Source organism: Alkalimonas sp., assembly GCF_020831925.1.
Taxonomy (GTDB): Bacteria; Pseudomonadota; Gammaproteobacteria; order Enterobacterales; family Alteromonadaceae; genus Alkalimonas.
Genome location: NZ_JAFIFQ010000002.1, coordinates 1 through 57,671 on the forward strand (window position 1 = coordinate 1; position 57,671 = coordinate 57,671).

The 57,671-nt window shown below is 52.4% G+C and carries 52 protein-coding genes and 1 riboswitch (1 of these 53 running past the window's edge); of the genes, 30 read left to right on the plus strand and 22 right to left on the minus strand.

Annotation, left to right across the window (positions count from 1 at the left end):
* Positions 1-202: 202 nt before the first annotated feature.
* Positions 203-1,087 carry a methylisocitrate lyase gene (prpB, locus tag JJU14_RS00910; RefSeq protein WP_228610613.1) on the minus strand — a complete coding sequence of 295 codons (885 nt, stop codon included), beginning with the start codon at positions 1,085-1,087 and terminating at the stop codon, positions 203-205.
* A complete protein-coding gene (locus JJU14_RS00915; RefSeq protein WP_228610615.1) occupies positions 1,084-1,767 on the minus strand; it encodes a GntR family transcriptional regulator in 684 nt (227 codons plus the stop codon). Before JJU14_RS00915 ends, prpB begins: the two co-directional genes overlap by 4 nt.
* A gap of 223 nt (positions 1,768-1,990) precedes the next feature.
* Here JJU14_RS00915 and JJU14_RS00920 point away from each other — a divergent pair, with 223 nt between their 5' ends.
* The 3 genes from JJU14_RS00920 (at position 1,991) to JJU14_RS00930 (ending at position 5,115) form a co-directional block, all read left to right on the plus strand.
* Positions 1,991-3,196 carry a class I SAM-dependent methyltransferase gene (locus JJU14_RS00920; RefSeq protein WP_228610617.1) on the plus strand — a complete coding sequence of 402 codons (1,206 nt, stop codon included), beginning with the start codon at positions 1,991-1,993 and terminating at the stop codon, positions 3,194-3,196.
* Between the two features lie 210 nt (positions 3,197-3,406).
* Entirely contained in the window at positions 3,407-4,402 is a 996-nt protein-coding gene (locus tag JJU14_RS00925; RefSeq protein WP_228610620.1) for a trypsin-like serine protease, read from the plus strand.
* Between the two features lie 143 nt (positions 4,403-4,545).
* A complete protein-coding gene (locus JJU14_RS00930; RefSeq protein WP_228610621.1) occupies positions 4,546-5,115 on the plus strand; it encodes a YceI family protein in 570 nt (189 codons plus the stop codon).
* Between the two features lie 61 nt (positions 5,116-5,176).
* Here JJU14_RS00930 and JJU14_RS00935 read toward each other — a convergent pair whose 3' ends face one another.
* The 7 genes from JJU14_RS00935 to JJU14_RS00965 all read right to left on the minus strand — a co-directional run bounded on the left by JJU14_RS00935 (position 5,177) and on the right by JJU14_RS00965 (position 13,793).
* Positions 5,177-5,476: a PilZ domain-containing protein gene (locus tag JJU14_RS00935; RefSeq protein WP_228610623.1), complete on the minus strand. Its 300-nt coding sequence runs from the start codon at positions 5,474-5,476 to the stop codon at positions 5,177-5,179.
* A 113-nt stretch (positions 5,477-5,589) separates the two neighbouring features.
* Entirely contained in the window at positions 5,590-9,513 is a 3,924-nt protein-coding gene (gene hrpA, locus JJU14_RS00940; RefSeq protein WP_228610625.1) for an ATP-dependent RNA helicase HrpA, read from the minus strand.
* Positions 9,514-9,607: 94 nt separating this feature from the next.
* A complete protein-coding gene (locus JJU14_RS00945) occupies positions 9,608-10,027 on the minus strand; it encodes a CBS domain-containing protein (RefSeq protein ID WP_228610626.1) in 420 nt (139 codons plus the stop codon).
* Positions 10,028-10,135: 108 nt separating this feature from the next.
* Positions 10,136-11,146, minus strand: a complete 1,011-nt coding sequence (locus JJU14_RS00950) for an isoaspartyl peptidase/L-asparaginase family protein (protein WP_228610628.1) — start codon at positions 11,144-11,146, stop codon at positions 10,136-10,138.
* Positions 11,147-11,389: 243 nt separating this feature from the next.
* The gene (locus JJU14_RS00955) at positions 11,390-12,160 is read right to left on the minus strand and encodes a MipA/OmpV family protein (RefSeq protein WP_228610630.1); all 771 of its coding nucleotides are present in this window, start codon (positions 12,158-12,160) and stop codon (positions 11,390-11,392) included.
* A 13-nt stretch (positions 12,161-12,173) separates the two neighbouring features.
* Complete coding sequence (locus tag JJU14_RS00960) at positions 12,174-12,710, minus strand: TspO/MBR family protein (protein ID WP_366914870.1); 537 nt, start codon at positions 12,708-12,710, stop codon at positions 12,174-12,176.
* 30 nt (positions 12,711-12,740) lie between these two features.
* A complete protein-coding gene (locus JJU14_RS00965; RefSeq protein WP_228610632.1) occupies positions 12,741-13,793 on the minus strand; it encodes an AraC family transcriptional regulator in 1,053 nt (350 codons plus the stop codon).
* A 147-nt stretch (positions 13,794-13,940) separates the two neighbouring features.
* Between JJU14_RS00965 and JJU14_RS00970 the strand changes: the two genes are divergently transcribed.
* Positions 13,941-15,044: an alkane 1-monooxygenase gene (locus JJU14_RS00970; RefSeq protein ID WP_228610634.1), complete on the plus strand. Its 1,104-nt coding sequence runs from the start codon at positions 13,941-13,943 to the stop codon at positions 15,042-15,044.
* A 48-nt stretch (positions 15,045-15,092) separates the two neighbouring features.
* Positions 15,093-15,689 carry a DUF938 domain-containing protein gene (locus JJU14_RS00975; RefSeq protein WP_228610636.1) on the plus strand — a complete coding sequence of 199 codons (597 nt, stop codon included), beginning with the start codon at positions 15,093-15,095 and terminating at the stop codon, positions 15,687-15,689.
* Here JJU14_RS00975 and JJU14_RS00980 read toward each other — a convergent pair.
* Entirely contained in the window at positions 15,686-16,855 is a 1,170-nt protein-coding gene (locus JJU14_RS00980; RefSeq protein WP_228610638.1) for a GNAT family N-acetyltransferase, read from the minus strand. The genes JJU14_RS00975 and JJU14_RS00980 overlap by 4 nt on opposite strands.
* 234 nt (positions 16,856-17,089) lie before the next feature.
* Between JJU14_RS00980 and sbcB the strand changes: the two genes are divergently transcribed.
* Positions 17,090-18,511 carry an exodeoxyribonuclease I gene (gene sbcB / locus JJU14_RS00985; protein WP_228610640.1) on the plus strand — a complete coding sequence of 474 codons (1,422 nt, stop codon included), beginning with the start codon at positions 17,090-17,092 and terminating at the stop codon, positions 18,509-18,511.
* Between the two features lie 68 nt (positions 18,512-18,579).
* On the opposite strand, the gene JJU14_RS00990 is transcribed toward sbcB, so the two are convergent.
* Entirely contained in the window at positions 18,580-18,825 is a 246-nt protein-coding gene (locus JJU14_RS00990) for a DUF4282 domain-containing protein (RefSeq protein ID WP_091341152.1), read from the minus strand.
* A gap of 131 nt (positions 18,826-18,956) precedes the next feature.
* Positions 18,957-19,078, plus strand: a riboswitch (TPP riboswitch).
* A 118-nt stretch (positions 19,079-19,196) separates the two neighbouring features.
* Here JJU14_RS00990 and thiC point away from each other — a divergent pair.
* The 13 genes from thiC (at position 19,197) to JJU14_RS01055 (ending at position 32,816) form a co-directional block, all read left to right on the plus strand.
* Positions 19,197-21,017 (plus strand): phosphomethylpyrimidine synthase ThiC, encoded by a 1,821-nt coding sequence (thiC, locus tag JJU14_RS00995; protein WP_228610642.1) that lies wholly within the window; start codon positions 19,197-19,199, stop codon positions 21,015-21,017.
* Positions 21,004-22,572: a thiamine phosphate synthase gene (gene thiE / locus JJU14_RS01000; RefSeq protein WP_228610644.1), complete on the plus strand. Its 1,569-nt coding sequence runs from the start codon at positions 21,004-21,006 to the stop codon at positions 22,570-22,572. Before thiC ends, thiE begins: the two co-directional genes overlap by 14 nt.
* On the plus strand, positions 22,556-22,756 hold the full coding sequence (gene thiS / locus JJU14_RS01005; protein WP_228610645.1) for a sulfur carrier protein ThiS: 201 nt from the start codon (positions 22,556-22,558) through the stop codon (positions 22,754-22,756). Before thiE ends, thiS begins: the two co-directional genes overlap by 17 nt.
* Before the next feature lies 1 nt (position 22,757).
* Positions 22,758-23,525, plus strand: a complete 768-nt coding sequence (locus JJU14_RS01010) for a thiazole synthase (protein ID WP_228610647.1) — start codon at positions 22,758-22,760, stop codon at positions 23,523-23,525.
* Entirely contained in the window at positions 23,522-24,640 is a 1,119-nt protein-coding gene (gene thiH, locus JJU14_RS01015; protein ID WP_228610649.1) for a 2-iminoacetate synthase ThiH, read from the plus strand. Before JJU14_RS01010 ends, thiH begins: the two co-directional genes overlap by 4 nt.
* A gap of 62 nt (positions 24,641-24,702) precedes the next feature.
* Entirely contained in the window at positions 24,703-25,329 is a 627-nt protein-coding gene (gene upp / locus JJU14_RS01020) for a uracil phosphoribosyltransferase (protein ID WP_228610652.1), read from the plus strand.
* 112 nt (positions 25,330-25,441) lie between these two features.
* Positions 25,442-26,767, plus strand: coding sequence for a TolC family protein (locus JJU14_RS01025; protein ID WP_228610654.1), 1,326 nt, complete (start codon positions 25,442-25,444; stop codon positions 26,765-26,767).
* Between the two features lie 9 nt (positions 26,768-26,776).
* On the plus strand, positions 26,777-27,748 hold the full coding sequence (locus JJU14_RS01030) for an efflux RND transporter periplasmic adaptor subunit (RefSeq protein WP_228610655.1): 972 nt from the start codon (positions 26,777-26,779) through the stop codon (positions 27,746-27,748).
* Positions 27,748-28,917, plus strand: a complete 1,170-nt coding sequence (locus tag JJU14_RS01035; RefSeq protein ID WP_228610658.1) for an ABC transporter permease — start codon at positions 27,748-27,750, stop codon at positions 28,915-28,917. The genes JJU14_RS01030 and JJU14_RS01035 overlap by 1 nt, the downstream gene beginning before the upstream one ends.
* Positions 28,917-30,044: an ABC transporter permease gene (locus JJU14_RS01040; protein WP_228610659.1), complete on the plus strand. Its 1,128-nt coding sequence runs from the start codon at positions 28,917-28,919 to the stop codon at positions 30,042-30,044. Before JJU14_RS01035 ends, JJU14_RS01040 begins: the two co-directional genes overlap by 1 nt.
* A 166-nt stretch (positions 30,045-30,210) precedes the next feature.
* Positions 30,211-30,708 carry a hypothetical protein gene (locus tag JJU14_RS01045; protein WP_228610661.1) on the plus strand — a complete coding sequence of 166 codons (498 nt, stop codon included), beginning with the start codon at positions 30,211-30,213 and terminating at the stop codon, positions 30,706-30,708.
* Positions 30,709-30,777: 69 nt separating this feature from the next.
* Positions 30,778-31,662 carry an alpha/beta fold hydrolase gene (locus JJU14_RS01050; protein ID WP_228610663.1) on the plus strand — a complete coding sequence of 295 codons (885 nt, stop codon included), beginning with the start codon at positions 30,778-30,780 and terminating at the stop codon, positions 31,660-31,662.
* A gap of 47 nt (positions 31,663-31,709) precedes the next feature.
* On the plus strand, positions 31,710-32,816 hold the full coding sequence (locus tag JJU14_RS01055) for an META domain-containing protein (protein WP_228610665.1): 1,107 nt from the start codon (positions 31,710-31,712) through the stop codon (positions 32,814-32,816).
* Positions 32,817-32,890: 74 nt separating this feature from the next.
* Here the strand turns inward: JJU14_RS01055 and JJU14_RS01060 are convergent, their stop codons facing one another.
* Positions 32,891-35,731 (minus strand): pitrilysin family protein, encoded by a 2,841-nt coding sequence (locus JJU14_RS01060; protein WP_228610667.1) that lies wholly within the window; start codon positions 35,729-35,731, stop codon positions 32,891-32,893.
* A 166-nt stretch (positions 35,732-35,897) separates the two neighbouring features.
* Between JJU14_RS01060 and JJU14_RS01065 the strand changes: the two genes are divergently transcribed.
* The 6 genes from JJU14_RS01065 (at position 35,898) to rnk (ending at position 44,369) form a co-directional block, all read left to right on the plus strand.
* A complete protein-coding gene (locus JJU14_RS01065) occupies positions 35,898-38,477 on the plus strand; it encodes a YdbH domain-containing protein (RefSeq protein ID WP_228610669.1) in 2,580 nt (859 codons plus the stop codon).
* A gap of 12 nt (positions 38,478-38,489) precedes the next feature.
* Positions 38,490-38,678 carry a YnbE family lipoprotein gene (locus tag JJU14_RS01070; RefSeq protein WP_091341180.1) on the plus strand — a complete coding sequence of 63 codons (189 nt, stop codon included), beginning with the start codon at positions 38,490-38,492 and terminating at the stop codon, positions 38,676-38,678.
* Positions 38,679-38,688: 10 nt separating this feature from the next.
* Positions 38,689-39,042 carry a YdbL family protein gene (locus tag JJU14_RS01075; protein WP_228610671.1) on the plus strand — a complete coding sequence of 118 codons (354 nt, stop codon included), beginning with the start codon at positions 38,689-38,691 and terminating at the stop codon, positions 39,040-39,042.
* Between the two features lie 10 nt (positions 39,043-39,052).
* Entirely contained in the window at positions 39,053-40,528 is a 1,476-nt protein-coding gene (locus JJU14_RS01080; RefSeq protein ID WP_228610673.1) for an NAD(P)H-hydrate dehydratase, read from the plus strand.
* A 251-nt stretch (positions 40,529-40,779) separates the two neighbouring features.
* Positions 40,780-43,869: a two-component regulator propeller domain-containing protein gene (locus JJU14_RS01085; RefSeq protein WP_228610676.1), complete on the plus strand. Its 3,090-nt coding sequence runs from the start codon at positions 40,780-40,782 to the stop codon at positions 43,867-43,869.
* 89 nt (positions 43,870-43,958) lie between these two features.
* Positions 43,959-44,369: a nucleoside diphosphate kinase regulator gene (rnk, locus tag JJU14_RS01090; protein ID WP_228610677.1), complete on the plus strand. Its 411-nt coding sequence runs from the start codon at positions 43,959-43,961 to the stop codon at positions 44,367-44,369.
* A gap of 103 nt (positions 44,370-44,472) precedes the next feature.
* Here rnk and JJU14_RS01095 read toward each other — a convergent pair whose 3' ends face one another.
* From JJU14_RS01095 to seqA, 6 genes are all read right to left on the minus strand, one after another.
* Positions 44,473-44,871, minus strand: a complete 399-nt coding sequence (locus JJU14_RS01095; protein WP_091341190.1) for a CBS domain-containing protein — start codon at positions 44,869-44,871, stop codon at positions 44,473-44,475.
* Between the two features lies 1 nt (position 44,872).
* A complete protein-coding gene (locus tag JJU14_RS01100) occupies positions 44,873-45,223 on the minus strand; it encodes a transcriptional regulator (protein WP_228610680.1) in 351 nt (116 codons plus the stop codon).
* On the minus strand, positions 45,220-46,707 hold the full coding sequence (locus JJU14_RS01105) for a DUF1538 family protein (protein ID WP_228610681.1): 1,488 nt from the start codon (positions 46,705-46,707) through the stop codon (positions 45,220-45,222). The genes JJU14_RS01100 and JJU14_RS01105 overlap by 4 nt, the downstream gene beginning before the upstream one ends.
* Positions 46,708-46,858: 151 nt before the next feature.
* Entirely contained in the window at positions 46,859-49,345 is a 2,487-nt protein-coding gene (locus tag JJU14_RS01110; RefSeq protein ID WP_228610683.1) for a glycogen/starch/alpha-glucan phosphorylase, read from the minus strand.
* 220 nt (positions 49,346-49,565) lie between these two features.
* Complete coding sequence (pgm, locus tag JJU14_RS01115) at positions 49,566-51,215, minus strand: phosphoglucomutase (alpha-D-glucose-1,6-bisphosphate-dependent) (protein WP_228610685.1); 1,650 nt, start codon at positions 51,213-51,215, stop codon at positions 49,566-49,568.
* Positions 51,216-51,226: 11 nt separating this feature from the next.
* Entirely contained in the window at positions 51,227-51,793 is a 567-nt protein-coding gene (seqA, locus tag JJU14_RS01120) for a replication initiation negative regulator SeqA (RefSeq protein WP_228610687.1), read from the minus strand.
* 162 nt (positions 51,794-51,955) lie between these two features.
* On the opposite strand from seqA, the gene JJU14_RS01125 reads away from it, so the two are divergent.
* From JJU14_RS01125 to fldA, 4 genes are all read left to right on the plus strand, one after another.
* Entirely contained in the window at positions 51,956-52,720 is a 765-nt protein-coding gene (locus JJU14_RS01125) for an alpha/beta fold hydrolase (protein ID WP_228610689.1), read from the plus strand.
* A gap of 97 nt (positions 52,721-52,817) precedes the next feature.
* The gene (locus JJU14_RS01130; RefSeq protein ID WP_091341225.1) at positions 52,818-53,036 is read left to right on the plus strand and encodes a DUF2788 domain-containing protein; all 219 of its coding nucleotides are present in this window, start codon (positions 52,818-52,820) and stop codon (positions 53,034-53,036) included.
* The gene (ybfE, locus tag JJU14_RS01135; RefSeq protein WP_228610691.1) at positions 53,036-53,308 is read left to right on the plus strand and encodes a LexA regulated protein; all 273 of its coding nucleotides are present in this window, start codon (positions 53,036-53,038) and stop codon (positions 53,306-53,308) included. Before JJU14_RS01130 ends, ybfE begins: the two co-directional genes overlap by 1 nt.
* Before the next feature lie 13 nt (positions 53,309-53,321).
* Complete coding sequence (fldA, locus tag JJU14_RS01140) at positions 53,322-53,852, plus strand: flavodoxin FldA (RefSeq protein ID WP_228610694.1); 531 nt, start codon at positions 53,322-53,324, stop codon at positions 53,850-53,852.
* A 42-nt stretch (positions 53,853-53,894) separates the two neighbouring features.
* Here the strand turns inward: fldA and JJU14_RS01145 are convergent, their stop codons facing one another.
* Positions 53,895-54,359 carry a DUF4442 domain-containing protein gene (locus tag JJU14_RS01145; RefSeq protein WP_228610696.1) on the minus strand — a complete coding sequence of 155 codons (465 nt, stop codon included), beginning with the start codon at positions 54,357-54,359 and terminating at the stop codon, positions 53,895-53,897.
* Between the two features lie 164 nt (positions 54,360-54,523).
* Here JJU14_RS01145 and fur point away from each other — a divergent pair, with 164 nt between their 5' ends.
* Positions 54,524-54,961, plus strand: coding sequence for a ferric iron uptake transcriptional regulator (gene fur / locus JJU14_RS01150; RefSeq protein ID WP_228610698.1), 438 nt, complete (start codon positions 54,524-54,526; stop codon positions 54,959-54,961).
* Between the two features lie 30 nt (positions 54,962-54,991).
* Here the strand turns inward: fur and JJU14_RS01155 are convergent, their stop codons facing one another.
* The 3 genes in view from JJU14_RS01155 to JJU14_RS01165 are tightly spaced (each overlapping or abutting the next) and all read right to left on the minus strand, a layout consistent with a single transcriptional unit that may run on beyond the window.
* Positions 54,992-55,714: a hypothetical protein gene (locus tag JJU14_RS01155; protein ID WP_228610700.1), complete on the minus strand. Its 723-nt coding sequence runs from the start codon at positions 55,712-55,714 to the stop codon at positions 54,992-54,994.
* Positions 55,711-56,979: an O-antigen ligase family protein gene (locus JJU14_RS01160; RefSeq protein WP_228610702.1), complete on the minus strand. Its 1,269-nt coding sequence runs from the start codon at positions 56,977-56,979 to the stop codon at positions 55,711-55,713. Before JJU14_RS01160 ends, JJU14_RS01155 begins: the two co-directional genes overlap by 4 nt.
* On the minus strand, positions 56,972-57,671 hold the 3' portion of the coding sequence (locus JJU14_RS01165; protein WP_228610704.1) for a glycosyltransferase. Its footprint extends 194 nt past the window's final position; 700 of the gene's 894 nt are visible here — the last part of the coding sequence; its start codon lies beyond the right edge, outside the window — the gene reads right to left on this strand; the stop codon is at positions 56,972-56,974. The genes JJU14_RS01160 and JJU14_RS01165 overlap by 8 nt, the downstream gene beginning before the upstream one ends.

Here is a 57,671-nt window from a genome sequence, read left to right on the forward strand (position 1 = left end):
CCTGCGCCACCTAAAGCTTTATCGACCATGATTGTTGTCCTCTTGTTCTGTTGATATAAATAAGGTTCTGATTATTCGCTGCTTGCAAAGGCTGGCTGGCAATTCTGTTGGCGCAGCCAGAGGATGTCTGACTGAGCGCTCGCGCGAAGGAGTTGCTATGGCGAGCACAACAGAGATTGGCAGACAGCCTCTTATCCAACCGCTACTTCTTCTGGCTAAACAGCTGATCCAGCTTTTCTTCAAAGCTGTGGTAATTCAGAAAATCGTACAGCTCCATCCGGGTTTGCATGTCGTCGATCACCGCTTTCTGATCGCCTTGCGCTAAGATGTTTTCATAGACTTTCAGTGCCGCCTTGTTCATGGCGCGGAAGGCACTCAGTGGATACAGCACCATAGCCACCCCCACACTGGCCAGCTCTTGCTTGTTGAACAAAGGCGTTTGGCCAAACTCGGTAATATTGGCCAGCACCGGCACATCCAGCGCGGTGGTAAAGGCCTGGTACTGCTCCAGCGTATGCACGGCTTCAGCAAAAATGGCATCGGCACCGGCAGCCTGGCAGGCCAAAGCCCGCTCAATGGCCGCATCCACGCCTTGCTGTGCTAAGGCATCGGTGCGCGCCATAATAAAGAACTGTTCATCGGTACGAGCATCGACCGCAGCTTTTACCCGATCGACCATCTCATCTAAGCTGACGATTTCTTTGTTTGGCCGGTGACCACAGCGTTTTTGCGCTACCTGATCTTCAATATGAAAACCTGCCGCACCGGCACGGGTCATTTCTTTCACGGTACGGGCAATGTTAAAAGCCCCACCCCAGCCGGTATCGGCATCGACCAACAAGGGTACTTCGGTCGCACCGGTAATACGGCGAATGTCTTCGCAGACATCGTTCAGCGACGTCATGCCAAGGTCCGGTAAACCAAAGGACGCATTGGCGACGCCAGCACCGGATAAATACAACGCTTTATGGCCTACCCGCTCGGCCATCATAGCAGTGTAAGCATTAATAGTGCCGACCAGTTGCAATGGTTGATTGTCGACAATCGCCTGACGCAGCCGGGCTCCGGCGCTTAAAAGAGTGCTCATGCTTGATTCCCCGTTAGTTGCAATTCAATGTTGCGCCGCGATGCACCAATATGGCGGCGCATCAATAAATCGGCCAGTTCCCCATCGCGGTTGGCGATGGCATGAATGATGGCTTTGTGTTCATCAAAAGCCCGCGACACCCGCGGCCCGTTCATGCCTAACTGCACCCGGTACATCCGGACCAGAAAGTATAGCTCATCACATAATATATTGATTAAATAAGAATTTTTACTACCAAGAATAATGCGGTAATGAAAGTCCAGATCGCCGGCTTCCTGATAATAACTCTCGCCTTCGCGCACCCGCTGAGTGCTTAGATGCTGATCCAGCAAGGCGCGTACTTCGGCAATTTCAGCGTCGGTCATTTGCTCGGCAGCCAACCGGCAGGCCAGGCCTTCCAACTCTTCGCGCAGCTGATACAAGGCGATCAGGCCTTCTTTCGACAGGGTGACCACCCGGGCCCCGGCATTGGGAATGCGTTCAATCAGATGGCAGCGTTCCAGCCGCGCCAGCGCTTCACGCAGTGGAGCCCGGCTTAAATCAAAGCGTCGTGCCAGTTCCGGCTCACTGATTTTACTGCCAGCCGGGATCTCGCCTTCGACAATAGCGCGCTGTATTTCCAGCAGCACGCGATCGGCTGCTGTTACCGGCATCCGCCACATTGGGCTTTGCATTGTCATCAAACCATCACCTTGATCAACCTGAATTGTCGACATAAAAAAACAATAATGCAGTTTTAGTGGCTTTTAAGCGCTTTGTCAAGCTTGCTAAAGCATCGATTGTCGACAATACCACCAAAGTTGTAGCCTCTGCTTGCCAGGTTAAGCTTTCTGCAGCTGACAGATGATCCTGGCATCCGTTTCAAGTACAATAGCCGCCCTTTACTCTTTGGCGACTCGCACCATGTCCACTGCAAAAACCTACCCGATCGTAACCCTGGCTGCAGGCCGGGAAAAAGCGCTAAAACGGCGCCATCCCTGGATTTTTTCCAAAGCCATTCATGCGGTGAAAGGCACCCCGAATGCCGGCGATACCGTGGATGTGGTCAGTTTCGACCAAAAATGGCTGTGCCGGGCGGCTTACTCGCCAAAATCGCAAATCCGCTTACGGGTCTGGACCGACAAACAGGACGAAGCCATTGATCAGGCATTTTTTGAACGGCGCATTGCACAGGCACAAGGCATGCGCAGCATTTGGTTTGCCAACCAGGATACCAATGGTTACCGGCTGGTAGCGGCCGAGTCCGATGGACTGCCCGGCATTATCATTGACCGCTTTGCCGACGTGTTGGTGTGTCAGCTGCTTTCGGCCGGTGCGGAGACCAACCGCAAGCACTTACTGGCCGCCTTAAAAGCCCTGTACCCAGCTTGCAGAATTTACGATCGCTCCGATGTGGAAGTGCGTAAAAAAGAAGGTCTGGAGCTGAAATCTGGCTGGCTGCATCAGCCACTGGACAGCACCGAAGTGACCATTCGTGAACATGGCATGACGGTGTTGGTGGACGTGGCTGAAGGCCATAAAACCGGTTTTTATCTGGATCAGCGGGCCAACCGCCTGCGCTTGCGGCAACTGGCAGCCGGCAAAACCGTGCTGAACTGCTTTAGCTACACCGGTACTTTTGGTGTTGCAGCTTTGCTCGGTGGTGCCAGCCATGTGATTAACGTGGATGCCTCCGACAGCGCCCTTGCCTTATCCGAGCGCCAGTTGGCATTAAATGGCCTGCAACCAGAGCAGACCAGCCACGTTAAGCAAGATGTGTTTAAACTGCTGCGCCAGTACAAAGAAGAAGGCAAACAGTTTGATTTGCTGATTTTAGATCCGCCGAAATTTGCCGACAACAAAGGCCAGTTGATGGGAGCCTGTCGCGGCTACAAAGACATCAACCGGGTGGCGATGCAATTGGTGAAACCAGGTGGCTTACTGCTGACTTTTTCCTGTTCTGGCCTGATGGAAGATACCTTGTTCCAAAAAGTAGTGGCCGATGCGGCACTGGATGCCGGCCGGGACTGTCTGTTTGTTGAACGCTTGCACCAGGATGCCGATCATCCGGTAGCCAGTTTCTACCCGGAAGGTCATTACCTGAAAGGTCTGATCTGTTACCTGGCTTAATGCTTATCAATGTATGTAGCTCCTGTAAAAAAAGCTGACCCTGCGTCAGCTTTTTTTACATTCAACCGCTATAAAAAAATAATCCTCTTAGTTTTTAACCTTTTAAAAAATGGCCCGGATTATGCCAGAAAAAAATACCAGCCTTGATTGCTGTGCGACAGACTTAGTTTAAGCCTGTGCTGAAATAATAAAAATCAGAGGATAAGTAGAATGAAAAAACTGATCTTAATCAGCTGTTTATTAGGTTTTGCTTCAAGCCTGAGTCATGCAGGTGTAATCCGGCACGATGTCGACCCGGATGAATACCTCTGGCTGGCTCGTCAGCAACAATTTGACAGTGTTGGATATACCATCTTCAATGCTGCCGGGGGTGGTACCTTTATTTGCAGTGGCACCGTCATCGCTAAAAACTGGGTACTTACCGCAGGCCACTGTGTGGATGATGCAATTAACATGACGTTCTATCTCCCACAGTACAATGAAGATAGAACGTCATTAACGCACACTGCCGTTAATGCTTCATCCTGGGTTTGGCATGAGAACTGGAACGGTGACCTGGGCGCTGGCTGGGATATTGGTCTGATGTACTTTGATAACCCCTTTGATGTTGAACCGGCGAAACTCTATACCGGCAACAATGAAACTGGGGCTATCACTACCCATGTTGGCTATGGTGCTTCAGGTACCGGCCTCACTGGTGCTACCCAGCCACCAGGCACTCGCCGGGCAGGCCAGAATGTGGTTGATGGCTTGGCTTCCTCGGAAGGAACCGGTCAACAATTGCTGTGGTCTGATTTTGATCACCCAAATCCAGCCGCTACAGACCCTTGGGGTGACATTTACAATGACTGGGTAAATTACTGGTACAGTAACCATCCGCTTTTTGCAGGCTCTGGCATTAGTTCTGATAATGCAGCCCTGCCGCTGGAGTACAGCATAGCTGGTGGTGATTCAGGTGGTGGTGCTTTTATTTTTGAAAACGGTGAGTGGCTATTAGCTGGAGTGCACTCTCTGGGCTGGAACATCAATGGCACCCAGCCACAGGCAGATTATGGTACCTTATTCGCTTCGGTACGCGTCAGTGATCTTACCGATTGGATATACAGCTACACAGCCACCGTATCGACACCAGCAAGCCTTGGCATTTTTGCTTCGGGTCTATTACTGCTTTGCTGGCGACGCCGTACCCAGCTCTCTTCACGATAGCGCTCCCTCTGATTTATCCCAGCCGGTCAGTGTCACTGACCGGCTTTTTACTAGCTATCCATCGAATCCCCTACCTTTTCAGGGTGTTTCTACCGTCTACTCTTTGTTATGCTAAGCAGCTCGTTAATTTGACAGGAACCTGCATGAAAGCTTTGTTTAGCTCATTAGCACTGCTGATAAGCCTTAGTACTCAGGCCAGCTGGCAGCTTGATAACAGCCAGTCACGACTGGATTTTGTATCACTGAAAAATGAAGTGGCTGCCGAAGTGCATCAGTTCAGCCAATTGAAAGGTCACTGGCAGGACGATGGTAGCCTGAGCATTGAAATTGCAGTGGCTGGTTTGCAGACCCATATCCCGATCCGCGATGATCGCATGTGGCAGTATTTGTTTAAACTGGATGATTACCCGCTCATTACCGCAACGGGTTCAGTCACCCCTGACGCAGTGGCTGATTTAGCCATTGGCAGCAGCAAAACATTGCGGGTACCGTTGCAGCTGACCATTGTTGGCCAAACGCAGCGGGTGCAAAGTGAAGTGCTGGTCACCCGGCTTGGCGAGAGCAGCTTACAGGTCAACACCCAAGCTCCTATTATGGTGAATGGTGCTCAGTTTGGTTTAACGGAAGGTTTAAATCGCCTGCGTGATCTGGCTGGCCTGCAAAGCATCAATCCAATGGTGCCGGTTACCTTCACCGTGCGGTTTGAGAAGTAACCGCGAATAGCAGCCTAGATGCAGCCTGGAAAAAGGCAGGCTGCTTTTCTAAGTGCAGGTATTAATTCATATCGATAAAAGCCAGACCCAACTGGTAGCCTTCCCCGCTTTCCTGGCCGCAGCGCATCACTTTGGCCGTGGCATCCAGCGGCGGTATACTGTTGTTGGCTGACTCCAGGCGCACCCGAATCAAAGTACCCATTTCCAGTGGCTCATTGATATCCACCGACATGCCTGATGCACTTAAATCACGGCAAATACCATCAACGGTGCGGCCTGCTTCCGGATCATTGATCAGCAGCTGCACATCGGCATTAACCATCATACGGTAAAAATGACGCTTATCACTTTGGTTTAACATCACTACTCCCCCAGCTTATCCTTGCTTAATGTGTTTGTACCTGACTTACTAGTTATATAGCTTTCACCGTAGCCTGTAAAGGCGCGATTGAGCACCCCAACGGAAATAAGGCGTCAGGGGGCTGACGACTTCGCTTCGCTGATAGCGTTTAACACCCGTTTCAGTGAAATAGGATAAGCCGTCCCCAAAGTTTGAGCAAACAGCGACACTTTTAGCTCTTCAATCATCCAGCGAATATCGCTCACTGCATCAGGCAGCACAGCCTGAGTTTTGTACTGGCCAAGCAGCGCCTGATACGCTTCTTCGGCGCGCTGGTAATCGTGCATCATTAAACGATCGCGGTGTGGGTCAATCGGTAATTTTTCCAGCCGTTTTTCCATCGCTTTTAAGTAGCGCAGGATATCGCCAAGCCGCCTGGCACCATACTTACTGACGAAGCCCTTAAACAACAAGGTTTCCAAATGCTGTTTCACTTCCCCCTGCGCCTGCACATGCGCCAGATCCACCTTGCCTTTTAAGCGCTTTTGAATGTGGTGACCGAGCGACAAAATTTGTTCCACCTGCAAGGCAATAGCCAACACCCGCTCATTCAGCTCGGCCCGCACCTGTTCTTTGATACCGTTAAACTGCTGTTGATTGTGCGGAAATTCCTGTTCGCTTAACATGGCATCCACCGCCGCCGCGATGCAATCGTCAATCAGTTCCAGCACTTTGCCAAAGGGATTAAAATACAGCCCAAGCTTGGCTTTGTTAGGCAAAGACTCCTGCAGGTATTTCACCGGCGATGGGATATTTAACAAAATCAGCCGGCGCAAACCAAGCAGGCTGGTTTGGCGGGCCAAAGCAGCATGGTCAAGCAACTTGATGGCGACCGAGTCGCCTTCATCTACCAGTGCCGGATACGCCTTGATCTCATAGCCGGCTTGCAACTGCACATATTCACTGGGCAGCTGACCAAAGCTCCAGTCGGTGAGCTGTTGCTGCTCGATATCCGGCTCGGCTACCTCGCTTAAGGTTTGCTGTACATCCCCCTGCAGCTGCTGTTTCAACAGTGCCAGCGAACGTCCCTGTACCATCAGCTTGCCGCTGGCATCCACCACCTTAAAATTCATCTGTAGATGTGCTGGCAAGGATGCCAGATCCCAGGCATCGTCCGGCACCGTGGTGCCCGACATGCGCCGTAGCTGGGCAGTCACCGCCTCTAGCAGCTTGCCCTGACCAGGTTGCAGCACCTGCAGCAGAGCATCGGCGTAATTAGGTGCCGGCACAAACTGGCGGCGGTAATTTTTTGGCAAGGATTTAATCAGCGCCACCAACAGCTCATGCAACAGGCCTGGGATCAGCCAGTCAAAGCCCTGCTCATCAATTTGATTGAGCAGCGCCAGCGGAATCACCACACTCACGCCATCATCCAGCTCACCTGGCGCAAAGTGATAACTGAGCGGCAACTTGAGATTGCCCTGGCTCCAGACGTCTGGAAACTGGCCAGCGCCAACCTCATCGGCGGCACGCTTTTTCAGCGCTTCGGGGTCAAAGTGCAGGAAACGTTTGTCTTCTTTGCGTTTTTGCTGCCACCATTTGCTGAAATCAACGCGGTTATTGGCTTCCACCGGCACACGGTCGGCGTAAAACTGCACCAGATCCTCTTCGTCCACCAGAATATCGCGCCGCCGGCTTTTATCTTCCAGCGCGATCACCTCATCCAGCAGTTTGCGATTGTGCACCAAAAAAGCTTCCTGCTGCCCCAGCTCGTCATGCACCAGCGCTTCGCGGATAAAAATTTGATGGCAGGTTTGCGCATCGAGCTTGCTGTACAGCACCGGCCGTTTACCAACAATGATCACGCCGTAGAGGCTCACCTGCTCAAAAGCAATAACAGCACCGCGTTTTTTCTGCCAGTGTGGCTCGCTGTAGCTGCGGCTTACCAGATGTTCAGCCAAGGGCTCTACCCAGTCCGGCTCGATTTTCGCCAGGCAACGGGCATAGAGCCTGGAGGTTTCCACCCATTCGGAGGCCATCACCCATTTGGGCTTGCGCTTAAACAAATGACTGCCGGGAAAAGCATAAAAACGGGTTTGCCGCGGCCCAAGGTAATCGGCTTCGGCATCTTTGCAACCTATCTGACCGAGCAAACCAGCCAGCAAACTGCGGTGAATTTCGCCGTAGCCTGCGCTGGCCTGATTGGCACGAAAGCCAAGCTCTTGCATCAGTTGGCTTAACTGATAGACCAGATCCTGCCATTCACGTACCCGCAGATAGTTCAGCAGCTCGGTTTTGCAGAGTTTACGAAACTGATTGTTGCTCAGCTCCTCCTGCTGCTGTTGCAGGTACTGCCAGAGCTTCAGGTAACTGACAAAATCCGAGTCCTGATCGGCAAAGCGGCTGTGCAGCTCATCGGCTTTTTGCTGTTTATCCAGCGGCCGCTCCCGCGGATCCTGAATCGAAAGTGCTGCTACGATCACCACCACTTCGCTAAGCGCCTGCTGTTTGGGCGCTTCCAGCAGCATCCGGCCGAGCCGTGGATCAATAGGCAAGCGCGCCAGCTGACGGCCAAGCTCGGTCATTTGCAACTCGCCAGCTTTACGCCTGGTTGCTACCGCGCCCAGCTCTTCCAGCAGCTTGATGCCATCGGTAACAAAGCGACTGTCTGGCCGTTGTAAAAACGGAAAAGCTTCCATGCTGCCAAGGCGCAAAGATAACATCTGCAGAATAACCGAGGCTAAATTGGTGCGCAGTATTTCCGGATCGGTGTATTCAGGCCGGCTGAGAAAATCCTCTTCGCTGTACAAGCGAATGCAGATACCAGCAGCAACCCGGCCACAGCGGCCCTTGCGCTGGTTGGCACTGGCCTGACTAATGGACTCAATCGGCAGCTGCTGTACTTTGGAGCGGTAACTGTAACGTGAAATACGGGCAGTACCGGGATCGATGACATAACGAATGCCCGGCACTGTCAATGAGGTTTCGGCCACATTGGTCGCCAGCACAATGCGCCGGCCTGGGTGCGATTGAAACACCCGGTTTTGCTCGCTGGCACTTAAGCGTGAATACAGCGGCAGGATCTCGGTATGCGGCAGCCGCAGTTTTTCCAGCGCATCAGCGGTATCGCGAATTTCACGCTCGCCGTTTAAAAATACTAAAATATCGCCCGGCGGCTCGCGGTACAGCTCTTCGACCGCATCGAACAGGCCTTGCAGCTGATCGCGATCTTTATCGTCCTGCTCATCCCGCTCATCAAAGGGCCGGTAACGCACCTCCACCGGATAGGTACGGCCAGAGACTTCAATCACCGGTGCATCGTTAAAGTGTTTGGAAAAGCGCTGTGGGTCGATAGTGGCCGAGGTGATAATGACTTTTAAATCCGGCCGTTTCGGCAGCAACTGCTTCAGATAACCCAGCAAAAAATCGATGTTCAGGCTGCGCTCGTGCGCTTCGTCAATAATCAAGGTGTCGTACTGATTTAAAAAACGGTCCTGCTGCATTTCGGCCAGCAGCACCCCATCGGTCATCAGTTTGATGCGGGTCTGCTCTGAAGTGTGATCGCCAAAGCGGATTTTAAAGCCTACCTCTTTGCCTGGCTCCACGCCCAGCTCTTCGGCAATACGATTGCTAACACTGCGCGCCGCCAGCCGCCGTGGTTGGGTATGACCTATCATGCCGGCAACACCGCGACCAAGCTCCAGGCAAATTTTCGGCAACTGGGTGGTTTTGCCTGAGCCGGTTTCACCGGCAATCACCACCAGTTGGTGTTTGGCAATGGCGGCTTTGATGTCGTCTTTTTTGGCGACCACCGGCAGCTCGGCCGGATAGTTCAGTTGCAAGATCTGGCTGGCTCTTTGCTGGCGCTGGGCTACCGAACGCTCCAGGTCCTTGGCTATCGCGCCCTGAGCTTCGCAGCGTTTGGCTTCATCACTGATTTTTTTTAGACCATGCAGGCGCTTACGTAAGCGGAACTGATCTTTTTGCATGGCCAGACCGAGCAGCCGGTGCAGCTCGTTTAGTGAAAGTGGATTGGGTACAGAATTGGGTTCAGACAAAAAAGCGCCCTCAGCAAAATGAGGGCGCTATGCTAGCAAGAAGCAGGCTCAGCTGCAATTAAGGTTCCAACGAACAAACCACCAGATTGAGCCATTAAACCGCTTTGCGGTAATGCGAATTCATTTCCTTGTCCAGCGCGGCCAGTACATGGCTGCGGCTGATGATGCCAAGCAGAAGATTGTTGTCATCCACCACCGGATACAACTTGGGTTTCAGCTTTAGCATCATTTGCGCCAGATCGATGATGCCATCGTACGGTTTAACCGACAGCACTTCTGTTTGCATGATATCCCGCACATGCGCCACCTGCTGGTCGTGGTAGGTGGATTTCAGCATTAAGGACAGGCAGTCCTGCTCGGACAAAAAGCCTATCACCTTATTGTGATCATCCACCACAGGGCCACCGGTCTGATTGCTGATGGTCAGCCGATCCGCAGCCAGCTCCAGCGTCATATCCGCGGTAAAAGTCACCGGATGGTTGTTCATATAATCGCCTACTTTCAGTAAGTCCATGTTTCCCCCTGAATACAGAATGAAAGCTTACTTTAAGCCTAGCTGAAACTGGCAAAACTGCCGGTTTTTTACCGCGAAACCGCAGCTAACTGCTGATATTTTAATCAGTTAATCGTCGGCAAAAATAGCCGTCAATGCCGGTTGATTGCTGCCAATCTTGCCACGGTACATGCCCGGCGTATTAAAGGACCAGCTTAGTTCGCCGTTAGCATCCACCACAATGACACCGCCGGTGCCGCCCACTGGCAGCAAAACATCCTTAATTACCGCATCGGCAGCGGCTTTGGCCGACAGCCCCTGATATTTCACCCGGGCACAAATATCGGAGGCCACTTGATAGCGAATAAAGTACTCGCCATGACCGGTGGCAGAAACTGCGCAGCTGCTGTTATCGGCATAATTGCCAGCACCAATAATAGGAGCATCGCCAATACGGCCATAGCGTTTGCCGGTCATGCCGCCGGTAGAGGTAGCAGCGGCCAGATTGCCATTGCTATCTATAGCCACCGCGCCAACGGTGCCCATTTGCCAGTTGGGATCGCGTGTAAGCCCGGCCTGATGGGGTAAAGCCCCTTCGGCGGCTTTCATGCGTTTGAGCGCTTCATAGCGAAACTCCGTATTAAAGTAGCTGTTATCGACCTGCTCCAGGCCTTTTTCCGCGGCAAACTGCTCGGCACCGGCACCGGATAACATCACATGTACCGATTCAGTCATCACCTTGTGCGCCAGCAGAATGGGGTTTTTGACGGTACTGACCCCAGCCACAGCACCGGCATTTAAGGTGGCACCATCCATGATGGAGGCATCCAGCTCATGACGTTCATCCCAGGTGTAGACCGCGCCTTTGCCGGCGTTAAACAGCGGATTGTCTTCTAAAATAGTCACGGCCTTGATAGCAGCATCCAGGCTGGAGCCACCGGCTTGCAAAATAGCGTAGCCCTGCTCCAGCGCCAGTCGGAGTCCGTCATGGTAGGCTTGCTCTTGCTCCGGCGATAAGTTAGCACGCTCTATGGTGCCGGCACCGCCATGAATGACCAAGCCTATGGGTGTTTCTGCTACCGCTGCTGTGCCAGCAGAGAGTCCGGTGGTTAAAGCAGCTGCCATCAATGTCTTACGCATCTTTGTTGTCCTGTTGTTGTTCCGATGGATAGACTAGTTGTAACCGATCTCAACAGCACTGACAAATTTGTGCGTCTGATGGTACTGACTTTGCGGCAGATCAAAACCAGCCGCCAGGTTCAGCGATAGCATGGCGGAGTTCCTTTGTAACACAGACACCAACCTTGTCTGCTGACATTTTAGCGCCGCTTGCCGGCGCTTTTTTTGCCGGGCACCCGTTCAGGCGGTCACCACTCCTGGCTATCAGAAAAAACGGCTGAAACTAAAAAACACCTGAAAACCGCGACGCCGATCCGTCAGTGGGCTATCCGCGATGGCATCGTCGTACCAACGGTGATCCAGACCCAGCCGGGTCATGCCCCCAAAAAAGATCGGTGTGGCCACCGACAAGCCAACGCCAGGGTTCCAAACACTTCCGGCCTGATAGGCTGGCCGGTTGTCGGTGGCTTCATCCGGTCGCACCCCGTAGTAATAATTGACCAGGCGGGCATTGCTATAATCCATACTCAGATGAGGCTCCAGCATCAGTGGGCCAAACCAATGCACATAGCCAAGCCGGTTGCGCACTTCGTACCCATCGGAGTTGCCAAGCACATCGTGCAGCCAGGACGTTTCCAGCCGGATCCCCTGCCAGTCATAGCGCAGGCCAAAGCCTGCATCCATCGAGGTTTTGCGCTTTTGCATGCCTTCGAATACCGGGCTTTTCGAGGCATCGGTGCCAGCAAAGCGCGGGGCCAACCGGGCAGTCAGCACCAGCCCATCCTGCTGCAACAGCTCGTAGCTAATAAAAGGACCATACACCGATAACCGCTCGCCCCGGTAACCAATCACCGGAATTGGCACTGTCCGCCTGCGGTAATCCTGATACAGCTCCTGGTTCAGCCCCACCCCAATGCCATAGATAAAACCGCGCGGCTCTGCCCGGGCTGTTTCGCTATCAGCCCGGGCATTAAAACCACACAGACTAACAGCCAACAACACACTGCTAAAAATAAATAGAAAGCGGTCACTCATTAAAAACCCCTCGTTAAAGCACCGTCGGATTCAATTGCCAGATGCTCCAGGTAAGCATTGTTGCAAAACTAACCCAAGCTAAGTATGGCAACAACAACACAGCCGCCAGGGTACTGTGTCGTTTAAACAATAGCAAAGTGACCAGGATCGCCAGCCACAGCAGCACAATTTCGGCCAATGCCGCAGCACCTAAGTACCAGGCAAAAAACAACCAGCTCCAAAGCGCGTTCAGCACCAGCTGAATGCCATAAAACAGCAAAGCCCTGCCAGTAACTGCCAGGCGGTCACTGCGCCAGACCAGCCAGGCAGCAAGCGCCATCAGGGTGTATAACAGGGTCCAGGCAGGGCCAAACAGCCAGCCGGGCGGAGCCCAGGACGGCAATACCAATTGGCGGTAAAACTCCGGCGCATTCAACGACCCCAGGCTGCCAAGGGCGGCTGCCAAAAAAGTAATCAGCACCATGGCCAGCAAGGCACTGCATTGCTGTAATTTTGTGTAAGGAGATTGTCCAATCATCATCACGCCATAGGATTTAAGTAATTGTTTCATGACTGCGTTACGGCCAGAGCAGCGCTTCGATCACTTTTCTTTCAGCCTAGCTTGCCGCTGCCGATACTGGCGTGGTGTCAGGCCGTGATAGCGGCGAAAAGCGCGACCAAAGTTGGCCGGATCGGCATAACCCAACAAATAGGCTATTTGCTGCACCGCCAAATGGGTGCTCGTTAAATAATGACAGGCCATCCGTTGGCGCCAATCGTCCACTAACTGCTGATAACTGGTCTGCTCATCGGCCAACCGTCGGCGCAAGGTGCGACCGGACATAGCAAATTCATGCGCGACTTGTTCAATGCCCGGTAGGCGCCCTTTGGTGCGCGCCAACATCTGTTGCACCAAACCAGCTGTACTTTGTTGCTGCTGCCAGCGCTGTAATTCCTGCTCGCATTGGCTGGTCATCTGCGTTTTAAGCTGTGGATCCGCCCAGGGTGATGCAATCGCAAGGTCTTCCCGGTCGATAATAAGCCGGTGCATGGGCTGATCAAATGCAAGCGGACAAGGAAGAAATGCCTGATAGAGCGCACTGTAAGCCGGTTGAGGAAAGCCCAATTGCACTTGCAACAACCGGTATTGATGACCGGAGACAAAATCCAGTATGGCATGCAACGCCACCGCAAAAGCCTCCACCACAAACTGACGGACAGCACCAAGCGGCTGCGCTTCCGAGAGATTCAGATGCAATTGTTTTTTATGCAACTGCATGCTCAGGGTTACCAGCGGGCTGCGCACTACGGTGTACTGGCAGATAAGCTCAAGCGCTTCCTGCAAATTACGGCTGCTCATTGCTGCCAGCCCAAGCAACCCATGGGTGGTAATCGTCAGCTGACTCCCCAGATAAAGCCCTAATGCCGGCTCCTTACTCTGTTGGCAGCTGGACAAAATAATGGTTTGAAATTGTGGCCAACTGAGTGGCGCATCCGGCTGCTGAGCTGCATCTTCAGCCAGCCCGGCCTCAGCAAGCACCGCCACCGGGTCCCCCCCACGGCTTTGCACCAAATCCAGCAGATTGCGCAAGTAATGTCGGGGCAAGTGCACTTCATGGCTGTGGCTACTGATGGTCATGGCTTTGTTTGTCAATTGGCAGCTTCCTGTGTTCAGCTTAACCCAGCTTAGGTCATCCCACAGACTTTGTCCGCAAATAACCAGAAATTGGCTGCTAATGCCATGTTAACACCACCAGCAAGGGGCTATGCTGAGTTTAAGCGACAAGATAAGGCAACCACCATGTGGAAGTATCTGAAATTTTGTTTGTTTCATGCGCTGACTTTGCCTTTTTTCATTGGCGTCAGCCTGGGTGGTCTATGGATGGCACTGGGGCTGGGCTGCTTGCTGCTGGTGATTGTGGCCGGCGATGTGCTGGCCGGAGATGATAGAACCGAGCCGGACTATCATTATAGCTGGCTGCTAAACGGGCTCTTGTACAGCTCTTTGCCGTTGATCATGCTGCTGTTTTTCAGTTTGCTATGGAGTGTATCCAGCCAGGATCTGTTCGGCTATGGCCAATGGCTGCATCAATGGAGCGGCTACGATGCGCTGGCGGCCCGGGCTCAGAATCAGTGGTGGCATTATCTGGCACTCAGTGCCGGTGCCGCTTTGCTGATTGCCATGGTAGCTACCGTACCAGCACACGAATTAACCCACCGCACCTCCAACCGGCTTGCCATGCTGGTGGGCCGTTGGCTGCTGGCATTTAGTTGGGACAGCTCTTTTTCCATTGAACATGTGTATGGTCATCACCGTTATGTTGGCACTGCACGCGACCCTGCTACAGCACCACGTGGGCGCACAGTCTATGCTCATATTCTGTATGCGACTCTTGGTGGCAATATCAGCGCTTGGCAGATTGAACAAAAGCGCCTCGCCAGGCTAAAGCAGCCAGTGCTGAGTTACCATAATCGTTTCCTGCGTGGTGTCGCCATGTCGTTGTGTCTGTGCGTTCTGGCCTATGCTCTGGCTGGCTGGCAAGGCCTGTTGTTGTTCAGCCTGTGCGCTCTTTTGGCCAAGGCCACGCTTGAGGTGGTGAATTACATCGAACATTATGGGATTGAGCGGCCACTTAATCAGCCGGTTCAGCCCTACCACAGTTGGAACAGCACCAAACGCATCAGCAGCTGGGCCAGTTTTAACCTGACCCGTCACTCCCATCACCATGCCCGGGCGCAACTGCCTTTTTATCAATTAAAACCCTACCCGGATGCCCCAAATCTACCAACAGGTTACCTTGGCTCCATGCTGTTGGCGCTGATCCCACCGTTGTGGTTTCGTTTGATGACACCAAAACTGGCACAATGGGATCAGCAGTATGGCAGACACGGCGCTAGGCGCTGAACTCGCTTTTCGTTATGCTGTGGCTCCGACAATCGATACGAGTGTATTATGCAAACAGCCTTACCTTTTTCTCAGGCTTGTGAAAACAACAAGGGGCCCATTTTACAGATCCTGCGCAGTGCCTTTGCCAATCGCCAGCAGGTGTTGGAAATTGGCAGTGGCACCGGCCAGCATGCGGAACACTTTGCCCGTGAGCTACCCCACCTGCACTGGCAGTGCAGCGATCAGCCAGCTTACCTGCCAGAGCTGAACCTGCGGTTGCAGCTGGCAAAGCTACCAAATCTGCCAACAGCGCTAGCGCTGGATATCCGTGAAAATAGCTGGCCTTATGCCAAAGTGGATGCTGTCTTTAGTGCCAATACGCTGCACATTATGAGCTGGCCTGTGGTGCAGCAGTTGTTTGCCCGATTGGATGAGTTTTGCCGGCCCAGTGCCAGCCTTTGTATTTATGGTCCTTTTAATTACCAGGGGCAATTTACCAGTCCAAGCAATCAGGCCTTTGATCAAAGCTTAAGGCAGCGCGATCCGGCCATGGGGATCCGTGCGCAAGAGGCGGTGGTAAAACTGGCCGCTGAAGCCGGTTTTGCATTGGAGGCCGACCATGCCATGCCGGCTAACAACCGTTTGTTGCATTTTCAGCGTTAAGGCAAAGGCTCAGAGCTTGCCGGCTGGCGAAATGGTAAGCGCGCCTGGGCCTGACGCTGATACAGCGCCAACATATCTTCTTCGCCTTCAAAGTAGCGACCAATCGCGTCTTTAAGCGGGCTGTCACGGAAGTGATAACAACCATAACGCGTAACCGGCTCAAAACCGCGTTGCAGCTTGTGTTCGCCCTGAGCGCCGGCATCAAAGCGCTGCAAGCCCTGTTCAATGCAGTAGGCAATGCCAGCGTAATAACAGGCTTCAAAGTGCAGAAAATCCCACTCCGCTTCACAGCCCCAATAGCGGCCATAGAGGGTATCCGCTGAGCGGAAACACAAGGAAGCGGCTATGAGTTGTTGTTGATGGTAAGCGGCAAAAATCACCATGCTATCGGCCAGCTGCTGGCCCCATTGATGAAAGGTGGCTTCCGTCAGATAACCGGCATGGCCGGAACGTTTTAAATAGGTACGTTGATAAAAGCGATACAATTGCTGCCAAAGCATGGCATCGGCGTCGCAGCCATGCACCACAGTAAGATGAACACCAGCATCCTGCACTCGCTGACGCTCTTTGCGAATTTGTTTGCGCTTGCGTGAGCTTAAACTTGCCAGGAAATCATCAAAAAACGCGTAACCATAATTACGCCATTCAAACTGCACATCCCGCCGTGGCCAGTAGCCGGCAGCGGTTAAATGATCGCGTTGCCCACTATTCGGGTACAGGCACTGAATGCTGCTGAGCCGCTGCTTTTTCATACACTGCTGCAAGGCATCCAGCATCAACGCCATCAACTCTGCGTCCTCTTCGCCCGCTAAGATCCCAAAACGTGGCCCTTCGGCCGGGGTAAAAGGAATGGCCAGCACCAGCTTAGGAAAAAAGTCCAGGCCATAACGCTGGTAGGCCTCAACAATGGCCCAATCAAACAGGTATTCGCCGTAGGAGTGTTGCTTTAAATAAGCAGGTGCTGCCGCAATCAGCTGTTCGCCTTGCCAGATGGTCAGGTGATTAGCTTGCCAGCCAGTACCGGGCCCAACACTGCCACCGCTTTCTAGCGCCAGCAAAAAATCATAACGGGTAAAAGGGTAATCCGGAGCAAATAAAGCGTTCCAACTATCGGCAGGTACCGATTGCAGCGAGTCCATCCATTCAATGCGTCTACTGGCGGTCATTGGCTATCCTCTGCAAAGCCTGTAAACACTGGCTCAGCGGCCAGATCTAGCAGGTTATGCGTAACTATATTGCGCCCTATTTTTGCCATGGTGGCGCAGTCTGGCGTCCGGGTCAAGCAACAAAAAGCAGCGTCCACGGCACATCCGCTTTTGTCTATCGGTCTATGGAGCTGCTACACTAGCGCCAGAATAAATTCACCAGCCCACGCTGCCAGCTAAGAGCCATGATTGTTTATGTCTTTTTACTTTTACGATTTTGAAACCTGGGGCGCTGATCCCAAACGTGATCGCCCGGCGCAGTTTGCCGGTATTCGCACCGATGCCGAACTGAACATCATCGGCAAGCCGGATGTCTGGTATTGCCAGCTGGCTCCCGACTACCTGCCGCACCCACAAGCGGCGCTGATCACCGGCTTAACGCCACAGCTGTGCCAACAGCGCGGTCTGCCGGAAACTGAATTTATGGGGAAAATCCTTGAGCGTTTCAGTGAGCCAGATAGCTGCGTGCTGGGCTACAACAGCATTCGCTTTGATGATGAAGTGACCCGTCACAGCCTTTACCGTAATTTTTATGAGCCTTACGGTCGGGAGTGGCAACAAGGCAACAGCCGCTGGGACTTGCTGGATGTGGTACGGGCCTGTTATGCGCTGCGACCGGAAGGCATTGAATGGCCGCAAAAAGACGATGGCAGCCCCAGTTTTAAACTGGAAGATTTGGCCAGGGCCAATCAGCTGGCTCATGAGCAGGCGCACGATGCCTTATCCGATGTCTACGCCACTATTGCGCTGGCAAAGCTTATCCGTGATAAACAGCCGCGCATGTTTCAATTCTTATTTGAACATCGAAAAAAGCAGGCACTGAGCAAATACATCAACCTGGCCAACCAAACCCCTTTGGTGCATGTGTCCGGTAAATTCCCGGCCAACCAGGGCTGTGTCAGTTGGGTGGTACCGCTGGCTTTCCATCCCACCAACAAAAATGCGCTGATTGCCTGGAATCTGCTGGCCGATCCAACGCCTTTGCTGGAATTCGATAGCGACCAGCTCCGCGATAAGCTCTACACCAAAACCGCCGATTTAGCCGAAGGTGAAGAGCGGCTTGGCCTAAAACTGATTCATCTGAACAAGTGTCCGGTGCTCGCCCCCGCCAAAACCCTGTCGGAGCAACGGGCCGATGCCCTGGGCATTGACCGCAGCAAGTGCCGGGCGCACCTGAATCTGCTGCTGGCCAATCCACAGGTGCAGCAAAAAGCGCAGCAGGTATTTGCGGTAACGGAAGCATTCCCGGATGAAACCAACCCGGACTATCAACTTTATCAGGGCTTTTTAGCCGATGCTGATAAGCAAAAAATGGCAGAATTGCACCAGCTCAGTCCACAGCAGCTGGAGGTGCAAGCCCCGCTATTCAGTGATGACAGGCTGAACCAGATGTTGTTTCGCTACCGGGCCCGAAACTACCCTGCCAGCCTTAATGAGCAGGAAATGCTGCAATGGCAGCAGTACTGCGTGGATCGGTTAACCGATGGACTGGATGCACCACCACTGACACTGGAGGCTTTTCATCAGCAGCTGGAGTTGGCAGCACAACAGCACCAGCACGATGAACGGGCGATGCGGATTTTAAAAGCTTTGTATCACTATGCAGAACAGCTGTAGTCTGAAACTAGCCAAGACGTGAGGTCAAACAGGATGGCAGCGAAGTATTGCTTCGCTGCCCATAGCACTTACAATGGCTGATCTTTATCGGCCAGCTTGCGCAGGTTTTCGTGAATTTTAAACAGTACAATCAATAATTCACACCAAATTCGCACCCCAATGGCACCAAAAATCAAAATACCCAGGCCAGCAAAGAAACTGGTAGTAAACATAGTTCCAAGCCCACTCAAGGCAACCCCAAGCAATAGCAGCCAATAGACAAAGGTGATAATTTTGGGTGTTAGCATCGAATCAAAGAATAAAACCTGATTCATCGGTGATTCCTTCTGTTGTTATTTTTCAGGATGACTTTATCGCTTACTGCCGATAAAGTACTTACTAACAATATGACAACACAGATAAAAAGCAAGACCCTTGCATTCACTTTTACTGCACGTATACTAACACCTACTTGTCGGAGTGCCCTGCCGGTTGCCCATACAACCGAAAGAGCTGAGATCGCAATTGCGAGATCCGTGGAACCTGATTCAGGCTAATACCTGCGAAGGGAACAAGAAGTGCCAGGGCTGTCTGTTTCCCAGCCCGCACGACAAGAATGCATCTGCCACAGGCCAGATCATTTTTGTCTTCGTTCATCCACGCCAGACAAGCAACCTCAACCGATTACGGAACCAAGGAGCTTGCTATGTCAGAGCATCAACACCCCCTTTCCAAACGTGAACAAAGAGCCCGCGCCCAGGCCTACATCAGCCAACTGCAGGGTGAAACCTTTCCCAATTCAGTGCGTCGCTACTTGCAGGGCGAACGATCGGATATCAGGGTACCGGTGCGATCCATCCAGCTGCACCCCACCAAACACAAAGATGGCAGCTTAAGCGATAACCCGCCGCTCAATGTCTATGATACTTCCGGGCCTTATGGCGATCCGGCGCAGCAATTGGATGTGTTAAAAGGCCTGCCTAAGCTGCGGCTAGACTGGATCACTGCCCGAAACGATGTGGAAGCCTCCCCCGTTCCCCCTTTTCATGAAATCGCACTGGATGAGTGGCACACCGAATTTTCGCATCGGCCGCTGCGCGCCAAAGCCGGCAAAACAGTGACGCAATTGCACTATGCTCGTGCTGGTATCATTACACCGGAGATGGAATACATTGCGCTACGTGAAAATATGGGCCGCACAGAAAAAACGCAGGACGATGGCATGCGCCGGCACAGCGGCAACAGCTTTGGCGCCCGCACGCCCAATGTGATTACCGCCGAATTTGTCCGTCAGGAAGTCGCCGCCGGGCGCGCCATTATTCCCGCCAATATCAACCACCCGGAAGCCGAGCCCATGATCATTGGCCGCAATTTTAAGGTGAAGGTGAATGCCAATATCGGCAACTCCTCGGTTACCTCCAGTATTGAAGAAGAAGTGGAGAAGCTGGTCTGGGCCACCCGCTGGGGCGCCGACACCGTGATGGACTTATCCACTGGCCGCCGTATTCATCAAACCCGGGAGTGGATTTTACGCAACAGCCCGGTGCCGATTGGCACGGTGCCGATTTATCAGGCGCTGGAGAAAGTCAAAGGCGATGTCAGCCAGCTTAACTGGCAGGTGTTTAAAGAGACCTTGCTGGAGCAAGCTGAGCAAGGAGTGGATTACTTCACCATTCATGCCGGCGTGTTAAAAGAGTACGTTGCTCTGACCGCCAAGCGGGTGACCGGCATCGTCTCGCGTGGCGGCGCCATTATGGCGCAGTGGTGCCGGATTTATAACCAGCAAAGTTTTCTGTACGAGCATTTTGAAGCCATCTGTCAGCTGTGTGCCGCCTACGACATTTCGCTGTCGCTTGGTGATGGTCTGCGTCCGGGCAGTATTGCCGATGCCAACGATGAGGCCCAGTTCGCAGAGCTCAAGACTTTAGGCGAGCTGACCAAAATCGCCTGGCGCTACGATGTGCAGGTGATGATTGAGGGCCCGGGCCATGTGCCGATGCAGCTGATTGAGGAAAACATGACCGAGCAGCTTAAGCACTGTCATGAAGCGCCTTTTTATACCCTGGGCCCACTGACCACCGACATTGCGCCAGGTTACGATCATATTACCTCGGGCATTGGCGCCGCCATGATTGGCTGGTACGGCTGCGCCATGCTGTGCTACGTGACACCCAAAGAGCACCTGGGCTTGCCGAACAAAGAGGATGTGAAGCAAGGCCTGATAGCCTACACCATCGCTGCCCATGCCGCCGATCTGGCCAAGGGGCATCCGGCGGCACAGCTAAGGGATAATGCCCTGTCAAAAGCCCGCTACGAATTTCGCTGGGTCGATCAATACAACCTGGCGCTGGATCCTTTCACCGCCAAAGCCTACCACGATGAAACCCTGGGCCACGAAGGAGCCGATACGGAAGAGTTCTGCTCCATGTGCGGCCCTAAGTTCTGTTCGATGCGGCTGAATCAACAAATCGCTGAAGAGTCCGGTAGCCAGGCCAGCGCCACGGAGTTCGCAGATGCCGGCAGCTAATGACTCCTTAGCCAGCCAGAGGCTATCCGATGTGCTGGCACAGACCAAAGTACTGTCAAAAGTACCGGCAAAAGTAGCGGAAAAACCTCTGGTCTGGAGCATTGCCGCTTCCGACTCAGGTGGTGGTGCTGGCATCCAGGCAGATGTGCTGACCCTGCAGGATCTTGGCTGCCATGCCTGCACCGTACTCACAGCTATCACGGCGCAGAATTCGGTCCGGGTGCAAGCACTGGACCCGGTTTCGAATACGATGCTGCAGGCTCAGTTAGACGCTTTGAAAAACGATCTACCCGCCAGGGTGATTAAAATTGGTCTGTTGCCAACACCTGACAGCATCCTGCTGCTGGCCGGTTGGTTGCAGGACTACAAAGCGCAACACCGGTTGTTGGTGGTGGCCGATCCTGTGCTTGGCAGCAGCACGGGCCAGCACTGGCACAGTGAGGACTTACTGGATGCCTGGCGTGCTTTACTGCCGCAAATCGATGTGCTAACCCCGAACTTACCGGAGCTTGGCTTACTCAGCGGTCGGCCTAATCAAGCTATCGACGAGCAGGTTGCACTGCTGCAGGCCCTAGGGGTTTCGACGGTGCTGGTCAAAGGTGGCCATGCCAGCAAGTCTGCGGAGGTCACCGACGTGCTCTACCACCAGGATGCTATCATCGCATTCTCCGCCAGTCGGCTGCAAAGTCCCCATCAGCATGGTACCGGCTGTACCCTGGCCAGTGCTCTGGCTGCTTTTCTGGCTCATGGTTATCCGCTAGAAGATGCATTGGTGCTGGCACGGGCTTATGTACAGGCTGCGCTGCAGCAAGGCTACGCCACCGGGGCGGGCCCGGGCGCTCTGGCCCATCCCGGCTGGCCAACCAAGCCAAGCTACCTGCCACGCATTGAGAGTGCCAACTGGCCGACAGCGCCCATAGAGCCCTTTGCTGGTATCAGCCAGCCGTTGGCGGTGTACCCGGTTGTTGACTCCCTGGCCCTGCTGGAACAGCTGGTACCCGAGCAACCTGGCTGCATTCAGCTACGGATCAAACAAGGCAGTCTGGCTGAAATCAGCGAGCAGATTGCCGCTGCAGTCGCGCTGTGTCGCAAGCATCAGGTACGGCTCTTTATCAATGATCACTGGCAACTGGCGATTGAACATGGCGCTTACGGCGTGCATTTAGGCCAGCAAGATATAGAGCAGGCAGATTTGGCCGCGATCCAACGGGCCGGGCTTCGACTGGGCATTTCCAGCCACGGCCCTTATGAGCTGGTCAGAGCCTTGCAATTACGTCCTTCTTATATCGCGCTAGGTCATGTATTTGCCACCCAAACCAAGCAAATGCCGTCACAGCCGCAAGGTTTGCACAAGCTGGCGTTATCGGTCCCCTTGTGTGATGGCACGCCAACCGTCGCCATAGGCGGTATTGATCAGCACAGCTTTGCCAACGTCTGTGCCAGCAAAGTGCATGGCGTGGCCATGGTCAGTGCTATTACGCAGGCGGAGCAGCCATCAGAAAGCTTGCGCCGCTTTAAGCAGTTATGGGAGCAGCATTATGCGTATCACCGTTAATCAGCAACCACAGCAGGTTGCCGAGCCTTGCAGCTTGCAACAGCTGGTGGAACAACTGGCCCTGAACCCGAATGGGCTGGCACTGGCGGTGAATCAGACCGTGATTGCCAAGCGCGAATGGGCGAATACATTGCTTGCTCCTGAGGATCAGGTGGCAGCTTTTCAAATTGTAACCGGAGGCTAAGATGTTGACCCTGGATGGCGTACAGTTAAACAGTGCTTTGCTGCTAGGTACCGGAAAGTTTGCCAGCGCCGATCAATTAGTGGCCGCAGTACAAGCGTCAGGCACCGAGCTGGTAACCCTGGCGATGAAGCGACTGGATTTACAGCACCGGTCCGATGATATCCTGGCCCCGTTGCAACAGCTCGGTATCCGGCTACTGCCCAATACCTCTGGTGCCAAAACAGCAAGCGAGGCTGTGTTTGCGGCCGAGCTGGCACGGGAAGCGCTGGGCACCAACTGGCTAAAACTCGAAATCCACCCGGATCCGCGCTATTTGCTGCCAGACCCGATTGAAACCCTGCAAGCAGCACGGGAACTGGTAAAGCGTGATTTTGTGGTACTGCCCTATTGCCCGGCCGATCCGGTGCTGTGCAAGCGCTTAGAAGAAGCCGGTTGCGCCGCTGTGATGCCCCTAGGTGCGCCGATAGGCTCGAATCAGGGCCTGCAGACGCTGGCGATGCTGGAGATCATTATTGAGCAAGCCAGGGTGCCGGTGATTATCGACGCTGGTCTGGGTGCGCCGTCTCATGCCTGTCAGGCACTGGAACTGGGTGCCAGTGCTGTTTTGGTCAATACCGCCATTGCCAGTGCCGCTGATCCCGTTGCCATGGCTACTGGCTTTCGACTGGCGTGTGAGGCCGGCGTTTATGCCCGGCACAGCGGCCTGGCTACAAGGTGCACCCAGGCCCAGGCGTCCAGCCCTCTGACTCACTTTTTGGAGACCTTATGAAGGCCGGTTTCTTTGCACTTTGGCAACAGCAAAGCTGGGAACATCAGCTGCTACAAAGCCGCAGCTATACCCTGGCTCAGGCCAGGGAGGCACTTGGCAAAGCCCGTCTTAACCTGCAGGACTTTCAGGCACTGATATCGCCTGCTGCCGAACCACTGTTACCACAGCTGGCAGCCAAAGCCCAGCAACTAACCCGACAACGCTTTGGCTGCACCCAGCAACTGTTCGCTCCTCTGTATCTATCCAACCTCTGTGCCAATGAATGCAGTTACTGTGGTTTTTCGATGAGCCAAAAAGTGAAACGACGGGTACTGAACGCAGCAGAAGTTGAGATAGAATGCCTGGCACTGCGCAAATCCGGTATTGATCAGGTATTGATAGTCACCGGCGAGCATGAACGCAAAGTGGGCATGCCCTACTTTCGGCAGATGCTGCCACTCATTCGCCGTCACTTCAGCAGTCTGATGCTGGAGGTGCAACCACTCTCCGAAACCGATTATTGCGAACTGCGTAAGCTGGGCGTGGATGCCGTTATGGTGTATCAGGAAACCTATCAGCAAAACGCCTATCAGCGCTATCACTTAAAAGGCCAAAAAGCGGATATAGGCTGGCGGTTGGATTGCCCGGATCGCCTTGGCCGTGCCGGCATCGATAAAATAGGACTGGGCGTATTGTTTGGCCTGGCTGACTGGCGCACCGATGCCAGTTTTTTAGCCATGCATCTGTTGTACTTACAGCAACACTACTGGCAAAGCCGCTATTCCTTATCCGTACCTCGTATCCGCCCTTGCAGTGGTGGCATTGAGGTACCGTACCCACTGAGCGATAAACATCTGGTGCAGTTGATTTGTGCTTTTCGATTGCTCTCACCTAGTTTGGAAATCAGCTTATCCACCCGTGAGCGGGCTGAGCTGCGCGATCAACTGGTGCCCATCGCCATTACCAGCAGCAGTGCCGGTTCCAGCACCCGTCCTGGCGGCTATGCGGTCGATCCTGAAGCGCTGGAGCAATTTAGCATTGATGACAGCCGCTCTCCGGCGCTTTATAAGCAACGGTTGCAGCAACTGGGGTTGGCACCGGTTAGCAAAGACTGGGAGTCGTATCTGGGGCGCTAGCAGCGTATCCCTGTGCTGCTATGCTATGCTGAATGCAACCAAAAAAGCGCTAAAGGATCCCTATGAAGCTGACCGAAGTTAAACACCCGTTAATTCAACATAAAATGGGCCTGCTACGAGCGGCTACTATCAGCACCAAACAGTTTCGGGAGCTAGCCAGAGAAATCGGCAGCTTACTCACCTACGAAGCCACCACCGATTTACCGCTGGAAGAAACCAGTATTGAGGGCTGGTGTGGCACCATTCCGATCCGGCAAATTCAGGGTAAAAAAGTGACCGTAGTGCCCATTCTTCGAGCTGGTTTAGGCATGATGGATGGGGTGTTGGAGCACTTGCCCAGTGCCCGTATCAGTGTGGTTGGCATTTACCGCGATGAAGATAGCCTACAGCCTGTGCCCTACTTTCAAAAACTAGCACCCGACATCGATCAACGTCTTGCCATCGTAGTAGATCCGATGCTGGCCACCGGTGGTTCGATGATCGCCACCATTGATCTACTCAAACAACAGGGCTGTAAACAGATTAAAGCTTTGGTGCTGGTGGCAGCGCCAGAAGGCATTGCCGCCCTATCGGCCGCCCATCCGGATATTGAGCTTTTTACCGCCGCCATCGATGAGAAACTCAATGAACAGGGGTACATTCTGCCAGGCTTAGGAGATGCTGGCGATAAATTGTTTGGTACCAAGTAACGCTGCGTGCTGTAAGTTGCGTACTTTAAGTTGTTGCAACCACAGGTAAACTTGCCTAAAATAAAATAGAGCATTTACTCTAAAGAGGCTTCTTATGCAGGTGCATTCTTCCATGTCGGGCTGGTCCGCGATGCTGCTTATGATGTTGCCTATCAATTTGCAGGCGGTACCACTTAGTCTGGCTGATGCGGAACAACGATTGGCATCGAACCGAACCGTGCTGGCACAACAAGCCGATTTCGATGCCTGGCAAGCACAACAGCGCGCCTTAAATAGCCTGAACTTGCCACAGCTGAGTATCACCATTGCCGGTATTGCCTATGAAAAAGAAGTCACCTTTGATATTCCGGTGATCAATCAACCTGCTGAACTAGACGTCTTTCGCAGCGGCATTCGATCACAGCTTAATCTGCTGTGGCCGCTGTATACCGGGGGCCGTACGGATGCTGCTCAGCAACAAGCAGCTGCCAGAGTGACCGAGGCAGAGGCTGAACAACGACAGTTGCAGTTACAACTGTTAAAACGCTTGTTCGACTTGTATTTCTCCAACCAGATGATGCAACAGGTGGTGCAGGTTCGTCAGCAAGCCTTACAAACCCTGGATGCGCATCTGCATAAAGCCAAACGCTTTGAACAAGAAGGTCTGATCACCCAACTGAACCGGATGCAGGCCGAAGTTGCTCAGGCCGAAGCCCGGCGCGAGGCTGTTTTTGCCCAGCGTCAATTGAATGATGTGCGTGCCGCCCTGCAAAATCTATTGCAACTGGAGGAGCTAAGCTGCCTGAGCACCCCACTGCCTAAACCGGTGCCGCTGACCGAACCGGCCGACTGGTTTGTCAGCCAGGCTAAACGCCACAATCCAGTGTTTCAACAATTGCTGGCCAAAGACCAGCAATTGAAGCAACAGCTGCGCATTGAACAAGGCAAACGCCTGCCAGAGGTGTTTCTGATCGGCAGCTATGATTTAAATCGCTCCGCAACGCCACTGACAGAGCCCGACTGGAGTATTGGTTTGGGGTTACGCTATCACTTCACCACGCCAGTGGACCGCCGAGCCAGTGCCAGTGTGGTGCAAAGCCGCCAACAACAATTGGACCACAGTCGCCATCAGGCCGATGCCGATATCAAGCTGGCCGTCGAAAGCAGCTATCGTACCGTGCTGCTGCATCTGGAGCAATTTGAGCTGTTGCAGCAAGACTTGCAACTGGCCCGCGAACATTCCCGACTGCAGCAGCATGCTTTTGAACAAGGGATGGCAACCTCACTCGACGTGACCGATGCCCGCTTAAAGCAGGCCGCAGCTGAGGTGCAAGCGTTGCAAGCCGCTTTTCAATACAGCAGTGCTCTGGCGCAGTTAACCCAGCTCAGTGGTCAGCCAGAACTATTAGCCACCTGGCTGCCAACCTTATTGCAGCAACAAAGCTGCCCTGCTATCTGAGGGAACTCTATGTCACTAAAAAAAATTGCCGTTGCCATTGCCGCTGTCAGCTTGCTGCTGGCTTTGTTTTGGTGGCTTTGGCCCGCTCCGCAGCCAGAACTCTTGCATGGCGATGTTGAAGTTCGTGAAATTCGCCTGGCCAGTAAAATCCCTGGCCGTATCCTCAAGCTGCATGTGCAGGAAGGTGATCAGGTGCAGGCTGGTCAGTTACTGTTTGAATTGTATAGCCCCGAACTGAACGCCAAACTGGCACAAGCTGAAGCCGCTGAAGCTGCGACCAAAGCCTTACAGGATGAAGCCGAAGCCGGCCTGCGCAGTGAAGAAATTGAAATGGCGCGGCTCGACTGGCAACGTGCTTTGGTGCAGCAAAACCTGTATCAGTCCACCTTAAACCGTATGCGTAACCTGCATGAAGAAGGCTTGGTATCGCAGCAGCAACTGGAAGAAACACATGCCAAATGGCAGGCCGGCGTTGATCAAGCAAGTGCCGCTGAAGCACGCTACACCATGGCAGCCTCGGGTGCCCGTGAAGAGCAACTTCGGGCGGTACAGGCTCAAAACCGCCGGGCTGCGGCAGCCGTTGCAGAGGTGGAAGCCTACCGGCAGGAAACCCGGATGTTGGCTCCTGTAGCAGGTGAAGTGGCCAGTATTGTTATTCAACAAGGTGAGTTGGCACCAGCTGGCTACCCCATCATCACGCTGGTCGATCCGACTGATGTCTGGGTGGTGTTTAATATTCGCGAAGATAAACTCAACGCACTGGTGCCTGGTACCACCTTTGAAGCCAGGGTGCCGGCGCTGAACGAAACCCTGGACTTTCGGGTGAGCAAGCTCAATGCCCTGCCTTCTTTTGCCAGCTGGAAGCAGGTTCGCGGCACACCCGGTTATGATTTAAAAACCTTCCAGTTGGAAGCCAGGCCGATACAGCCTGAACAGAAGCTTCGAGCGGGCATGACCGTGATTCTGGCGTTGGAGGACTGATGTCGGCTTTTCGGCGCAGCCTGGCACGAGAGTTGGCCCATTTGCAACACGATAAGGGCGATCGCTTTTTGACCTTTTGGTTGATGCCAGCGCTTTGCCTGTTTGTCTGGTGGATCTTTTCCGCTGGCCAGCCCGAGCAATTGCCTGTAGCCGTATTGGATCAAGATCGCAGCACCCTGTCACGTCAACTGATCCGGCTGGTGGATGCCGCTCCCGGCGTGGCTGTCACGGTAAGCGCCGACGACAGCAAAGCGGCGGTCGACGCACTGCGACAGCGACAGGTGTATGGTCTGCTGATCCTACCTAAAGGTATGCAGGATGACGTCTACAATGGCCAACCTGCCGAGCTGGTGCTACAGCTCAATAGCCAGTACACCACCTATGCCTCTACACTCCAGCGCGGTATTCAACAAGCTGTCCTGACCGTCGGTGTAGCAATCAGTGCTGATCGTCTGCAGCGGCTTGGCATATTTGCCGATGCCAGTTTGGATACCGTGATGCCGGTCCAGGTCCTGGCAACGCCGTTATACAATGAAGGCCCTAATTACGAGGTCTTTTTGGCTGCTACCCTGATCCCGGCTTTATTTCAGATCCTGGCGATGGTGTTAACCGTTTCGGCCATTGGCCGGGAGCTTAGAGACGGCAGTGCACAAGGCTGGCTGGATACTGCCAATGGCTCTGTAGCCATCGCACTGTGCAGCAAGCTACTGCTTTATTTGACGATGCTTTGCTTTTATGGTGCCGGCTATGTCTGGTTTTTCCAGCAACTGGTCCCCCATAGCTATACCGGCTCACCACTGAGTATCTGGCTCAGTTTTGTACTGATGAATGCTGCCGCCATGGCCATTGGCGTGCTGCTGATAGCACTGACCCGCAACTTTCGGATGGCACTTAGCCTGGCAGGCTTTTACAGTGCGCCAGCTTTTGCTTACTCCGGCCAGGCGTTTCCACTGGTCGCCATGCCAGAGCTGGCCCAATACTGGGCCAGTATTTTACCTTTGACGCATTGGTTAAAGATTTACAACCAGCAATGGTTGGCAGCTGCCCCTTTCGCTGCGGCAACTCATCCTTGGCTTATCCTGCTGATGATCCTGCTTTTGGGCAGCCTGATTGGCTTTTTGCTACTGAAACGCTCTGGCTTCAAACCTGAAAACTGGGGAGCGCGCTAATGAGCATCTGGCAACACAGCCTGCACACCTGGCGATTGATTTTTCAAGACAAAGGCGCCATCCTGCTGCTGTTCGTCGCCGGCCTGATTTACTCTTTCTTCTACCCTTTGCCTTACCATTACGAGCAAGTAGAGTCGGTACCCGCTATCCTGATTGATCAGGATCAGAGCAGCTCTTCACGCACACTGCAGCGCTTATTAGTAGCCGCTCCCAATCTGGAGCTTAGGCAAATCAGCAATGATCCAGCCGCGATCCAGGCGGCACTGTGGCAAGGCGATGTGATGGCTTTGATTATTATCCCACAAGGCTTCCATCAGGATGTTCTGGCAGGCCGTTCTGCTCAGGTGCAGGTAGCCAGTCATGGTGGCTATTTGCTGGCTGGTAGCAAAGCATTGATGAATGCCAGTGAAGCTGCCATGACCATGGGAGCCGCCATTCGTTTGCACAAGTTGCAAAGTTCAGGGTTTAGCCCAACCCAGGCCATGGACAGCTTGCAACCCTTGCAATTGCATAGCCGTGCCATGTTTAACCCCAAAGATGGCTATGGTCATTCGATTGTGCCAGCGGTGATGGTGCTGGTGATCCAACAAACACTGCTGATTGGCGTTACCTTGCTGCTTGGTCGCCAAGCTGAGCTGAAACAACTGCCTGGCGGCTGGCGCGCATACAGTGGTATGTTGCTCACCTTTAGCAGTATTGGCTTGTTGAACTCCTTGTATTTTTTCCTGGTTGCGCTGCGCCTGCAGCAATACGCCCAGCTGGGGGCCTTACTGCATTTAGTAGTATTCTGCCTGTTGTTCTCGCTCTGCATTGCCGCTTTCGCCCTGTTGCTTGGCCGACTGTTTCAAAGCCGTGAGCGTGGCCTGCAACTGCTGTTGGTCAGCGCTGTGCCTATGCTATTTATCTCAGGCTACAGCTGGCCAGCAGAGTCACTGCCAACAGCGCTTTATTATCTGCGTTGGCTGCTGCCTTCTACCGCTGGTATCCATGGCTTTGTTGGTATCAATCAGCTTGGTGCCAACTTAAGCGATGTTTTACCCGAAGTAATGGCACTTACTGGCTTAAGTATCGTGTTGATTAGCTGCGGCTTATGGCTGTATCGCAGCAGCGGCAAACAACAACCTTAAAGCGGCAGCCTCTTGCCGTTCTGGCTAGCCTTCACATTTCTCGTGTCATGGGTACTGGTTATTCACCACCTAAAGGCACAGCTCAACAGTCTGGCGCATCCTTTGCATAACCTTTGATTCACATGCAGTCATCATTCCTTTTTAACCAGTACAAGGAGCAGCTACCATGCTGATAGCCCCCTACACAGGCAGTACCGAGTACCAGACACTGAAACAACGTCTGCACGAAGGCAAAGCCGATTTGCATCCTTTACCTGTAATTCAGCCTGATAAAGGCATCAAGCCAGATATTCAACCACAGCCGGTACCCGATCTGAGACCAACACCGATACCTGACCCCGATCGGGTCACGCTCAGCCAACCAGCTGAAAAAACGGCCGCTTTAAGCCTGACCTACCGACCAGATGGCAGAGTAGCAGAAGAAAGCAGCGTGCAAGTGGATTACCTTAGCCAGATGATGCAGGCGATGACCGACGCCCGTGTTGGCTTTGATCGGGAAAAGTACGAAGCACTGCAAGAGAAAATCGATGAAATCCTCGCTAAGGATGATCTCACGGATGCAGACCGTGCCCAGATAGAAGCGCTCGAGCAGGAACAGAGCCGGTTATTTGAAGTAGCTGCCAAGCGAATGGCTGAACAAACCGCCAATAAGGAAAAAGTCTGAGGCTGACTTGCGGCAAGCAGCAAAAACTGGCATCTTGCCGCCATCCTCGTTGTAACCGGAACCATACTAGTGGAACTTATCCCCTGGTCTTTTCATACTCACTACGGCTTTACCTTGCGCGGCTACTACAGTGCACCACGAGGAAAGCCAGTGCTGCATGTATTGCATGGCAATGGCTTTTGCAGCCGGATGTACCAGCCGATGCTGCAGCAGCTGGCGAAAGATTATGATTTGTTTTTATCCGATGCCCAGGGCCATGGTGACAGTGATCATGGTGGTGCTTTCATTGGCTGGAACGAGAGCGCTGAACTGGCACGCCAGGCCTGGCTGGCCCACCGGCACCAGTATCCGGATGTGCCTCATATCGGCTTGGGTCACAGCTTTGGTGGCGTGTTAACAGCCCTGAACAATGCCAGTCATCCGGAGCTCTTTCACCAGGTGATTTTACTCGATCCGGTGTTGTTTACCCCCAGTATGTTGGCCAGTATGAAAGCCCTGAGCATGGTACGGTTGTATAAACGCAATCCTTATGCCCGCGCCGCCTTAAAGCGCCGCCAGCATTGGCCGGACAAAGACAGTGCTCAGCACTACCTAAAGCAACGTGCCTTGTTTCGTAACTGGCAACCAGAAGCTTTGGCGGCCTATATAGAGCATGCACTCAAACCAAGCGAACAGGGCGTTAGTTTAAAATGTCAACCAGAGCGCGAAGCCGAAATTTTTGGCTCGTTCCCACGCGATCTATGGCCCCAGCTAGCAAAGCCCTGTGCCCCCACACTGGTACTCTATGGTGACAACAGCTACCCCTTTGTTGCCAAAGCACTAAAGAAATGGCAAGGCCTCAACCCGGCCATTGAGCTTCAGCAACTGCCCGGTGGTCATTGCTTTATGCAAGAAGCGCCTGAAATGACAGCCAATGCCATTCAATCGAAACTTACCTCGATCCGAAACGTCTGAAACAGGTATAATTGTTGGCATCTGTTCAATGGGAGCAAATCAGAGTCATGATAAAAACACGTATTGCCCTTTGTGTGCTGGCAAGCCTGCTGGTTTCTGCCTGTACCACCAAGCCGGAAGTCAGTAGCAGCGAGCGCCTGCCTGCAACCATAGTACCGGTTGAAACCCTGGTGGTGGAAGAGGTACCAGACAGTGAAGTTACTCAGGCACTTGCTACCGATTTTGAGATGATTTTCATCGATCAGGACATGAGCTTTATCGGTACCCTGCCTTGTGCTGATTGTCCCGGCATCGCCTTTCATCTGAATTTGTTTCGTGATGGTCGTTTTGAAATTCGCCAGGAATACTTGGAACGCAACGATATTCTGCTGGTAAAAGGCACCTGGTTGCTGGAGCAACGTACCCTGCACCTGATGAACCAGCAGCACACCTTGCCTACCTTTCAGTTTGTCAGCAATCACCGTCTGACCATGCTCGATATGGCCGGTAAGCCTATTGTCTCTAGCCTGAACTATCATCTGGATCGTGCCAGCCGCTTGCAAACCATCGATACCCGTCGCCCTATGCTGGGTTTGTACCGGGTGAATGGTGACAGTGCCAGTTTTACTCAGTGTGACTCAGGCGAGCGTTATCAGGTGGCGATGACCCAACACCATATGCCGATGCTGCGCAATTACCGCCAGGATCCGCAACTAAGCGGTAAAGCGGTAATAGCTACCCTGACAGGCCGGCTTGGCAATGGCAATGACAGTAGCACCCTCTTTATCGATCAGTTTGAGCAGTTCTGGCCTGGTGCGAGCTGTCCACAACGACATGCACCTACGGCAGTACAAGGTGTAGTATGGCGAGCCGAAAAAATTGCCGACCAATACGTGCCACAACATTTGAATGTGCGGGTTCTGTTCCGTGACAACGATACCCTTTATGGTTTTTCCGGCTGCAATAACTTTCATGCCAGTTATCGCCAACGCGCCAATACCCTGCAAGTTAGCCCATTGGCTATGACTCGCAAGTTCTGTGAAGAAAGCAGCCGTATAGAAACTGCTTTTACCGAACGACTGCAAACTGCAGACAGGGCCGAAGTGAATGGCAATGCGCTGCAATTGTTTAAAGATAATCAAGTTATTATGCAACTGGTTCCCGCAGCAAATTAAGCGATACTGCCCTCCCTTCAGCAAAACGCCGGCAATTGCCGGCGTTTTTATCAGCGCGCTATCAAGCTATCCGTTTAGAGTTCGATAATGGGATAGCCTAACTCTTCAAGTTGTGGCAGCACTTTATCACGCTCTCCGACTACCACAATCACCATCTCTGCGGTATCCAGATACTGCTTTGCCAACTGATTGATACGCTCTTGGCTGATGCTTTCTACCAACCGATTGCGCTGTTCAGTAAACTCAGGGCCACTGTTAAACTCCAACATTTGTGCCATGAATCCAAGCTTGGCACTGGGTGTTTCGTAGCGTAATGCCTCAGACTGATTGATAGCATTGCGCATAAACTGCAGCTCTTCAGCAGTTATACCGGACGAGCGATAGTGATCAATCTCGAACATAAACTCACGGATTGCAGCCGCAGTCACATCGGAACGTACTGAAGCTGATGCCGTAAATAAACCTGAGAACTGATCACCCGAGAACCAGCTGCGGGCACCGTAGGTGTAGCCTTTGTCTTCGCGCAGATTCAGGTTGATCCGGCTGTTGAAGGCTCCCCCGAGTACAAAGTTCATCAAGGTTGCTTCGTAAAATTCACCAGTCAGATCACGTGGCAGAGCTGGCCGGCCAATGCGGATATCAGAGTGCGGTGAATTGTCTTTATGCATCAGATAGACGGTGGCTGTTTTGACCTCAGGGTGCTCCACTGTTAATTCAAGTGCAGCTCCTTCACCTTGCCAATGTGCCAGTAAGCCACTCAACACAGGGCTTAACTCAGGCTCGGACAGATCGGAAACGGCTATCAGCTTGCCACCTGCAGGCTTGAACTGCTGCTGATAATAAGCTTTGATATCCTCGACTGTCATGGCAGCGATGCTTTCCTGAGTACCGGTGCCAGCTAAGGCGGCAATGCTGTCGCCATACATCAATTGGCGATACGCATTATTGGCCAGGAAACTGCCATCTTTTAAGCTGTGTTCTAACCCTTGCAGAGCTTGCTGTTGCAACCGCTGAAAATCCTCCTCTTTAAAAGCCGGCCGCAGCAGAATTTCCTCTACCAACTCCAAAGTAGCCGCCAGGTTCGAGGTAAGGCTTGAAATAAAGACATTGATGTCCTGGTCGTTAGCACTGGCTCGTACGCTACTACCCAGTAGATCCAACGCCATACTGATCTCTTCAGCACTAAAGTTCTGTGTGCTTTCACGCAGCATAGAGGCAAGCATCGCTGCCAGTCCAGCTTGCTCCGGGCTATTGTAAAAATTACCAGCCGGTATTTTCAGCAATAAAGCTGTAGTTGGTGTCTCGTCATTTTCAGTCGCCAGCACGTCAATGCCATTGGCCAGTTGCATGCTCCAGGTTTCCGGAACACGAATGGCAGGATTTGCCCCCGCAACCGGCATCACACTGCGGTCAAAATTATCCACCGCCCGGCGCATCGGCAAATCTGCCAACTGACTTTCGCTGACATCCAGTTCAGGGTCAAAGATACGTGGGGTAAAATTGTCTTCGGCAGCAATTAAATGCAATTGACCGCGCGGCACCACACTCATAATGACTCCTGGCTGCTCCAGCACATATTGCTGATAAACCCGAAGTACATCTTCTTCTGTAATGGCCTGATAGCTTGCCAAAATATCAGCAATACGATCCGGCTGATTGAAAAAGGTTTGGTTGTAAGCCAACTGACTGACTTTGCCGGATACACTTTGCAAGCCAAAAATACTGCGAGCTTCAATCGCAGCTTTAGCACGGTTTAAATCGTTATCCAACACACCTCGCTGCTGAATATCCGCCAGGTTTTGCCGGATAATGGCTTCGATATCGGCCAGGTTCTTCCCTGCCGCAGGATGTGCCAATGCCATCATGGTAAATGTACAGGCCAGCTCCATGCAGCTATGTCCGGCACTCGCCTGTACAGCAATACTGGGGCGAACCAAGCTCTGATAGAGTAATGAGTTATTACCCGAACCAAGAATGTCAGCCAACACATTGAGTGCCGGGGCATCGGGATGACCAACATAGACGGTTGGAATGCTGATAAATAGCAAAGGAAGATGGACGTTGTCTTCCATCGAAATGTAGCGATTCTCCGATAGTCTGGCTGGCGATTTTTCCATAGCAGTTACTTCAGGTCCCCGTGGAATTGGGCCAAAGTATTTTTCCACCAACGGCAACACCTGCTCGGTGTCCACAGCGCCACCTATAGTGAGTACCGCATTATTAGGCCCATACCAGCGCAAAAAAAACTGTTTTAAATCCGCCATGGTGGTGCGATCAATGTCATCCATATGACCAATCACCGGCCAGGAATATGGGTGGCCGAAATCATACATAGCTTGAGATACCCGCTCCCACAGCCGGCCATAAGGGCGATTATCCACCATCTGACCACGCTCATTTTTTACCGTGGCCTGCTGCACATCAAACTGCTCCTGTGTGACTGCATCGAGGAAAAAGCCCATCCGATCAGCTTCTAACCAGAGCATTTTTTCCAACTGATTCACCGGCACTGTCTGAAAGTAATTGGTGCGATCTGCATTGGTAGTGCCGTTTAAAGTACCACCGGCCTCGGTCACAATTTTAAAGTGCTCTTCATCTGCTACGTTTTCAGAGCCTTGAAACATCATGTGCTCAAAAAAGTGAGCGAAACCGGATTTACCCAGCTCTTCCCGGGCTGAACCGACATGGTAGGTGACATCAACATGGACCAGTGGGTCCGAGTGGTCTTCGTGAATGATGACGGTCAGACCATTTGCAAGTTCAAATTTCTGATAAGGGATAGCCACCACATCATCAGCAGGTTGATGCTGTTCTAGCAGTATGATTCCACCGGGGAGTGAGCTACTGTATTGGTGCGCGCAGGCGGCCACTCCAATCGCACATAAAGCGGTAAGTGTTAATTTGGATAGTTGCAAAGGAAGCTCCAGCTTGGATGTCATTTTCTTCACGATTTAATCACAAAGTGGTACTGCTGTTAAGGCAACAAGTTGTAACAAAGTATATCCCCTGGCAAAGCGGAATTCATTGCTCGTTCAGTTGCGAAGCACTATGCTGCTTTAAACTCTTGATGATTGGGCCATTATGCGTCGTTTCTTTCGTATTTTCAGCCTAAGCCTGACTTTACTGCTTGCCTTGCTGCTAGCAGCCTTTTTGTGGGTTCAACACCAACTTCGTCAGCTTCCCGTCACTCATCTTGATTACCAAATCAGCAACTGGGGCCTGCGTGAACTGCAACTGGAGCATCTTAGCTTTGATTATTTGCTGGATGAGAGCCCGCTTCGCGTTGAACTCAAGCAGTTGACACTTTGCTGGCACTGGCGTAACTGGCGGCCACAACTGAATCAGTTAAGCATACAGCAGCTTGCCCTCAGATTAAACCAACTACCTGCCACAGCAGAGCCTTCCGACAAGACGGTCATGCAGTTGCCTGATGAGTGGCTCTGGCCTGGCTGGCTGCCAACCCAGAACCGCATAGACCAACTGCTGTTGGACCTACCTTGTGGCGAGCAACGGTGTCACTACCATGGCAGCCTGAAACTGGACTCTGCCGACCAACTGAGTGCTAACTTGCAACTGGCACCGCAGCATCAACCCGACAAACAGCTGGAACTGCAACTAGGCTATCAGTTACAACAACAATGGCCAGACATCCGTTTGCAACTTCATGTCACAGACTTGCTTCAGTTGCAGTTGCTTAGCAGCCTGCAAGCAGCGCAAGCGGATGCTATCCAGGCACACTGGCAAGGCGATATGACGCTTACCCTTCAGCCTCCACCAGCTTGGTTGCTGGCCGAGCTTTCCCAATGGCAAGTGACACTGCCCGAAGCCTGGCTGCAACAATTTCAACAGGACGTCACCGCCAACAGCCAGTGGCAGTTTGCCGTGCCCATTCACCTTAGCCCGCAGCCATGGCAACAGCTGACGGGCTCCATGCAACTTCAGCTCAGCAGCCCAAGCCCCTTGTATCTGCCTGAGTTAGGGCTGATAACCGCCGAATTACAAGCAAGTGCTGAATTTCAACAAGGCCAGTTAGCACCGTTTCGGCTAGCGGCTGGCGGTAAGTTAAGTGAGCTGCAATTGCCAGGGGCACTGACCGAGCTTGGCTTTCAGGCTGAACCGCTGTATTGGAGCCTAAGCAGTCAGCACAGTGAGGCTTTAAGCCTGTCTGAACTGCCCCTGCAGTTCCTGGTTGCATCCGCAGATCGCAAACAGCAACTAAGAGCCGAGTTTCAACTGGATCTACCAGAGCAACAAGCGATCGTTGAGCAGCTGCATCTGCAGCTGGCGCAGAATGAGATCAAATCCGGTGACTGGCAGTTAAGCCAGTTCCAACTAAACAGCAGCCTGAGCGGCGTGCTTAGCGCTAACTCGATTGAGTTGGTTAGTCTGAAGCCATTGCAGCTGCAAGCTGTCGTGCAAAACCCGGCATTGGAGCTAAGCTTAGCTCAAATGACTATGGAGCTGGATGAGTTAGAGCTGTCCTCTTCGGACACTGAAAACCAAGCAGCTAGCAGCCAGCAACGCTTTTCGGGCAAAGCCTCACTGAGTGCCAAGCAACTGCTACATCCTGCACTGAAACCGCTGGACTGGCAATGGCAAGGGCGCTTGCAGGCCAGTAGCAGTCAGAGTTGGCAGTTCACTGCGAAAGGCGAACTAACCGCATCTTCCGGCCTGGAGTTTCAAACGGACTTACAAGCAGTTCCAGACACTTTGTCACTTAGCTGGCAATTGGCTGATGTCTTTCTGTTAGCCGGCAATACACTGGCTACAACGCTAGCCGACTGGCCTGAGCTACTGACCTTGCAACGCGGACGAATCAAACATCAGGGAGAGCTTATCGCACCGCTGTCTGGCGAAAGTTACCAGCTGTCTAGCAGCACTGAGTTACTCGATCTGGCTGGTTTTTACGACACCACCCTCTTTCGTGGTCTGAGCAGCCAACTGCAGCTCAGCGCGGATGCGGAGCTGCTCCAGCTTGGCATCACACGTCTTACTCTGCAACAGTTTGAGCAAGGCGTGGTTGGTGGCCCCTTGCAATTGGCGGCAGAGTATCGGGCCCAATGGGATGCGCCGGCGTCAGGTAAGCTCGAGCTGCACAACAACGAGCTTATCTTGTTCAATGGCCGGATAAAATTACCGCCTATGGTACTGGATCTGGCTCAGCAAGAATGGTTGTTGCCACTGCACATTCATCAACTGGATTTGCAGCAACTGCTGACCCAGCACCCGACATCGGATTTAACCGGTCAGGGTTTGATTAACGGCCAGATCCCGCTGATTATTTCTGCGCGCGGAGTTGAAGTGGCTAGTGGTCGCTTGCAGGCGGAAGAACCAGGCGGTAGGTTAAGCTATCGCTCACCGCAAGCGAAAGGCATGGCCGCCAGCAATCCGGGCATGAAAACGATCGTTGCTGCTCTGGATGACTTCCACTACTCTGTGCTTAGCAGCGACGTCAGCTACAGCACAGATGGTCATCTAACGCTGGCACTGCGACTGGAAGGCCGCAACCCTGCCATGGAAGGAGGCAGACCAGTACACCTTAATATTACGCTGGAAGAGAACATTCCGGCGCTGATAACCAGTTTGCAATTGACCAATCAACTGAACGAAGTGATTCAAAAACGGGTCCGGGAGCGGTTGCAACGACCGCGCCAGCCTTAAGGAGGAAACACCATGTACACCAAAGTGATCACCTTGCTTGCGTTGTCGCTGTGGCTAAGCGGTTGCACCCCAACCGTCCAGGTAGCCGCGCCAACCGAGCCAATTACTATCAACCTGAATGTGAAAATTGAACATGAGATCCTGATCCGGGTCGACCGCGAGCTGGATCAGTTGTTCAGTGATTCCAGTGGCTTATTCTAAGGAGAGCATGATGAAAGCAACAACAACCTTTCGTACCCTGCTAGCGACTTTGTTGCTGGTTTTCGCCCTGCCGGTTCTGGCGATGAATCTACAACAAGCCATGAATGCGTTAGGCCCGGCTAAAGAACAAGGCCTGATCGGCGAGCAAGTCAATGGCTACCTGGGGGTGGTGCAAGCGAGCGCGGAAGCGCAGCAAATTGTTGAGTTAATCAACGATGCCCGCCGCGCTGAATACAGCCGTATTGCCCGAGACAACAACATCGCTGTAGCCGATGTCGAAGCCCGGGCCGGACAACGGGCCATCGAGCGCACCCCGGCGGGCCAGTTTATTAAACTGGATGGTCAGTGGGTCAGAAAGCGCTGAAATAAGGCTGATGCAAAACCTGCTCTACAACACTAAGCAAATTCGGGCCATCGAGCAGCAGGCTATTGCTGAGCTGGCTCAGGGCGACTTTGTGCTGATGCAGCAAGCAGCAAGCGCCCTGCTCGGTTTACTGAAGCAACGCTGGCCCAGCCGTAAAAGCTTACTGGTGTATGCGGGTAACGGCAACAATGGTGGTGATGGTTACCTGCTGGCCGCATACGCCAAAGCCGAAGGCTACCGTGTTGCCATTAAGTGCATTGGCGATCATAGCAAACTGCCGAATGCTGCCATGATGGCAAAACAAGCAGCAGAGCAAGCCCAGATCCCCTTACTAAGCCTGGACGATTCTTTCAAGGCCGATGTGCTGGTAGATGCGCTATTGGGCATTGGTTTAAATCGCCCAGTAAACGGGCATTACGCCAGCGCCATTGAGCAAATAAACCTGAACACTGCACCGGTAGTAGCCGTTGATGTTCCTTCTGGCCTTTGCGCCGATACCGGTCAGGTTTTGGGCACCGCGGTGCTGGCCGCAGTAACCCTGAGTTTTATTGGCTACAAAGTCGGTTTATTTACAGCGGATGGACCGGATCATTGCGGTGACTTGTTGCTGGAACCTTTGTCCATACCACAGCATGTACTGGCAGCTCAGGACTGCAGTACCAGCCTGGTACCAGGGCCGCAATTACTAACACAACTAAAACCAAGACGTACTAACTTCCATAAAGGCCAGGCAGGCCATGTGGTGATCCTTGGTGGTGACTTTGGCATGGCAGGTGCCCCCTTACTCAGTGCTGAAGCGGCGCTGCGCTGTGGTGCGGGTTTAGTCACGGTCCTTACTCGTAAGGAGCATGTTGCAGCTTTAGTAGCTCGAAGACCTGAATGCATGGTACATGGCGTGGAAGCGCAGCAAGACTTGCACCCTTATCTGCTCAAAGCCAATGTGATTGTTGCAGGCCCCGGGCTCGGTCAGCAGTTTTGGGGTCAGCAGTTATTGCAGCAAGTACTGGCACAGGACAAAGCCTTACTGTTGGATGCCGATGCACTGAACCTTTTAGCACAGCAAACACCCCCTCATCATAAGCAATTGATCCTTACACCGCATCCTGGTGAAGCCGCTCGCTTGCTGAAATGCAGTAACCAGGAGGTACAACAGAGTCGGCTGAAAACAGTCAACGCCTTGCGTCATCAGTATCAGGCTACCGTGCTGCTCAAAGGGAATGGCAGCCTGGTTGCAGGCACAGATGGTGTACAACTGCTGAATGCCGGCAACCCGGGCATGGCTTCTGCCGGTATGGGCGACCTGCTGAGCGGTATTATTGCAGCTTTATGGGCGCAGGGCCTTAGTGCCTGTGATGCGACCGCTCTTGGCGGCTGGCTGCATGCCACCGCGGCAGACCGGCTGGCAGCACGTCATGGTCAGCGCGGCTTGTTGGCGTTGGATCTGCTGGAGCAGGTGCGCGCACTGCTTAACCAACAAAGCGCTTGATAATTTCACTACACCCATTGATTTCAACAACTTAATCACCTATCTTTTAGACTGTAGCAGTAATAAAGGCCAGCAATCGCACCATGCCTGCTCATTCCTTGCTCAAACAGAGCTTATTCCTAAACACCCGGTGGCTGTTGTGCGTTTGCATTGTCTGCAGCTGTTTTATCCATGCTTTGGCTCAGCCTTTCCCTCCGCCACCCTCCCTGTTCTTTCAAACCGGCAATCACCAGCAAATCCCTGAACACATTGTGACCACAATCGAGCAGGATAACAGTGGCTTCTTATGGATTGGCACCGCCAGTGGCCTGGTGCGATACGATGGCTACCGGTTTTTACGTTTTAGTCATCAGGCGGAGCAAGCCAACAGCCTGAGCGGCAACTTTATACAGTCACTGTTAATACGACAGAATGGTGATTTGTGGGTGGCGGCAGTCCCAGGCGGTTTAAGTCGCTACCTGCCGAAAGTCGCAGCCTTTGAGCGTTTCGATGACTTCCCGTCTGAACAAGCTGCTTTTTGGCACAGTGCTCAGACGCTGGCTGAAGATCAGCAACAACAGCTGTGGGTTGGCAGTCGCAATGGGCTGGCCCGGATCTCCGTCACTGGCCAGGCTGACATTCTCTCTGCCGATGCCCTGGAGAACATCAATGTCAGAGCTTTGCTGGTGGATGCAGATAATCAGCTCTGGATAGGGCATCGCCAAGGCCTGCTGAGGCTGGATCTGAATTCAGAATCGATGCAGCCCAAGGTATTTGACCAATTAACTGGCCAGAGTGTGCTTAGCCTGAAAGCAGCACCGGATGGTAGCATCTGGGTAGGCAGTGCTAGCGCCGGCGTTTTCTGGTTGCAAAAAGGCGATGATGCACTCAAACCTTTTGCCGCTCCGGACACCACAGAAGCACCAAGCCCGGTGCATGATCTGCTGCACCGGGGTGATAATGAAATCTGGCTAGCCAGGCTGGGTGGCATTGAACGCTGGCAACGAACACCACAACAGCTGCTGAATCGTTTTGAGCCGGATCCATCCGATCGGTACTCCTTATCGCACAGCGATGTAAGGGTGCTATTCCAGGATCAACAGCAGTTGATCTGGGTTGGCAGCTTTGGCGGCGGCTTGCAGCATTACCAAAGTTCCCATCAGGTTAGCATGCTGCGCTACAGTCTGAAGGACAACCAGGGTATCTCTAACCCGGATATCAGCAGTATTCTGGAGCTCAGCAATGGCGATATTTGGCTTGGTACCCGAGGTTCGGGGGTTGATATTCTGCGTCCAGGTGTCGGTATTATCGCCCGTTTGCAGCAGGGACCTGGCCCAGAGCAATTGCAACAAGGCTTTATCACTGCTATGGCCCAGCAACAGGATGGCATGGTCTGGCTGGCGACTTATCCGGATGGGATTTATTGGGTAGAACCAGAGATCCATCGTATTGAGCGACTGCACGAGGCCAGTGCACTAAATGAAACCGTGAGGCGCTTTTTCATCGACAGTCAGCAACAGCTTTGGCTGGGAACCCAGCAAGGGGTTTATCGCTGGCAGAGCACCCCTGGTCTGCTTCAGCCTTTTCAATTAATGGCAACTCAGCCTCAGGCAGATTACATCAATGCCATTACTGAAGACGCTTATGGTCAAATCTGGCTGGGTGGCGGGTCTGGCGGTTTGTACCGGCTGCACCCTGATGACGATGCCGCCAGACTTGTCCACTTTGCCAACCGTGAGTCTCCCACGTTAAGCATCCTGGGTTTACTGGCTGAGGAAGACCGGCTGTGGCTCGATACCCCCCAGGGGTTGTATATTTTGGAGCATCTGGACGCGGAGCGCCCGGTGATAACCATGGTCACCCGAGGGCTTAAACAACACCAGGCCTTTGGTGCCAACCTGCTTAAGGATAGCCATGGTCGCTTATGGACCCAACAGCACCTGTACGACCCTGATAGCAAACAAAGCTTCAGCTTACCTGAAACCGCAGGCTTTGTGGTCGGAACCCCCTGGTTTCGCTCTTATTACCAAAGTCGCTCAGGCTTGATGCTGTTTGGCAGTACCGAGGGCTTGTTGCTGGTTGATGCCGACAACTACCAGCCATGGTCTGCGGCCTTTCCGGAGCTTACCCTGACTTCAGTTCAACTTGATGGACAACCTGCTCCCTTGCCGGAACAACAACTGACACTGGCACCCTACCAGCGAGGCTTTAGCCTGGAGTTTGCCGCGCTGGAGTTTCAGCAACCAGATGCCATCCGTTACCGCTATCAACTACTGGGTTTTGATCAAAGCTGGACGGAGGTCGATGCCACCCAACGCCAGCTTAGCTATACCAACCTGTGGCCTGGCCAGTATCAGTTGCAGGTTCAAAGCAGCAATTCGCTCGGTGTCTGGAACCCCCGGATGCTTGTGTTGGATGTGGTGATAGAACCAAAGATCTGGCAACAGCTTTGGTTCCAGTTACTTTGCCTGCTGCTGCTCAGCGGCTTGCTGGCAGCCTTGTACCTGTGGCGAATGCGGGCAGAAAAGCGCAAAGCCAGGCTACTTCGCCTGCAAGTTGCCCGTCAGCAACAAGAGCTACTGGTAGCACAAAAGCTACTGATAGAAAAAGAAAAAATGGCATCGCTTGGTCAGGTTGTTGCAGGTGTAGCCCATGAACTGAATACACCGCTTGGCATCGGTATGACATCCAGCACTGTGCTGCTCAATGAAACAGAACAAATAGAGCAGCTGTTTCAACAGAAAAAAATTACCAATCAACGTATGCAGCAATTTCTGCAGCACTGCTTTGAGCACTTGAAGCTGTTGATTAAAAATCTGGAGCGTAGCGCCGACCTGGTACATCACTTTAAGCAGGTCGCCGTTGATCAAACCGCCTGTCAATTGCAGCAGATCCAGCTTCCCAACTGGTTGGATGATCGCCTGCGCCCCTATCGATTGAGTTACCCCGATGTGCGTATAGAACTTGTCTGTCCCAGTGTGCAGCTGCTGGTGCGGGCCCAGGCTCTGGAGCAAATTGTGTTTCAGTTGCTGCAAAACTGCTGCCTGCATGCCTTTAGCGAGACCACCGAAAAGCGGGTCTTGGTACAGTTTCATCTTCAGGACGATGAGTGCCACTTACTGGTCCGGGATCAAGGTCAGGGGATCCCAGACGAGCTGCAGTCACGAGTATTTGAGCCTTTTGTCACCAGTAAACGTGGCAGTCACTGCCATGGTCTTGGCTTGCATTTAAGCTACAATCTGGCAAGCCAGGTATTAAATGGCAGCATTGAGTTGCTGCATACTGGCCCGGATGGCAGCCATTTCTTACTGCGCTTCCCGATGCAAGGTAGTAAAGCAGGCAAAAAAGACAAAGCCGGCTAAGCCACTTGCATTTTCAGAAGAAAAGTCCAATATAGCTGCTGTACCCCGCCTGTTTAGCAGGCGGTTTTTTTATGCGACAGGAGATCATAATGTCCAAACAACCTGCGATTATTCTTTCAAGTCTGGATTACGATCGCATTGATGCTTTGCTGGCCAAAGAAAAAGAGCTGAGCCCGGTGCACGAGCAGCTGTTACTGGAAATGGAGCGCGCCACCTTACTGGAGCCAGAGCAGATCCCAGCAGATGTGGTGACTATGCATTCCCGAGTGCGCTTTAAGCTCAAAAGCAGTGGCAAGGAGTTTGAAAAAACGCTCTGTTACCCGCAGGAGCTGGCAACAAGCACTGATGGCATCTCGATTTTTGCGCCGGTAGGCGCTGCTTTGATAGGGCTGGCGGTTGGCCAGCACATTGACTGGCCGATGCCCGGTGGTCAAATGGATCAGGTGGAGATTATCGAGCTGGTCGATCAGCCCGAGCGCAAAGGCGAGTATCATCGCTAAGCGCTCTGCTGTTTAACGCATTATTTTGAGCAACACCGCTGCTCCATGTATCCTTTCGAGCAGCACCGCTGCTTTATCTATCCGTCAGGGCAGCACTGCTGCCCTATTCCACCATCTTTAAAATCGGTTCCATAATGTCCTGCATGGTCACAAGACCTGCCAGTTCGTTATTGTTCAGCACCAATACCCGCTTAATGCGCTGCTGACTCATCAACGCCGCTACATGCTTCACTGCCAGATCTTCACCCACCGCAACCACCGGCTTGGTGTAAATGTCGTACACATGCAACAAATCAATATCACCGCTTTCTGCGACGATGGTTTTTAAAATGTTGGTGTGAGTGATCAGGCCATACGCATCATGCGGCTGCTGCTTTTCCACTACCAGCGATTTTAAATCGTGCTTTTTCATCAGGCTGAGCGCTTCGCGCAACGTAGTAAAGGGCGAGACCGTCACTACCTGTTTGACCATAATGTCTTTGACCAGTCGGACCGAATCCATATCAGAGTTCCTCTTTTAAATGTTGTTCAAACCGCTGCACCTGTTTGACATCAATGCCGGCTAAATGCTCCAGTGGTACGGTAAATACCAGGCCTTCCGAGCCGCCCTCGTCTTTGGCAACCACCTGCTTGATGGCCTTTAACACCCCAAGCGATAAGGACTTTTCCAACACCATCAGTAGCACCGTCTGGCTGCCTTCAAAGCTCAGGCCAAAAAAGGTTTTGCGCTCATCGCAAGGAATGCCTTTGCCTGCCAGTATGGTGATACCAGTGGCGCCATGTTTGCGGGCGGCCTTGATGGTTTGCTCTTCGTATTCATCGTTGACGATAGCAACCAGGGCTGAGAATTTCATTGGGGTTGTCTCCTGAATTTGGCGGCGTACTCCATTAAAATAGCGTACGCCATCACTGTAATAATCGGGAATATCGACGCAAAAGCAATCAGGCCAAAGCCATCAATCAACACATTACGCCCTTCAATATGAGTAGCAAGGCCAATGCCTAAGGCAGTCACTAAGGGTACTGTCACTTCCGACGTGGTGACACCGCCCAAATCAAACGCCAGCGCAATGATGTATTTGGGTGCAAGCGCTGTCAGTACGATAACCAGCAGATAGCCCGCCATAATGTAATAGTGGATGGAGTCACCGGTAATAATGCGGTGCACACCGACAGCAATACCTATCGCCACCCCAAATGCAACAATGATGCGGATCACACTGCCTTTTAGCCGGCCCGGTGCGGCTTGCTCCGCCTGCTGGCCCACCGCAATCAACGCAGGCTCGGCCATGGTGGTGGCAAAACCAATCATAAAAGCAAACAAATAGATAAAGGGCAGATAATTACGCGCCATCAATTGCTCGGCCATGCCCTCACCAATGGGGAACAGGCCAAGCTTTAAGCCAATGACAAAGGCATAGAGCCCCAGCAGCACCATGACAAAGCCAAAAATAACTTTCACTGGGTTATTCAGTGGTTTGCGCAGTACTAAGTATTGGAAAAATAACACCACGAATATAATCGGCAGCACATCACGCAACATGGTAAGTAAGTCGAGCAGCATCTGCAGCAGTGGATGCACAGCAGTGATCTCTGCCGAAGCCAGCTCCAGTACAAGTTCCGGCGTAGGCGCTACGTTGTACACCCAAATGCCATAAAGCTGCACACTGATCATCGGCACCATCACCGCCATGGCCACCAGGCCAAAGCCATCCATTAAGGGATTACGGCCACGAATGGATGCCGCTAAACCTAACCCAAGGGCCGCAATTAAAGGCACGGTGACAATATTGGTGGTGACTCCACCTGAGTCGTAGGCAAGGCCGACAATTTCTTCCGGCGCAAACCAGGTCACCGTGACCACCAGGATATAGCCGATGATCATGTACCAATGGATCGGATGGCCCAAAATAATGCGCAATACGCCAATGGCCATCACCGCCCCCACCGACAGCGCGACAATCAGCCGCAGCGTCAGGCCATCGACCCGGCCATCACTGATTTGCTCAGCCTGCTGCGCCACCGCAATCAATGCAGGCTCAGCCACTACGGCTGAAAAGCCCATGGCAAAGCCAAAGGCCATTAAAATGGGAATGGAGCCTTTACGGGCAAACTGATTGGCCAGGCTTTTCCCAACCGGAAAGATACTGAATTCCAGCCCCTGTAAAAACATCGCCACACCCAATGCCACGATGGCAAGACCGAGCGTCAGCATCCAGGGATCGTTTGGCATCTGGCGTAAAATCACCGCCTGGAAAAAGACCACCACCGCCACAATCGGCAGCAGGTTTTTACTGGCATGCAGTATTTGATGCAGGAAATCCTTGAGAAACTGCACTCAGCCTCCAATTCAAAAAGCAGTCTATAGAAAAAAGCAACTGATTGTATTTATATATTTTTATCAGCCTAGAGTGTAGCTGATTTTACGTCTGTTTTTATTGATCAGAAATAAAAATCCCGGCTTTAACCGGGATTTTTAAAAAGACGCCTCAGTTCACCTTGCATGGCTTTAATTGCCAGACCCGGTCGACATAATCCTGAATCGAGCGATCCGAAGTGAACTTGCCGACACAGGCGGTGTTCATGATGGCTTTTTTCGCCCAGCCGGCTTTATCACGGTACCAGCCATCAATTTGCTGCTGCGCCGCCTGGTAACCTTCAAAGTCCGCCAATACCAAATACGGATCGCCACCTTCCAGCAAACTGTGCTTGATGGCTGCCAGCTCGCCCGGTTTGCCCGGTGTGAAGTAATCGGTTTCCAGCCAGTCCAGTACGGCTTTGATCTCCGGGTTGTTGTGGTAGTAATCACGGCTGTGGTAACCACTTTGGCGCAAGGCTTTGACTTCATCCACCGTTAAACCAAAGATGGCAATGTTGTCCTCGCCCACTTCTTCGGCAATCTCAATGTTGGCACCATCCAAAGTACCCACGGTAATAGCGCCGTTCAGTGCCAGCTTCATATTGCCGGTGCCGGAAGCTTCTTTACCGGCGGTGGAGATTTGCTCCGATACATCAGCTGCCGGGATCATTTTCTCGGCCAGTGTGACCCGGTAATTCGGCATAAAGACCACTTTGATGCGATCTTTCACCCGCTTGTCGTGGTTGATTTTCTCGGCCACTTTGTTGATGGCATAGATGATCTCTTTGGCCAGCTTGTAGCCCGGTGCCGCCTTGGCGCCAAAAATAAACACCCGCGGTACCATGTCGTAATCCGGGTTTTGCAGGATACGACGGTAGAGTGCCAGAATATGCAACAGATTCAGATGCTGACGCTTGTACTCGTGCAGCCGTTTGATCTGAATATCAAAGATGGCCGCCGGATCCACCGCTACACCGGTCAGATCCTGAATCACTTTAGCCAGATCCGCTTTGTTTTGCTGCTTGATGGCCATAAAGTCATCCTGCACTTTAGGATCATCAGCATATGCAGCCAATTTTGACAGCTGCTTTAAATCGGTTGGCCATTCACTGCCGACCAGGCGGTCCAGCATCGACGACAACCGTGGGTTGCAGGCTTTTAACCAGCGACGTGGCGTCACGCCATTGGTAACATTGGTGAACTTGTCTGGCCACAGTGCCACCATTTCCGGGAATAAATCGGATTGCACCAGCTTGGAGTGCACTTCGGCCACGCCATTGACCCGGAACGAGCCGACGACGGACAAATGCCCCATCCGCACCATCGGCTCATGACCCTCTTCGATAATCGATAATTTGCGCTTTTTATCGTTATCGCCCGGCCAGCTTACATCCACCTGCTCCAGCAAGAAACGGCGGTTGATTTCGCAAATGATTTCCAGATGGCGCGGCAATACTTTTTCAAACATCCGCACCGACCAGCTCTCCAGTGCCTCGGGCAACAAGGTATGGTTGGTGTAAGCAAACACCTGCTGACAAATGCCCCAGGCTTCATCCCACTGCATATCGGCACGATCGACCAGAATGCGCATCAGCTCCGGGATAGCGACCGCCGGGTGGGTATCATTCAATTGGATCACCACCTGTTTTGGAAACTTGCTCCAGTCATCACCATGGGCCCGCTTGTAGCGGCGGATAATGTCTTTCAATGAGCAGGAGCAGAAGAAATACTGCTGGATCAGCCGTAGCTCTTTACCGGCTTCGGTTTCATCATTCGGATACAGTACTTTGGAAATGGTTTCCGCTTCGATGTTTTCGCGCGATGCATCGATGTAGCCGCCCGAGTTGAACACGTCCCAGTTAAAGAAATCACTGGCTTTGCTTTCCCACAAACGCAGCACATTGACCGAGCTGCCGTGATAGCCCACCACCGGAATATCCCAGGGTACGCCTTTGATAATTCGGCCCGGGTGCCAGACTTTTTTCATCCGGCCTTGTAAGTCGTACACAGTTTCTACATAGCCATAGACTGAGATTTCCTGCACCGACTCCGGCCGGCAAATTTCCCACGGATTGCCGTATTCGCGCCAGCTGTCTGGTCGCTCAATTTGCCGCCCGGCCTGAAACTCCTGCTTGAACAAGCCATGCTCGTAATGGATACCATAGCCCACCGCAGGTAAGTTCATGGTGGCCAGCGAGTCAATAAAACAGGCGGCAAGACGGCCTAAGCCGCCATTGCCAAGCGCCATGTCTTCTTCCTGGTCTTCCAGCTCGGCGATATCATGGCCAAGCTCAGCCAGTGCCTGCTTGGCTGGCTGGTACAAGCCCAGGTTGTGCAGATTATTACTGAATAAACGGCCCATCAGGTATTCCAGGCTAAAATAGTGTACCGCCCGTGTATCCTGTTCGTAATGGTCGCGCTGCGTGGTGCGCAAACCATCAAAGACGGATTCATTCACAGCAGCACAGGTAGCCCGCCACCAAGCTTGCGGGCTAGCTTTATTAACATCTGTGCCCAGGGTCGCATGCAGATGACGTACGATTCGCTCTTTCAGCTGCTCAGCCGTTAGCTGCAAGGACGCCGAAGTCGGTTTTTTGGAGGTAGTTTTCTTAGTCATTGCCAATCCTGTTGGTTAGAAGCTCACCTGACTTGCATCGCACCAGCAATAAAATGCATCTTCAGTAGGGTGCTTGCTAAGCTTAGCTTGTCGCCAAGCTCAGACAAGTGAAAGATTTCCTGCTATTAAATGTAAAAAGATTACAAAAAACAAGGCAGGAATACGTTTGCAGTGGCATTGACAATAAATTATCGTAAGAATATTACAATATTTAGTGCCCTCACTCCCTGATTGTGGCAAAAACAGCATCGACAAAGGCTCTGGCATCGGTTTCTAGCCGGGCCATGTGCTTGGCATCAACGAAGCTTTCCAGATAAATTTTGTAGGTATTTTCGGTACCAGAAGGCCGGGCAGCAAACCAGCCATTTTTGGTTACCACTTTGACTCCACCGATCCCAGCCTGATTGCCAGGCGCTTTGGTCATCACCGCCAAGATGGCATCGCCAGCCAATTCGGTTTGCGCCACACTGCTGGCATCCAATTGCTTCAATGCTTGCTTTTGCGCCGGGCTGGCAGCTGCATCGAGCCGCCGGTACAAGGGACTGCCTAGTTCTTTGGTCAAAGCCTGGTATTGCAAGTATGGATCAACCCCGGTTTTGGCCAGCATCTCGGCCGCTAGCAGTCCCAGGATAAAGCCGTCTTTGTCGGTGCTCCAGGTCGAGCCATCAAAACGCAGAAAACTGGCACCGGCACTTTCTTCACCACCAAAAGCAACACTGCCATCGGCTAGGCCATCGACAAACCATTTAAAGCCAACCGGCACTTCATACAGGCTACGCCCACGCGCAGCTACTACCCGGTCAATCAAAGCACTGGAAACCAGGGTTTTGCCAATCTTAAGCTCGGTTGACCAGGCAGGTCGGTTGCTAAGCAGGTAGTTGATAGCCACTGCCAGATAATGGTTTGGGTTCATCAGACCACCACTGCGGGTAACAATGCCATGGCGGTCAAAATCCGGATCATTGCCAATGGCAATATCGTATTGATCTTTTAATTGGATCAGATGGCTCATGGCATAAGCCGACGAGCAGTCCATTCGGATCACCCCGTCTTTATCCAACGGCATAAAGCCAAAAGTCGGATCGACCTTCTCATTCACTACCGTTAAATCCAGGCCATACCGTTTGGCGATGACCGGCCAGTACGCAATACCAGAGCCACCCAGAGGGTCGACAGCAATGCGAATGCCGGCTTTGGCGATGGCGGCCATATCCACCACCTGCTGCAAATCCTCCACATATGGCGCTATGTAATCAAAAGCTTCGCATAAAGGCGATGCCAATGCCTGCTCAAAGGATACACGCTTTACGCCGCTCAGATCGGCTGCTATCAACTGATTGGCACGCTGCTGAATAGCATCCGTCACGTCGCTATCCGCCGGGCCACCATGTGGCGGGTTGTATTTAATACCGCCATCTTGAGGCGGATTGTGCGAGGGGGTAATCACCAGGCCATCAGCCTGCTCAGCATGCGTTTTGTTATGACAGATAATGGCATGGGATACCACAGGTGTCGGGGTAAAACCCTGCCCTTGTTGGATCCGCACCCGCACGCCATTGGCCACCAGCACCTGCAGCACGGAGGCAAAGGCAGGCTCCGATAGAGCATGGGTATCCTTGCCTATAAACAAAGGTCCGCTAATGCCCGCTTGCTGTCGGTACTCGGCTACTGCCTGGCTAATCGCCAGCAGATGCGGTTCATTGAAGGCATGGGCCATCGCACTGCCGCGATGGCCTGAGGTCCCGAAGCTGACCTGATGCTGCGGATTGGCAGCATCGGGTTTCAGTTCGTAATAGCTGCTGACCAACTGACACACATTGATCAGCTGATCCTGGCTGGCAACCTGGCCGGCATTCGGGTGAACAGACATAAACCTCTTCCTTATAGTAAATCGCGAATTTGTTCGGCTTCCGTGTCGCTGTAGCCAAGCTTTAAAGCGGCTTCAGTCAGCATCATTTTTTTCCGGGTGGTGTTGGAGTTGGTGATCACCCAAAAATCACTATCCGGAATGGCTTTGGGGTTGGTACTGCTGCCCGATTGCAACAGTTCACTGTCGCTTCGGCCAAAATACTGGCGATCACGGCCTTTAATCTCTAACACCTTGGCAAATTGCTTGGGGTGGGTTTTAGCCAGCGCCGATAAAATCAACAGAAAACGGCCAACAATGCTCGATTCTGCCTGCAAATCCTGCCGGCTGATGCGATCAAATACAGAGCCCTTGCTGCTTTGTTTGGCATCCTCTGGTTGGCCGATACTAGCCGTACTGCTTTTTTGCTCTGCAATCTCAGCTTTGGCCTGAGCTGTTGCACTTGTTTCGATCGCTGGTACCGCAGCATCGGCCGAGCCTAACAGCAAACGGCGCAGGATCTGCGACGCACTTTCACCAATTTGCTGGGTCTGACTGGCAATGTACTGGTACAACTCTTCATCAATTTCAATGGTTTTCATGCATTTGGCCTGTTACGGAACGATGGGATCTTCTGTCTTTGGCCATTATATAAAGCCACCCGAGCAGATACCAGCCTGTATCGTCTGCTTGCTCGTTTCTGCTACCATATACCACAATTGCATTTAGCCCAATGCTCCGGGCTCAAAAGTCACAGGATTGTCATGAAACTTTTCACAGAGCAGCGCGGCAGTGGCCCCTATCTGATATTACTGCACGGCCTTTTTGGCAGCCAGGACAACCTTGCGGGCCTTGCCCGCGTTGCAGAGCCATACTTTACCGTACTCAGTATTGATTTGCCCAACCATGGCCGCTCACCGCATGTTGACAGCATGAATTACCCGCAGATGGCCCAAGCTGTGCTGGACAGCTTGCCGGCTGATGCCAGCAGTTTTTATCTGCTCGGTCACTCCATGGGTGGTAAAACTGCCATTCAAATCGCTTTAATGGCTCCTGAGCGGGTGAAGGCCTTGCTGGTTGCCGACATTGCCCCGGTGCAATACGACGATCGCCACAGCAGCATTATTGACGCCATGCTGAGTGTGCAACTGGACAACCTGAGCTCGCGCCAGGATGCAGATCAACAACTGGCCCGCTCTATCCAGGAAGCTGGCGTGCGGCAGTTCTTGTTGAAGAACCTGGTCAAGGAAGGCGGGCAATTTCAATGGCGCTGCAACCTGCCGGTGATCGCACGCTGCTATCCACAGGTGCTGGCGGCACCCGAGGGTCCCCCTTATACCGGGCCTGTGCTCTTTATCAAAGGTGCCAACTCCAATTACATTGAAGCCGGGCATCAAAGCGCGATTCAAGCCCTGTTGCCACAAGCCAAAGCTAAAGTTATTCATGGCGCCGGCCACTGGTTGCATGCGGAAAAACCGGCGGCATTTAATAAAATTGTGTTGGATTTTTTGCAAGCCCAGACTGCCTAATCGTTTAGTTTTGCGACAATGAATTTGTGATAAAACAAGAAATTCTTGCTCGCTTTATGCTATAGTGCCGCCGTTTTTTTCTGGCGGTGTGCGCATTATGGGTTACGATATTGAGTTGTACGAATCGCTGGCACTATGGATTGGCCTGGCTGTGTTGTTTTTCTTTATCGGCATGGCGATTCAGGACGTATTAAAGCGTGGCAAGGTGCCGCTGTTTGGCCGGATTTTTGTCTGGATTGTGCTCTTTACCGGTTGTGCAGGTTTTATTGCCAAAGGCATTATCCAGTTTTTTTACGAAACACAAGGGCTGGGTTGATGGCTAAAAGCAGTAGCGATCGGACAACACCCGATTTGTTTGCGCTGGAGAAGCGTCCAGGCCGCCCTCGCACCAATCTGTTACCGCGCCAGGAACAATTAAAGTTTAACAAGCGCAATCAGGTAAAACGCGATCGGGAAAAGGGCTTGAAGCGTATTGAGTTTAAAGTGCCTGCTGAGCTATATCAGCAGCTATCCAAGGCAGCAGAGCAAGCGCAGTTGACCCGCAGCGCTTATCTGGAGCAGGTTTTAACCAAAGTTTTAATCAAGTAAAAGGCATGCATCTATGGCAACTGTAGGTATTTTTTTCGGCAGTGATACCGGCAACACCGAGCACATCGCCAAAATGATCCAGAAAGAGCTGGGCAAGCAGCTGGTGGAAGTACGGGATATTGCCAAAAGCAGCAAAGAAGACATCGCCAACTTCGATCTCTTATTGCTGGGCATCCCCACCTGGTACTACGGTGAAGCTCAGTGCGACTGGGATGATTTTTTCCCGGAGCTTGAAGCCATCGACTTTACCGACAAACTGGTCGCTATTTTTGGCTGCGGTGATCAAGAGGATTACGCCGAGTATTTCCTGGATGCGATGGGCACCTTGCGCGATATTATTGAGCCCAAAGGTGCCATTCTGGTTGGCTTTTGGCCAACCGAAGGCTATGACTTTGTCGCTTCCAAAGCCTTGGCCGACGACAATCATTTTGTTGGCCTCGGCATTGATGAAGATCGCCAGCCAGAGCTGACCGAGCAACGCGTCAAAGCCTGGTGCAAACAAGTGTACGATGAAATGTGCTTAAAAGAGCTGGAAGGCTTGTAAAATGCAACGGCCAGGGCATGCAACGCATGCCCTTTTCCCGGTTTAACGGGCAGAGCGTTTCTTACGGACATAAACAGTGCGATTCACTTCGCAAACAATATCACCGCTTTGATCTTTTATGTGCACTAAAAACTCCGGAAAATGCTTATCACCATCCTCTGTAGCAGCTTTAATATCCGCCAACACAGCATCCGATAACCAGAACTCCGCTGTTAGCGGCCCTCGTCCCGGTGCAATAAAGTCAATATCGGCTTTTTTATCCCAGACATGATAATCGCCGCCCAAGGCTCCCATGATCATGAGCGGATAAATCGGATCCGTCATCGAAAACATCGAGCCACCAAACTGGCTTTGATTGATGTTCCTTGTCCAGGGTCTGGATTTTAGTCGTACCCGGACATAACAAAAATCATCCCGGATGGTCTCAACCTGAATGCCACTAAAGAAAAACGGTGGCCACAGGTTTAGCAACCGCTTCATCAACCCTGGTTTCATTGCCCACTGCATCCGCACCCTCAACTGGTATGACCTGATGCAGCTATTCTACCTGAGCTTTACGACAGTGCAAGTTCGTGTGGTTGTTCAATGACTAAGCAGATGGCTGAATTAGCATTTGATTAAAGCTGTAATGGCTTTATAATCGAAGTTATGTTGACTAACTGAAGCATGCTATGACTGATCACAATACCGAACTTCGTAAAGCGGGCCTAAAAGTGACCCTGCCGCGCGTAAAAATTCTGGAGATCCTGCAGGATCCGAACAATCAGCATATCAGTGCCGAAGATGTGTACAAACTACTGTTAGAGTCCGGTGAAGACATTGGTCTTGCGACGGTGTACCGGGTGCTAAACCAGTTTGATGATGCAGGCATCTTAACCCGCCATCATTTCGAAGGTGGTAAGTCTGTGTTCGAGCTGACTGGCAACAGCCATCATGATCATCTGGTTTGTCTAAACTGTGGCCGGGTGATCGAATTTGAAGACGACACCATAGAGCGCAAACAGTTGGAGATAGCCACTAGAAATGGCCTGAAACTAACCAATCACAGCTTGTATCTGTACGGTGAGTGCGAACAAAAGAACAACTGTCCGCACAATACTGACAACTAAGCTACTCCAAACAGCTGTCATAACAAGGCCTCATTCTTCAGAGGCCTTTTTTGTATCTGCATTCATCCGCCAATTGTGCCAACGCCGACTTAACCGATAGCTGGCGTAGCTAAACCACTCGCCACTTAACTTGGCGTAAAAATCGTAGTTGCTTAAATTCACCGTCAACCAACAGTGCCAGCGGCATGGCAGCTGTCGGTAAGTACTGGTAGTGGCCGCAGAAAATTGCCCGTTGAGTTGGTGCAATGTAATCAGCCGTTGCACCCGCCAGCCATGGTGGTCACTGCTGACAAACTGCAATGGCTGCTGCTGAAAACGAGCAGCCAGCTGATAAAACTCCTGATAGGTGTTACTACCGCCATCGAAGCAATCGATAGCGCCACTGAAATCATGTTGCTGCAAATAATGGATATAAGGGGCACAATGCCGGGTGGTGATCACGACAGGAAAGCTATTAGCTGCCGTTCGTTCCAGTAAATGATCCAAACGATTGCGGGCACAAGCAGGTAAGCTTTGCTCTGAGCCACCACAGCCCAGCAGCACCCAGGTTGCATCGGTTTGCAACGTAGCTGGGCTTGGTAGCTGTTGCAGCTGCCACTGCCTTACCTGGTTGGTGACAAAGCTATTGCCCAGCAGATAAAACACCAGCCACAACAACCAAAGCCCCTTTTTACGGTAAAAAATAGCCGCAAGCAACAAGGCATACAAGAACAGGTTATGTGGGTACAAGGCCAATTGAATAAAGTCGGTCATGATCGGCTCCTATTGCAAGCAGCTGGCACCTGTTGTCTAGCCAGTACGTAACCACACCAGCAGCCCCAGGGTAACCAAAGCAGACCAGAAGTGAGCACATGGCCTGCCAGAGCAGCCAGCAGCAACAAGATACCATTGATCAGCAGTAACACCCGCCCCTCAGCCCTGGCCCTGGCCTGCCAGCTCAACCACAGCAGATAGCCAAACCAACCAATTGCAAATACAAGCGCCAATACTCCGAAAAACATCGGCAGGTCAAAAAAGTCGGATTCGGCAAAGTATTTTTTCTGATAAAGCGCTATGCCAGCTTGCCCTACCCCCAGTAGCCAGTGCCATGGAGGAAAATGCTCCGTCAGAACCTGCATGTTCTGCTGCATGTATAGATCGCGCGATGACAAGATGAGACCAAACCAACCTTTTTCCTGCCAGACCCAAAGCAATTTTTGGTACAAACCAAGTTGTTGCAGCAAAGCTCCCAACCAAAGCGGGCTAGTGACCAAGAGCACCACAGCCACCCCAGCAATTAAAAGCGCAACATGCTTGCGTCGCTCAGCTTCCAGATGCAATAAAGGGATCAGTACCGCCAACAACAACACACCAAACAGAGCCGTTTTAGTCAGCAACTGAAGCGCACAAAACAGCGCTAGAAAAACAACCACAATATACAGCAGTTTATACTTTACCCAATAGTAATGCAGTTGATAAGCGGTGAGGATCAGCAGCAAGGCAGATAACTCATTGGCCGACACAAAAAAACCACTGCTGCCTAGGGAGCCCAGCTCTATCTGCTCCATCGGGCTGTAAGCTGCATAACCAAAACCTGCAAAGCCAAAAACAAAATTGATCAGCAATACCACACTAAAGCACAGCATCAGACGTTGCAGACTTTTCTGAGCCAATTCAGGCGTATTGCAGGTGAAACGTGTGAATGCCAATAGCGCTATCAGTGGTGCAAAGACCTTGCTAATCAGCATAAGCTCCCGGCTAAACCCCAGAGGAGGCTGTAATCGCCACTGCGTCAATAAGGGCCCAAACGCAAAGCATCCAGCCAGCAAAGCCAGCAGCACCAGCATTCGTCTATCGTTGGCTCTAAGACACCAAAGCATAGCGGCCAGCAAGGCAGCCTTAAAGGCCTGCGCCACTGGCAAGCCAATCAGCTCCAGGCTCTGCCATGCACCTTGCAGCATATCAAACAACAAGCTAAATGCGGCCAAAAGAAAAATCAGCTGCCAGCCAGTTTCGGTGTTGCCGCTTTGCTTAATCAAACAAACCCCGCCAACCTTTTTGCAACCATTTTAGCCGTAATCGGCTTAGCCAGGAAAATTTTCGCTTGAGATAATAGCGACATTTCAATGCTTTTAAACCATAGCGGCTGCTGCGCCAAAGCTGAGTAAGCGACAGCGGCAATTGCTGCATGCTATGACGATAAAAAGCCTGGTTTTGCAAGTTACGACCAGACATCAAAGGCCGGTGCTTCGCCACAAAATCATCATGCGCCTGCAGGCGTTTTGGCGAACCGGTAATTCGGCCAGCTTCGTGACCGGCATTAACCTGATAGCTGATATGTGCAATACGTCGGGCCGGACCAAAACGCGCTACCACCCGCACCCACATATCGTAATCCTGAAAGGCTGCAAGCTGAGTATCAAATCCCCCCAACGCACGCATGTATTCGGTTGGAAGCAGCGCTTGATTCGACAAAGTATGCAAATCCAGCAGCTCATCCAGCGCAATGATGGCATCACTGGCAAAACATGCTTTGGTGGTAGCGCCGTAGTGCCACAGATAGCCAGAACACACCATGGCATCACCAGGTTGAAAAGCGGCCATCAAGCTGGATAAGCGATCCGGATAGAACAAGTCATCATCATCCAGTCCGGTCACAAATTCACCTTGGGCGGCAGCTATGGCAGTATTACGGGCAGCACAAGCCCCCTGGCTTTGTTCATGGCGCAAT

Excerpts from the sequence above, each read along its gene's own strand:
- JJU14_RS01100 (WP_228610680.1), bottom strand. The coding sequence starts at position 45,223 with ATGAAATTCTCAGCCCTGGTTGCTATCGTCAACGATGAATACGAAGAG.
- ybfE (WP_228610691.1), top strand. The coding sequence starts at position 53,036 with ATGGCTAAAAGCAGTAGCGATCGGACAACACCCGATTTGTTTGCGCTG.
- JJU14_RS01155 (WP_228610700.1), bottom strand. The coding sequence starts at position 55,714 with ATGACCGACTTTATTCAATTGGCCTTGTACCCACATAACCTGTTCTTG.
- prpB (WP_228610613.1), bottom strand. The coding sequence starts at position 1,087 with ATGAGCACTCTTTTAAGCGCCGGAGCCCGGCTGCGTCAGGCGATTGTC.
- JJU14_RS00920 (WP_228610617.1), top strand. The coding sequence starts at position 1,991 with ATGTCCACTGCAAAAACCTACCCGATCGTAACCCTGGCTGCAGGCCGG.
- JJU14_RS01130 (WP_091341225.1), top strand. The coding sequence starts at position 52,818 with ATGGGTTACGATATTGAGTTGTACGAATCGCTGGCACTATGGATTGGC.
- JJU14_RS01055 (WP_228610665.1), top strand. The coding sequence starts at position 31,710 with ATGATAAAAACACGTATTGCCCTTTGTGTGCTGGCAAGCCTGCTGGTT.
- JJU14_RS00960 (WP_366914870.1), bottom strand. The coding sequence starts at position 12,710 with ATGAAACAATTACTTAAATCCTATGGCGTGATGATGATTGGACAATCT.
- JJU14_RS00945 (WP_228610626.1), bottom strand. The coding sequence starts at position 10,027 with ATGGACTTACTGAAAGTAGGCGATTATATGAACAACCATCCGGTGACT.
- thiH (WP_228610649.1), top strand. The coding sequence starts at position 23,522 with ATGAAGGCCGGTTTCTTTGCACTTTGGCAACAGCAAAGCTGGGAACAT.
- JJU14_RS01035 (WP_228610658.1), top strand. The coding sequence starts at position 27,748 with ATGTCGGCTTTTCGGCGCAGCCTGGCACGAGAGTTGGCCCATTTGCAA.
- JJU14_RS01110 (WP_228610683.1), bottom strand. The coding sequence starts at position 49,345 with ATGACTAAGAAAACTACCTCCAAAAAACCGACTTCGGCGTCCTTGCAG.
- JJU14_RS01145 (WP_228610696.1), bottom strand. The coding sequence starts at position 54,359 with ATGCAGTGGGCAATGAAACCAGGGTTGATGAAGCGGTTGCTAAACCTG.
- upp (WP_228610652.1), top strand. The coding sequence starts at position 24,703 with ATGAAGCTGACCGAAGTTAAACACCCGTTAATTCAACATAAAATGGGC.
- JJU14_RS00925 (WP_228610620.1), top strand. The coding sequence starts at position 3,407 with ATGAAAAAACTGATCTTAATCAGCTGTTTATTAGGTTTTGCTTCAAGC.
- JJU14_RS01075 (WP_228610671.1), top strand. The coding sequence starts at position 38,689 with ATGAAAGCAACAACAACCTTTCGTACCCTGCTAGCGACTTTGTTGCTG.
- JJU14_RS01040 (WP_228610659.1), top strand. The coding sequence starts at position 28,917 with ATGAGCATCTGGCAACACAGCCTGCACACCTGGCGATTGATTTTTCAA.
- JJU14_RS01095 (WP_091341190.1), bottom strand. The coding sequence starts at position 44,871 with ATGGATTCGGTCCGACTGGTCAAAGACATTATGGTCAAACAGGTAGTG.
- rnk (WP_228610677.1), top strand. The coding sequence starts at position 43,959 with ATGTCCAAACAACCTGCGATTATTCTTTCAAGTCTGGATTACGATCGC.
- JJU14_RS00915 (WP_228610615.1), bottom strand. The coding sequence starts at position 1,767 with ATGACAATGCAAAGCCCAATGTGGCGGATGCCGGTAACAGCAGCCGAT.
- JJU14_RS00930 (WP_228610621.1), top strand. The coding sequence starts at position 4,546 with ATGAAAGCTTTGTTTAGCTCATTAGCACTGCTGATAAGCCTTAGTACT.
- JJU14_RS00950 (WP_228610628.1), bottom strand. The coding sequence starts at position 11,146 with ATGCGTAAGACATTGATGGCAGCTGCTTTAACCACCGGACTCTCTGCT.
- thiE (WP_228610644.1), top strand. The coding sequence starts at position 21,004 with ATGCCGGCAGCTAATGACTCCTTAGCCAGCCAGAGGCTATCCGATGTG.
- JJU14_RS00980 (WP_228610638.1), bottom strand. The coding sequence starts at position 16,855 with ATGACCGCCAGTAGACGCATTGAATGGATGGACTCGCTGCAATCGGTA.
- JJU14_RS00970 (WP_228610634.1), top strand. The coding sequence starts at position 13,941 with ATGTGGAAGTATCTGAAATTTTGTTTGTTTCATGCGCTGACTTTGCCT.
- JJU14_RS01070 (WP_091341180.1), top strand. The coding sequence starts at position 38,490 with ATGTACACCAAAGTGATCACCTTGCTTGCGTTGTCGCTGTGGCTAAGC.
- JJU14_RS01125 (WP_228610689.1), top strand. The coding sequence starts at position 51,956 with ATGAAACTTTTCACAGAGCAGCGCGGCAGTGGCCCCTATCTGATATTA.
- JJU14_RS01010 (WP_228610647.1), top strand. The coding sequence starts at position 22,758 with ATGTTGACCCTGGATGGCGTACAGTTAAACAGTGCTTTGCTGCTAGGT.
- fldA (WP_228610694.1), top strand. The coding sequence starts at position 53,322 with ATGGCAACTGTAGGTATTTTTTTCGGCAGTGATACCGGCAACACCGAG.
- thiS (WP_228610645.1), top strand. The coding sequence starts at position 22,556 with ATGCGTATCACCGTTAATCAGCAACCACAGCAGGTTGCCGAGCCTTGC.
- JJU14_RS01030 (WP_228610655.1), top strand. The coding sequence starts at position 26,777 with ATGTCACTAAAAAAAATTGCCGTTGCCATTGCCGCTGTCAGCTTGCTG.
- thiC (WP_228610642.1), top strand. The coding sequence starts at position 19,197 with ATGTCAGAGCATCAACACCCCCTTTCCAAACGTGAACAAAGAGCCCGC.
- JJU14_RS00975 (WP_228610636.1), top strand. The coding sequence starts at position 15,093 with ATGCAAACAGCCTTACCTTTTTCTCAGGCTTGTGAAAACAACAAGGGG.
- JJU14_RS01045 (WP_228610661.1), top strand. The coding sequence starts at position 30,211 with ATGCTGATAGCCCCCTACACAGGCAGTACCGAGTACCAGACACTGAAA.
- JJU14_RS01080 (WP_228610673.1), top strand. The coding sequence starts at position 39,053 with ATGCAAAACCTGCTCTACAACACTAAGCAAATTCGGGCCATCGAGCAG.
- seqA (WP_228610687.1), bottom strand. The coding sequence starts at position 51,793 with ATGAAAACCATTGAAATTGATGAAGAGTTGTACCAGTACATTGCCAGT.
- JJU14_RS00935 (WP_228610623.1), bottom strand. The coding sequence starts at position 5,476 with ATGTTAAACCAAAGTGATAAGCGTCATTTTTACCGTATGATGGTTAAT.
- JJU14_RS01065 (WP_228610669.1), top strand. The coding sequence starts at position 35,898 with ATGCGTCGTTTCTTTCGTATTTTCAGCCTAAGCCTGACTTTACTGCTT.
- JJU14_RS01025 (WP_228610654.1), top strand. The coding sequence starts at position 25,442 with ATGTCGGGCTGGTCCGCGATGCTGCTTATGATGTTGCCTATCAATTTG.
- pgm (WP_228610685.1), bottom strand. The coding sequence starts at position 51,215 with ATGTCTGTTCACCCGAATGCCGGCCAGGTTGCCAGCCAGGATCAGCTG.
- JJU14_RS00955 (WP_228610630.1), bottom strand. The coding sequence starts at position 12,160 with ATGAGTGACCGCTTTCTATTTATTTTTAGCAGTGTGTTGTTGGCTGTT.
- fur (WP_228610698.1), top strand. The coding sequence starts at position 54,524 with ATGACTGATCACAATACCGAACTTCGTAAAGCGGGCCTAAAAGTGACC.
- JJU14_RS00990 (WP_091341152.1), bottom strand. The coding sequence starts at position 18,825 with ATGAATCAGGTTTTATTCTTTGATTCGATGCTAACACCCAAAATTATC.
- sbcB (WP_228610640.1), top strand. The coding sequence starts at position 17,090 with ATGTCTTTTTACTTTTACGATTTTGAAACCTGGGGCGCTGATCCCAAA.